Source organism: Streptomyces sp. NBC_00083, from assembly GCF_026343295.1.
GTDB lineage: Bacteria > Actinomycetota > Actinomycetes > Streptomycetales > Streptomycetaceae > Streptomyces.
On the sequence record NZ_JAPELY010000001.1, the window covers coordinates 169345 to 225831 of the forward strand.

Sequence of the window (56487 nt, forward strand, 5' to 3'; positions counted from 1 at the left end):
ACGCCGTCGAGGAGCGTCCGCCCCCGCAGCTCGCCGAGCATGTCCCGCGCCTGAGCCTCGCCGAACGGGGGCACGCGCACCGCCGCGTCGCCGAGCACCTCCACGAGGACACCGCCGAGCCCCACGGTCACGGTGGGTCCGAACAGCGCGTCGTGGGTGACGCCGACGACCATCTCGACGCCGCGCTCGACCATCTGGCAGACCAGGATGCCGTCGAGCTCGACGCCCTCGTACCGGGCGATGTCGGTGAGTTCGCGGTAGGCGTCGCGGATCTGGCTGGCCGAGGTCAACCCGACCTTGACCAGGCCGAGTTCCGTCTTGTGGGCGAGTCGGGCGCCGGAGGCCTTCATGACGACGGGGTAGCCGACCAGCCCCGCCGCGCGCACGGCGGCCGCCGCGCTGGTCACGAGCTGCTCGCGCGGCACCCGGATCCCGTACGCCCGCAGCAGCTGCTTCGCCGCGTGCTCGCTGAGCTGCTGGCCCGGCCGCATCAGGGCCTGCGCCTTGCGGAACGAGGGCGAGGGCACGCGGGGCGCCTCGTCGAAGGGGGAGCGGTAGCCGGTGGTGAACCGGTGGTGCGCGAGGTAGGCCCGCACGGCGCCGATGCAGTTGGCGAACGTACGGAAGGTGGCGACCCGGTCCGAGCCGAGCAGCGTCTCGCGGTAGGCGGCCTCGGTGCCGAGCGGCGAGCCCCACACCACGCACACCAGCTTGTCCGTCTGTTCCGCCGCGTCCACCAGGTCCTGCGCGAGCTTGTCGCTCATGGGAGGGAAGGGCCCGGTGATCGGACAGATGAGGACACCGACGGACGGGTCGGCGAGGATGGCATCGATGATCTTCCGGCCGCGCCAGTCGCCGACGGGGTGGCCGCCGTTGTCGACGGGGTTGGCGACGTTGAGGTAGGGCGGTATCCACTCGTGGAGTTCGGCCTGCTTGGCGGCGGAGAGGACCGGCAGGTGGAGCCCGGCGGCGGTGGCGAGGTCGGAGAAGTGCGCTCCGGTGCCACCGGAGATCGAATAGACGACGACGCCGTCCGCCTGCGGCCTGCGGGCTCGCGCCAACAGGGCCGCGGTGTCCTGGAGTTGGTCGAGTCCGTCGACGCGGATGACGCCGTACTGGCGCATGGCCGCGTCCACGACGTCGTCGGCGCCGGTCAGCTTGCCGGTGTGTGAGGCGGCCATGCGCGCGCCGGCCTCGGTGCGGCCGACCTTGACGGCCACCACGGGCACGCCGGCGCGCGCCGCGCGGTCGGCGGCGAGCAGGAAGGCGCGGCCGTCCTTGAGCCCCTCCACGTAGCAGGCGATGGCGCCGACCTCGGGGCGCTCGGCGAAGTACGAGATGAAGTCGGAGGTTTCGAGGTCGGCCTCGTTGCCGGTCGGCGCCCAGTGCGAGAGCCGCACGCCGAGCTCCTGGAGGGTGAACACGGGCCGGCCCTGGTGCCCGGACTGGGTGATGAGGGCGATGGCCGGGCCGTCGAGGTCGTCCCGGAACCGTTCGAAGGCGTTGAGGTTGGTGTTGGGGCCGAGCAGCCTCAGCCCGGACCGCTTGACGGCGGCGGCGAGCCGCTCCTGCGCGGCGGCGCCCTGGGCTCCGGTCTCGGCGAACCCGGAGGCGAAGGCGACGGCGAACTTCACCTTGGCCTCGGCGAGTTGCTCGATGACGGGGAGCGGGTCGCCGACCAGGAGCACGGCGAGGTCGACCTGTTCCGGCAGCTCCGCCACGGAGGCGACACAGGGCAGCCCGAAGACGGTGGTACGCGTCGGATGGACCGGGTGGATGCGGGCGCCGACCCGGCTGGCCCAGTCGACGAGCTGGCGGGTGATGCCGGTGTTGGGGCGGCCCTCGGCGTCGGACGCGCCGATGACGGCGACGGACTCGGGCCGGAAGAACCGGTCCAGGTCCGGTACGTCGGCGTAGAGCGGGCGGCCGCTGACGTCCAGATCGCCCTCGCCCGCGGCTCTGCCGTGGACGGCGCCGGGGGCGGGCTGCTCGCCGCAGGCGACGACGCGTGCGCGGAAGTCGGTCGTGAGGGTGCCGTGAGTCGATCCAAGCATCGTTCCGCCCGCCCTGGGTCGATGTGGGTAACTGACGCGTAGTCAGATTACAGACCTGACGGTCAGTCAGGAACCGGTGTGCGGGCAAAGCCTGGGCCCTGCGGGGCGGGGCGGGTGTGCGCGCGCCCTCCCCCGCGTCCAGCCCTGCCCGCCCAGCGCCCACCCCCAAACCCCCTTTCCAGCCCCGCCCGCCCCGGACCGGGGCGGCCCATGTTGGGCATGCCGCCCAGGCCGACCCCGCTGGGGGGTGTGATACGTGCGAGGCTCCGCCGCGCTGGGCGCGAGCTGCGGGCTCGGTGCCGGGTGCCCTACAGGGGCGCGGGGAACTGCGCGACCAGCCACGCACGGTCCGCACCCGAAGGCGGGTTGCCTGGGGCTCCGCCCCAGACCCCGCTCGCGCCTTGAGGGCGCTCGTCCTCAATCGCCGGACGGGCTGAGGTGGCCTGCCCTGGGCACCCTGCCAAGGGCAACGCACCCAGGGGCGCGGGGAACTGCGCGAGAAGCGAGCACGGTCCGCACCCGAAAGCGGGGTTCCCGAGACGTCGGGCACGGTCCGCAGCCGAATGCGGGGTTCCCGAGACGCCGGGCACGGCCCGCACCCGAGAGCGGGGTTCCCGGGACGTCGGGCATGGTCCGCACCCGAATGCGGGGTTGGAGGGCGCGGGGTGCGCAGGGGTCCCGGGTCAGTGGGAGAGGGCTTTCGCGATGCGGGTCGCGTCCAGGCGGAGTTCGCGGAGCATCCCGCTGATCGGGTTCGTGAAACCCGTGAAGTACAGCCCCGCCGCCCCCGGCACGGTACGCGCCCCCCGCACCCGGGGCCGCCCCCGAGCGTCGAGGACACCGAGGTGCCCCGCCAGGGGTTCGAGCCCCCGCCGGTACCCCGTCGCACAGATCACCGCGTCCGGCGACACCCGTACCCCGTCCGCGAGGACCACCTTGTCGCCCTCGAAGGACTCGACCGCCGCGACCGGCTCGACCCGCCCGGCGCGGACCGCGTCGATCAGGCCCACGTCCTGCACGGGGATCGCCCCCTCGCGCACCCGCGAGTACAGACCCCGGGCCGGCCGCGGCAGCCCGTACGAAGAGAGGTCCGGCACGGAGCACCGTTCGATCAGCGATGCCGCCCGGTCCACCAGGCGTACCGGAAGCCGCCGTACCAGGATGCCGGTGGCCTGGCTCGGCCACCCCGCCGTGGAGCGGCGCACGATGTGCGGCGGGGTCCGCACCGCGAGCCGTACCCGCGCCGCGCCGCCCTCGGCGAGGTCCGCGGCGATCTCGGCCCCGGTGTTGCCGGCCCCCACGACGAGGACGTCCCGGCCCACGTACGACCCGGGGTTGCGGTACAGGCCCGCGTGGACCAGCTCACCCGTGAACGTCCGCGCGCCCGGCCAGTCGGGCACGTACGGCGTGTGGTTGAACCCGGTGGCCACCACCACCGCCGGTGTGACCAGGCGCCGCCCGCCGGTCGCGTGCAGCACCCACCCCTCGCCGCCCGCCCCGCGCTCGATGCGCTCGACCTCGACGCCCGTGACGATCTCCAGCTCATGGACGGCCGCGTACTTCTCCAGGTACCGCACCACGTCGTCGCGGGCCACCCACCGTCCGAACCGGCGCGGCATGCGCAGGCCGGGCAGCGAGGAGAGCCGGCGCGTGGTGTGCAGGTGCAGCCGGTCGTAGTGGCGCCGCCAGGACGCCGCCACGGCGTCGGACTTCTCCAGCACGACGGCCCGCACGCCCCGCGCTCGCAGCGAGGCGGCGACGGCGAGACCGCCGGGCCCGGCGCCGATCACGTAGACGGGGCTCTCGGGGTGGGTGGTGTCGACCATGAACGCTGAGCGTAACGGTGTGAATACTTGATGGGTCTCGGTCAAGCCGGGAATGGATTGCGATCTGATCACGCACCGGCCCCTTGCGCACGGCTCCCGCATCCGCTGAACTGACGTACCGTCAGAAATGCGGGGGCGCGCACCCGCCGACAGACCTACGCGGAAGGGGCCCGGCGTGGACTCGATCTGGCTCGACGGCGCCGAGTGGTCGGCCGTCCTGCGCATCGGCCTCGGCCTGTGGTGGCTGGAGAGCTGGCGCCACAAGGACAGGAAGGCCTGGTTCGAGCGCGGCGCCGGCATCGCGTGGGCGTCCGACATCGCCGCCAAGCACCGGTGGAGCGCGGTCCGCAGCGGCTTCGACACCGTGGTGCGGCCCCGCCCGAGGACGATGGCGTACGTCGTCGTCTACGCCGAACTCGCCCTGGGTCTCGGCCTCGTGGCCGGATTCCTCACCCCTGTCGCCCTCGTCTGCGGACTCCTGCTCAACCTCCTCTATCTGATCCTGATGATCCACGACTGGGCCGAGCAGGGGCAGAACGCGATGATGGCGCTCATCTCGCTCGTCGCGTTCGGCGCCATGGCGTGGCAGACCTGGTCGCTCGACGACGCGATGGGACTCTTCCGATGAGCGCCACCCCCGACATCGACGCCTTCACCCGGACGTACTGGGACGCCGCCGCGGAGGGCCGCCTCCTCATCCGGCAGTGCGCCGCCTGCGGCCGGCCGCACCACTACCCGCGCGAGTTCTGCCCGTACTGCTGGAGCGAGGACGTGAGCTGGCGCCCGGCGGACGGGCGCGCCACCCTCTACACCTGGTCCGTCGTGCACCGCAACGACCTGCCGCCCTTCGGCGACCGCGTCCCGTACGTCGCCGCCGTCGTCGATCTGCTGGAGGGCCCCCGGATGATGACCGAGGTCGTCGGCTGCGACCCGCGGGAGCTGCGGATCGGGATGGAGCTGCACGTCGGCTTCCGCACCGGCTCCGAGGACGGCGCGGCCGTCACCGTGCCCGTGTTCGGGCCGGCCCCGGACGGGGTATAGCCCCCGGGACTACCGGCCCCTGTGGGGGTTGTACATCCCCTTCGGGAGGTACGTCGACGTGGGAACGTTCTGCGTCTCGCAGAACTGGCGGAGCGTCTGGCGGGGCCGGGCGCCCTTGCCCTCCTTGGCGGGCGGGGCCTCGTCCGTGAGGTACGGGATGTAGACCCATTCGCCCCGGGCCTGCGCCCCGGCCAGCGGCTTCCCGTAGTACTCGTACCCGCCGCCGATCTCCGCGGGCTTCAGGTCGTGGTAGCGGCCCGCCCTGATCGCGGCGGCCGGGATCTTGAAGAAGGTGTAGCCGGTGATGTGCGCGCGGTTGACCTTCAGGTCGGCGGCGAGCTCGTCCACCGTCTGCCCGTTGTCGACCTCGGTCCACTTCGCGGGGTCGAAGTCGGCGACGGAACGGTCCTTGGTGAGGCGCAGGATGCCCGTCAGGGTCTTGACGATGTCGTCGTTGCCCAGGGCGGGGTTCTTGAGCTTGTCGCCGAGGCCGGTCAGTTGACCGAATTCCTTCGGGTCCATGCCGTTGAAGTACTTGCCGTCGGTGTCGATGTCGTCGCCGTTGGCCGACGGCTCGGCCCGGATCGAGGTGTTGGGTCCGACGAACTGGTTGCCGGCCTGCCACTCGAAGAACGAGTGGCGGATGTCCCCGAAGGAGATCCCGCGCTCGGACTCGCTGTCCGCGTTGGCGGGGTCGGCCAGCCGCTTCTGGAGCGCCCTGCGGTATGCGGCGGTGTTCTCGTTCTCCGGCACGAGGACCCTGAGATTGGTCAGCGTCGCCGCGGTGATCACCTTGGGCACCGCGGCGGTGAGGACCTTCATGCGCTCCTCGTCGGTGAGCTTGCCGAGGGCGCCGGTCAGGGTGGAGTGGGCCACGATGTGGTGCGCGGTCGTCGTCCAGCCGTCCTGGTCAACGGGCTTGGCGTACGGGTTGCCCCCGCGCCGCTGCACGGCGGGCGCCGACGACGGTGTCGCCAGGGCCCGCTGGGCGGTCACCGGGCCGTCCGCGACGGAGCGCTGCGCGGCCACCTGGCTCTCCGGCGCGGGGCCCGACATGACGCGGCTGGCGTTGGCCTCCGCCTCGCGTTCGAACCGGTCGGAGGGGTCGGAGACCTTGAGCCCCGAGCCGTTGTCGGTGCCCGCGACGGGGCCCTGGCGCTGCTGGATGACGTGGGTCAGCTCGTGGGCGAGGGTGTGCTTGTCGGCGCCGCCGTCACCGATGACGACATGGCTGCCCGAGGTGTACGCGCGGGCGCCGACCTCCGCCGCGGAGGCCTTGGCGGCGCTGTCGTTGTGGATGCGTACGTCGGAGAAGTCCGCGCCGAGCCGGGACTCCATGTCGCTGCGGGTCGAGTCGTCCAGCGGACGCCCGCCGCTGCGCAGCACGTCGTGCACGGCGGAACGCTGCACCTGCGGCCCGGCCGCACGCTGCACCGCGGGCCGCTCCGCCTGCTGGTGGCCGCAGCCCGCGCCGTGCTGGTGCCGCTCCTGCTCGGCCGCCTGGGCGCCGGGGTGACCCGCGTGGCGGAGCATCTGCACCACGGCGGCGTTGCCCGCGCTCCCCTGGAGGGCGAGCAGCCCCGGGGGCTGTGCTCCGGGCGCGTCTGCCGGTACGGTCGCCGGAGCGCGGCCGGGTGTACGGCCGGTCCTCTCGGACCCCGGTCGTCCGGCCTTGCCTTCAGCGCGCATGGTGCCTCTTCCCGCGGAGTGAACACAGCTGTGTTCCTGCCTACCGGATCCGGCCAGGTCCGCAGAAGGTCCGCGAGGGCAGCGTCGGGGGTCCGCTTGGGCAGGCGGTCAGGGCCAGAGGAGTTCACGGGTCCAGGCGGCGCCTTCGCGGCGGTAGCGCAGCCGTACGTGGCGCCGGCGCGCGTCGCCCTGGAAGAACTCGACCTCCGTCGGGTCGAGAACGTACCGGGTCCAGGTGGGCACGGGGAGGGCCGGGTCCGCCTCGGCGCGCTCCCAGGCGGCAGCCGAAGCCGCCTCCAACTCGCTCCGACTGCCGAGGACTTCGCTCATCCGGCCGACGAGCGCGGCGGCCAGGGCGCCGGTCGAGCGGGCGTGCAGATCGGCCTGCGCCGCCGCCGGGCTGCCCTGCGTGACGGGTCCGCGCACCCGCACCTGGCGCCCGACCACCGGCCAGTAAAAGGAGAGCGCGGCGGTGGGGTGCGCGGCGAGCTGCTGCCCCTTCGCGCTGGTGGAGTGCGAACCGAAGTGCCAGCCGTCGTCGTCGGCGTCGTGGAGCGTGAGGGTACGGATGTCCGGGTCGCCGTGCGGGTCGACGGTGGCGAGCGCCATGGTGTGCGGCTCGACCTGGCCCGCCTGCGCGGCGTGCGTCAGCCATTCCTGGAACAGGGGGAGGGGTGTTCGGGGGGTGTCGGCCGGGTCGAAGTGGGGGAGGTCTGTGTCCCAGACGCGGAGGGTGTGGAGCAGCTGCCGGAATTCCATACCCCCATTCTCCAGGGAGCCCCACGTCTCCCTTGGCAGGGCGCCTGGCCTCGGCATCTTCAGCCCGTCCGGCGTTTGAGGACGAGCGCGCCCTTTCAGCCGGTCCGGCGTTTGAGGACGAGCGCCTTTCGGGCGCGAACGGGGTCTGGGGCGGAGCCCCAGGGGTCTGTACCTCAGCCCGTTCCATGACCCCCGGAGGGTTTCGGGAAGGGGTGGGGTGGGGCATCCCCCGGGGTCTGGGGCGGAGCCCCAGCAACCCCGGCTTTCGTCTGCGGACCGTGCCCGCGTCTCGCGCAGTTCCCCGCGCCCCTAAAGACGTAGGGCACCCGGAGTCGCATCCACGGCCCGCGCCCACCGCGCCGGAGCCGCGCAAACGGCACAGCCCCGTGCCCCCGGTAGGGCACCCGGAGTCGCAGCCCGCACCCGCGCCCACCGCGGCGGAGCCGCGCAAACGGCACAGCCCCGCGCCCCTGAAGACGTAGGGCACCCGGAGCCGCAGCCCCCGGCCCGCGCCCACCGCGGCGGAGCCGCGCAAACGGCACAGCCCCGTGCCCCCGGTAGGGCACCCGGCACCGAGCCCGCCACCCGCGTCCACCCCCGCAGAGCTAGGTGCGGCTCAGGATGAGGGTTCCTGCGGAGCAGAACCAGCCACCCGTGCCCGACGCCACGGCCAGCTCCGGCAAGCTCCCGTCGGCACGACGAACCTGCCCACCCCCACCCTCCCCCCGAAGCTGCCGCACCGCCTCGACCACGAGGAACAACCCCCGCATCCCGGGATGGCACGCGGACAGCCCACCTCCGTCCGTGTTGACCGGAAGCGCGCCGTCCCGCAACAGCCGCCCCTTCTCGACGAACGCCCCGCCCTCCCCCTTCGCGCAGAACCCCAGGTCCTCCAGGGTCACCAGCGTCATATAGGTGAACGCGTCGTACACCTCGGCGAGGTCGATGTCCCCGGGGCGCACCCCGGCCCGCTCGAAGGCCAGCCGGCCCGACTCCGCCGCCGGGGACACCGTGAAGTCCTCCCACTCCGACATCGCCGTGTGCGAGACCGACGTGCCCGAACCCAGCACCCACACCGGTGACTTGACGGTGTCGGGCACGTACTCCTCGGCCACGAGCAGCACCGCGCACCCCCCGTCGGAGCGGATGCAGCAGTGCAGCTTCGTGAAGGGGTCCGCGATCATCGGCCCCGACAGGACCTCGTCGACGGTGATCGGATCGCGGAACATCGCGTCCGGGTTGGTCGCCGCGTTGGCCCGCGCCTGCACCGCGACCTCCGCCAACTGCTCGACGGTCGTGCCGAATTGGTGCATGTGGCGCCGCGCCGCCATCGCGTACTTGGCGATGAGCGTATGCCCGTACGCCACCTCGAACTGGAGCGGGCCCCGGCTGCCGAACGACAGGTTCGAGGTGCGTCGCCCCGCCTTGATGTCGGCGCGCGCGGTCGACCCGTATACGAGGAGGACGGCCCGTGCGTGCCCCGCGGCGATCGCCTCGGCGGCGTGCGCGGCCATGACCTCCCAGGTGGCGCCGCCCACGGAGGTGGAGTCGACCCAGGTGGGCCGGAGCCCGAGGTACTCGGCGACCTCCACCGGCGCGAGCGTGCCGAGCCCCGCCGAGGCGAACCCGTCGACGACGGAGCGGTCGAGCCCGGAGTCGGCGAGGGCGCGCCGTGCGGCCTGCGCGTGCAGGGCGTAGGGGGTGAGGTCGTCCACGCGTCCGGTGTCGGACAGGGCGACGCCGACGACAGCGACCTTGCGGGGGCGTCCCGTTGAGGATGACGTCATATATCTGACGGTACATCAGATGTTCGGCCGGGCCGAGGGCTCCGCGGAACCTCGCACCCGCCGAAGAACTGCGCGCGCGGCCTGTGCATCTGCGGGCCCCGCGCCTAACATGACGCCCCGTCAGTTCAGAGGCCAGGCCTCTGGGGGAGGAGCCCGCCGATGGACGCCACCTTCACCGCGGAACAGGACGAGATCCGCCGCACCCTGCACGAACTGCTCACCAAGCACTGCGGCCCACAGGAGGTGAAGAGCGCCGTACGGACCCCGCTCGGGTACGACGGCGCCCTGTGGGCCCGGCTCTCCGCCGAGCTAGGGCTCGCGGGGCTCGCGCTGCCCGAGGAGTACGCCGGAGTCGGCTGCACCACGGCCGAACTCGCCCTGGCCTGCGAGGAGATCGGCCGCGTCCTGCTGCCGTCACCGCTGCTCGCCACCGCCGTGCTCGCCGCGCCGCTCGTCGCGGCCCTCGGCACCGGCGCCCAGAAGGCCGCGCTGCTCCCGCCCCTCGCCCGGGGCGAGCGCGGCGCCACCCTCGTCGTGCCCGGCACCGGTCTCGCCCTCGCGCTCGGCCTCACCGGCGAGAGCACGGACGGCGGGTGGGCCGGGGGCGGCCGGGCCGGCGGCGTGCAGGCGCGGCGGACACCGGACGGCGCCTGGCGGCTGTACGGGGAGGCCGGGCAGGTGCTCGACGGGCACAGTGCCGGACTGCTCCTGGTCGCCGCGCACACCGGCGGCTTCGCCCGCAGCCGCACCCTGCTCTTCGCCGTGGACGGCGAGGCGGCCGGCCTGCACCGCAGCCGGCAGACCACCCTCGACGAGACCCGCACCCAGGCGAGGGTGCAACTGAGGCATGTGGAAGGGGAGTTGCTCGGCAACGACGAGGACGTCGATGTGCACGGGGCGCTCGCCGACGTCGGCCGCACCGCCGCCGCCTGCCTCGCCGCCGAGGCGGTCGGCGCGGCGAGCGAGGCGCTGGAGCGGACCGTGGCCTACGTCAAGGAGCGTGAGCAGTTCGGGCGGGCCATCGGCTCCTTCCAGGCGGTCAAGCACCGGCTCGCCGACCTGTACGTACAGGTGCAGGCGGCCAGGTCGGCGGCGTACTACGCGGCCTGGGACCCCGGCGCCGGCGCCCTCGCGCTCGCCCAGGGACTCGACGCGCTGCGGTCCGCCGCGTCCGAGGCCGTCCAGCTGCACGGCGGCATCGGCTTCACCTGGGAGCACGAGGCGCACCTCTACTTCAAGCGGGCCGCCGCCGACGAGCTGCTCTTCGGGCCGGTGCACCGGCTGCGCGGTCACGCCGCCGAGCGGGCCGGCCTCTTCGGCCCCGCCGCACACGGGGCGACCGCGTGAAGCCGGGCGGCACCAAGGCCGCACCCGGGGTGCGGCTCATGCAGAAGGTGTCCTCCACGCGGGCGTTCGCCAAGGTCGCCCCGCACCTCGTGCCCGCCATGGACCGGGCCGTGCACCGCCTCACCCGGGGCAGGGTCATCCTCAGCGCGCAGATGCTGCCCGGGGCCATCCTGACGGCGCGCGGCGCCAAGTCCGGTCTGCCGCGCACCACTCCGCTGGCCTGCATGCCGGAGGGCGCGAGCGGGACGTGGGTGCTCATCGGGTCCAACTTCGGGCGCCCGGGGCATCCGGCGTGGACCGGGAACCTGCTCGCCCACCCGGACGCCGAGATCAGCTGGAAGGGCCGGACCATCGCGGTGCGGGCCCGGCTGCTGCAAGGGGAGGAGCGCGCCGCTGCCTGGCGGGCGGCGCTCGACTTCTGGCCGCCGTACGCCACTTACCAGTCCCGGATCGAGCGCGAGATCCGGCTCTTCCGTCTGGAGCCCAGGCCCGACGGGCCGAGCGGGGGACCGGCGTCCGGGACCTGAGGGGCGGGCGCGCGTACCGGAACGCCGGGCGCGCAGACGGGAACGCCGACGGCGGTCATCCCCGTGCGGGGGTGAACCGCCGTCGGCGCGACAGGACTTGCTCGGCGGACGGGGTACTCGCGTACCCCGGTTACTTCGTCGGCTTCTTGCCCGTGATGCCCAGGTGGACCAAGAGCGCCAGGTTCGGGCGGAGTTCGGCCTGTTTGACGCCCCAGGTCTGGAAGCCCTTCTGGTGCGAGGCCACCGACGCGAGCATCGCGACGAGGGAGCCCGCCATCGCCGCGGGGCTGACGTCCTTGTCGACCTTGCCCTTGGTCTGGAGCTCGGTGACCGCGTCCGTAAGGGAGTTGGTGACCGAGTTCAGGATCTTCATGCGGATCTTGTAGAAGCGTTTGTCGCCCTCGGCGGCGCCCAGATCGACGACCCGCAGGATCGCGTCGTTCTTCCGCCAGAAGTCGAGGAAGCCCTCGACGAGCTCCTCGGCCGTCTGCCAGCCCGCCCGGCCGACCCAGGAGCGGCCCTCGACCAGAGCGGTCAACCCGGCGCCCTCCTTGGCCATTTCCTCCGCGATCTCCAGGACGGCGCCCTCGACGTCGGGGAAGTACTGGTAGAAGGTCGCGGGTGAAGTGCCCGCCTTCCGGGCCACATCGATGACTTTTACGTCCCGGTACGGCGACGAGCTGAGCATCTCACTGAGGCAGTCGAGCAGCTTCTGCCGTGTCGCCTGGCCGCGTCGGCCGGCCACGCGGCCGTCGACGGTGCGTACTTGTCCTGTCATGCCGTCAGCTTACCGAGGGGTGATCGGAGCGCTATTCGGCCGAGTGCAAATGGGGGCCCGGGTGCGATGCGCGCCCCCGAGCGCGCGGAACCGGCCCGTCGGGCGCTGCCGCCGGGCGGTCCCGGGGTGGCCGGATCCCGTCCACCACTCGAATGGTGTTATCAACAGCCTGTGGACAACTTTGGTGGACAAGTCGTGCGGCGCCTGGGCCGAGCGCACCGCCGGTGCCCGAAAAGCGGCCATATGTTCGATTGATGCGCCCGCGTCGGACGTGAGGCCTCATTAGCTTGGCCCCGACGGCACCGCACGAGTCGGCACCTCAGGAAGGAAACAGGCGCATGGGCGGATATCCGGAAGGCGCGCCGTGCTGGGCCGACGTCTCGCTCTCCGACGTCGCGGCCGGCCGGCGGTTCTACGGCGAGCTCCTCGGCTGGACCTTCGACGAGGAGAGCGACGACCAGCGGTACGGGCAGTACACCAACGCCTACCGGGAGGGGCGGCGCGTCGCCGCACTCCAGTCCAAGCGGGACGGCCGCATGCCGACCACGTGGACCGTCTACTTCGCCGCGCCCGACGTCCGCGCCCTGACCGCCCGGGTCCGTGCGGCAGGCGGCCAGGTCATCACCGACCCGATGCCGGTGCCGCCGCACGGCACGATGGCGGTCGCCGCCGACCCGGGCGGCGCCGTCTTCGGCCTCTGGCAGGGCGAGGCGCACGCCGGCTTCGAGCGCACCCGCGAGCCCGGCTCGTTCTGCTGGACCGAGGTCTACACCCGCGACAAGGACCAGGCCGACGCGTTCTACGAGTCCGTCTTCGGCTACCTCGGCGCGAGCCCCGGCAGCGCCGACGAGCTGGGCGCCGACATGCGGACCTGGTCGCTGCCCGGCACCGAACCGGGGCCCGGCACGGCCGTCGCCGCCCGCGCCCTGATGTCGCCGGCCTTCCCCGCCGCCCTGCCCGACCACTTCCTCGTCTACTTCCTCGTCGGGGACTGCGACGCGACGGCCGACGCCTGCACCCGGCTCGGCGGCCGGGTCACCGCCGCGCCGTTCGACATCCAGTACGGGCGGATGGCGGTCCTCAACGACAACCAGGGCGCCACCTTCGCCGTCCTCCAGGGCGCGGACACGTAACCGCGCGGGGGTCCGGGATGCCCCCGATCGCGGGAGAACGTCCAGGTCTCGACCCGGGTTGGCCACCGACCACCTCCGGCAGGGAGAATCGGGGTGCCGCGTGAGACGCTGCACGGGGCCGCATTCATGCACGGCCCGTACGGGGAGGTGGCAGGCAAGTGGAGCAGCTGACGCAGCACGACCCGAGGCGGATCGGCCCCTTCGAGGTGCTGGGACGGCTCGGTGCCGGCGGCATGGGGCTCGTCTACCTGGCGCGCTCGGCGTCCGGCCGCCGCGTCGCCATCAAGACGGTGCGCACCGAACTCGCCGAGGACCAGCTCTTCCGGGTCCGCTTCACCCGCGAGGTGGAGGCGGCCCGCGCGGTCAGCGGCTTCTACACCGCCGCCGTCGTCGACGCCGACCCGCGCGCTCCCGTCCCGTGGCTGGCCACCGCCTACGTACCGGCGCCGTCGCTCGAAGAGATCGTGAACGAGTGCGGGCCGCTCCCCGCCCAGGCGGTGCGCTGGCTCGCCGCCGGCATCGCCGAGGCCCTCCAGTCCATCCACGGCGCCGGCCTGGTCCACCGCGACCTGAAGCCGTCCAACGTCCTCGTCGTCGAGGACGGACCGCGCGTGATCGACTTCGGTATCGCGTCCGGGGTCTCCAACACCCGCCTGACCATGACCAACGTCGCGGTCGGCACCCCCGCGTACATGTCACCGGAGCAGGCCAAGGACTCGCGGAGCGTCACCGGCGCCTCCGATGTCTTCTCGCTGGGCTCCACCCTCGTCTTCGCGGCGACCGGGCACGCGCCCTTCCACGGCGCCAACCCCGTCGAGACCGTGTTCATGCTGCTGCGCGAGGGCCCGGACATCACGGGCCTGCCGGACGAGCTGCGTCCGCTCATCGAGTCCTGCATGCAGATGGAGTACCCCAACCGGCCCTCGCCCGAGGACCTCCAGGCGCAGCTCGCCCCCCACCTCTTCGCCTCCGGCTCGGACGACAGCGGCACCGCGTCGGCCTGGCTGCCGCCGCGCTCCGTCGCCATGATCGAGCAGCGCAGGGGCGGCGGCCGCATGCAGCTGCTCGCTCCGCCCGCCGACCCGGCGCCCAGCTCGGCCCCGCGCTCCGCGCGGCCGGCCCCGCAGGCACCGCCCCGGCCCGCGGACCCTCCGTACGCGGCCCGGCACGGCGGCGGCTCCGCCGTCACCTATCCGCCCGTCCACGCCGACGACCCGGTGCGGCTGCCCGGCGCACAGGTGCCCATCGGGCCCGGCCCCCGTGTCGCCGACGCCTCCCGGGCCGCCGTCGACGCCGGCCCGACCACCGGCTGGGTCCGCAGGCCCGGCGCGGCTCCCGCGCAGGCCGTCCAGGCCGCGCCCGTGCCGCCCCCGGCCCATCCGCCGGAAGCGCCGGGCCGCTGGCGACCGTGGCGTTTTCGCATGTCGAACGATGTGTGGGGGACCCCCGCCGTCGCCGGTGACCTGCTGTACGTGACCTCCTTCGAAGTGCACGCCCTGGACGTGGGCACCGGCCGCCGCCAGTTCAAGACGCGCGACGTCGCCTGGGCGATGGCCGTCGAGGCCGGCCGCATCCACGCGTCCGACGGACCCACCCTGTACGCCCTGGACGCGAGCGACGGCGGCGAGCTGTGGCGGCTCCAGGCCGACGCCTGGGTGTACGCCCTCAAGGCCGACCGCGGCACCGTCGTCACCGGCACCCGCGGCGGCGGAGTGCAGGCCTGGGAGGCCGCCAACGGCGAGCAGCTGTGGGCGGTGTCCGGCGCCCAGAGCGACTTCGAGACCCCCGAGGCCGGGCCCGTCATCCACGACGGCACGGTCTACGTCTGGCAGGACGCCCGGCTGCGCGCCCTGGACGCCCGCACCGGCACCGAGCGCTGGTCCTACCCCGTGGGCGACGCGGCCTCCTGCGGCGGCGTCCCCGTCCGCGTCGCCCCCGCCGAGGACGGCTACGTCTACATCGCGGCCGGCACCCGCGTCCTCGCCGTCGACATCGCGTCGGGCCACGTCCGCTGGCACTTCGAGGCCCCGGCGGTCTTCCTGAGCCCGCCCGCGTTCGCGCCCGGCCCCGCCGTGGCGGGCGGCGGGGTGTACCTCGCCGACTACCTCGGCACGGTGTACGCGCTCGACGCCTCCACCGGCAAGGACCGCTGGCGCATCGCCACCGAGGCCCGCAACTCCGTCGAGCCGGTCCTGGTGGCCGACGGCAACGTCCACGTGGGCAGCGGCAACGCGCTCTACACCCTCGACGCGATCACCTCGACCCCCAAGTGGCGCTTCGCGGCGGGCGGCCCGGTCGTGGGCACCCCCGTCGTCGCCGACGGCCGCATCCACTTCGGCTCCGCGGACCACTGCCTCTACACCCTGGACGCGGCGGGCGGCCAGCTCCGCTGGAAGCTCGCCACCGGCGGCGAGATCAGCGGATCTCCCGTGGTGCGCAACGGAGTTGTGTACGCGTGCAGCAAGGACCGCTGCGTCTACGCCCTGGACGCGGTGAAGGGAACGGCCACGTCGGGCTCCCGGTGAGCCCCGCGCATGACGCACCGCCCCGCGCATGACGTACTGTGGCGCTCTCCCATGGCAGACACATCGCTTTCCCCCGCCTCCGTCGTGACCCGGCTGCGCGCCGCCGGCTGCGTGTTCGCCGAGGACGAGACGGAGTTGCTCCTCGCCACGGCCCGCGATCCCGCCGAACTCGCCGGCATGGTGGCGCGCAGAGTCTCCGGCCTGCCCCTCGAACACGTGCTGGGCTGGGCCGAGTTCCACGGCCTGAAGGTCGCGGTCGGCCCCGGGGTGTTCGTGCCGCGCCGCCGGACCGAGTTCCTCGTCCAGCAGGCGCTGGCCGCGGCGGACCCGTCCCGCCCGGCCGTCGTCGTGGACCTGTGCTGCGGCTCGGGGGCGCTCGGCGCGGCCCTGGCGTCGGCGCTCCCGCACGCCGAACTGCACGCCGCCGACATCGACCCCGCCGCCGTGGCGTTCGCCCGCCGCAACCTGGCCGCGCTCGGCGGGCACGTCCACGAGGGCGACCTGTTCGAGCCGCTCCCCGCGGAGCTGCGCGGCCGCGTCTCCCTCCTCACGGCGAACGTCCCCTACGTCCCCTCCGACGAGGTGAGCCTGCTGCCGCCCGAGGCCCGCGACCACGAACCGCTGGTCGCCCTGGACGGCGGCGCGGACGGACTCGACATCATGCGCCGCGTCGCCCTCGCCGCACCAAAGTGGCTCGCCCCCGGCGGCACCCTCCTCATGGAGACCAGCGAACGCCAGGTCCCGGGCGCCCTCGCCGCGATGTCGGCCGGCGGCCTGCGCGCCCGCATCATCACCTCGGACGAGCTGTACGCCACGGTGGTGACGGGCGTACGCGAGTAAGGGCGTACGGGATGTGCGTGCGCGGAGTTGCGGGGGCGTGGGTGCCGGAGACCGGCGGCGCGGAGCCGGGCGGCTACTTGAGTCGGGGCTCGTCCGCGGGCGGCTCCTCCGTCGGCTCCTCGGCGCCCGGGGGTTCCGTCGCGCGGGGCTCGTAGGGCGCGCCGACGGGGTGCCCGTGCGTGTATGGCGAATCCGAGGCGTGCCGGTAGGTCTCGCCGGGGCGCTGTTGGGCGTGCGGGGCGCCTCCCGGACCACCGGTGTCTCCCGGACCACCGGGGTCTCCCGGACCACCGGGGCCTCCCGGACCACCGGTGTCTCCCGGGCCTTCCGGGCCTTCCGGGTCCGCCGGGTGCGGGCCGGGGTGTTGAAGGGGAGCCCCGGTCTGCTGGGTCCGGCCCTGCTGCTCCGCGCGGGGCCGCTCCTGCTCGTAGGCGGCCCCGCCCGCGGGCTCGTCGTGCCGGGCCTCCCCCGCCTCGTACGGGGACTGCTCGCCGCGCCGGGCCTCCTCGGTCGGCACGCCGTAGCGGCTGCGCGCCGGCGTGGCGCGGCGTCCCGACATCAGGGCCGCGCCGATCAGCATCACCACGCCACCGCCCAGCGCGAGCGCCACGCCCTGCCCGAGGCCCTTGCCGGACGAGTCAATGGTCATGCTGCCCGCGGCCTGGCCCTGGCGCACCATCCACAGCACGGTGAAGCCGAGCACCACGATCGCCGCGACGACGACGAGGAGACGGGAGCGCAGCACCAGCGCGATCAAGGTGACCAGGGCGGCGAAGGCGAACGGCAGCAGCATCGAGCCCGCCACCTCGGCCTTGTCGGCGGAGATGCCGGTGAACAGATCGTCGATGCGGTAGGCGCTGCCGTGACGGCCGTCGTACCAGGCACGGAAGGGGCTCCAGACGGCGGCCGCCGCTCCGACGAGAGCGAGGACCGAGCCGATCACATTGCGGACCATCTCCGGCCCTCCTTACAGACGGCTCTCGTTGCCGACGCTACGCCCGCTGCGGGCCCGCCGCTACCCGACCGGCCCCGCGCCGGTGGCGGCCCGAGGCCGGTAGGGGTACGGAGGGGACGGCGCGGAGATCATGTGCCCGGCGGTGCGGGTGCCATGAAACCCCGCCGCATGTCCGTGCCGACCACTGTTACGGTGTCGGCCGGTCTTCGGAGGGGGGCGGCGTGTTCCGTCGCGGAATGAAAGTCGCGGCCGTGCTGGCAGGGACGGTGCTCGCACTGACGGGGTTCTCGGGCCACGGCCACGGGCACGGCAGCCACGGGTCGAGCTCGGGTGGGGGTTGCTCCAACTCGCACAAGAGCAACGGTGGTTCGGGCACGAGTAGCAGCGGCAGCGGCTCCACCGGCAGTACGGATGCCCCCTACGGCGGCGGCACGAGCGGCTACAACGGAAACCGCTACAGCACGAGCGGCACCACCTCCGGCTCCAGCGGGCGTTCCACGCCCGGAAGTTCGACCTCCGTCTCCTCGTCCGTCACCGAGTGTGCCTCGTCGGCCACGGGGGTGGCGAGGTCCACGGTGCGGGTGGTGACGTACGGCTCCGGGTCCGGCAGCAGCCGCTACCAGGTGCGGGTGGCTTTCCTTGACGCGGGTGGTGCGACGGTCGACGAGGGGGCCACCACGGTGAGCATGACGCCGGGTGCGTCCCGCTACATCACGGTGCCGATGCCCCACCCCGCCCTCCTCCCCAAGGTGTCCCGCTGCACCACCACGGTGACCTCTTCCTGACTGCGCCGGGTGCCCTACGTCTTGAGGGGCGCGGGACTGTGCCGATTGCGCGGCTCCGCCGCGGTGGGCGCGGCTGGGGGGCTGCGGCTCCGGGTGCCCCACAGGGGCGCGGGGAACTGCGCGGGTGCCCCGCCACGGCCCGCAGGCGAAAGCGGGGCCCCTGGGGCTCCGCCCCAGACCCCGTTCGCGCCTGAAGGGCGCTCGTCCTCAATCGCCGGACAGGCTGAGGATGCCCAGCCTGGGCACCCTGCCAAGGCCGACCCACCCAGGGGCGCGGGGAACTGCGCGAGACGCGGGCGAGGGCCGCAGGCGAAAGCGGGGTCGCTCGTACAGGCACCCTGCCAAGGCCGACCCACCCAGGGGTGCGGGGAACTGCGCGAGACGCGGGCGCGGGCCGCAGGCGAAAAGGGTGGGCTCCCTGCGCAATAGGGGCGCTCAGCGCAGGCGGTAGCCCGATCGTCGTGCGGCGAACAGCTCGGTCTGGCGGTCCGGCGGCAGGTTGCCGAGCGCCACGAACGCCGGGGCCCGGGAGTGCGCCTGCCCCAGCACCCCCTCCCGCGCGGCCCACAGCGACCGCACCGTCCCCTGCACGGCCGCCGTCGGAAACGACGCGATCGTCTCGGCACACCGCACCGCCGCCCCCACCTCACCCCCCGGCGCCGCCAGTTCGCTGACGAAGCCGATCTCGTACGCCCGCCGCGCGGACATCCGCTCGGCCGTCCCCATGAGGGCGAGCCGCGCCGCCTCGCCGTGCGGCATCCGCAGCGCCAGGTACATCGACTCGTAGGCGCTGACCATTCCGTACGTCGTGTGCGGGTCGAAGAACGCCGCGTCCTCCGCCGCGATCACGAAGTCGGCCTCGCCGAGCAGGTAGAACGCCCCGCCGCAGGCCATCCCGCGCACGGCCGCGATCACCGGCTTCCACAGGTCGTTGGCCTTCGGGCCGATCGAGACTAGGGGATCATCGGTGGAGTAGGGGGACGAGGGCTGCGCGACCTCGGCCGAGCGGTCGATCCCGGTGCAGAACGCCCGCTCCCCGGCGCCGGTCAGAACGACCGCGCGTACGGTGTCGTCGAACCTCAACTCCCGCCACAGCGCCGCGAGTTCCGCCGCCGTCGGCAGGTCGATCGCGTTGAGGCGTTCGGGGCGGTCCAGGGTGACGACCGCGACGCCGGTCTCCTTCTCGCGGGCCACCCGGACGCTCATGCGCGCTCCAGGAGCCAGCGCGGCACGCTCACCCCGTCGACCTCGGTGAACGCGACCTGGACGCGCGCGCCGATCCGCAGGCGCGCCGGGTCGACCGAGTCGAGCGCCGCGTCCGGCTCGGCGACCACGTTGCCGACCAGGCGGATCAGCGGGTCCTCGGCGAGCTCGACCACGACCGCGTTGTAGGGGGCCACCGCCGCGTAGTCGGGGAGCAGCGGGGGATGCGGGAAGACGTACGACCAGACGCGGCCGCGGCCCGAGACCCGGCGCCACTCGCTCTCGAAGGACTGGCAGTGCGGGCAGCAGGGGCGGGGCGGGAAGCGGAGCCGGCCGCAGTCGGGCGCGGCGCAGGCCTGGACGCGGAGTTCGCCGCGGGCCGCGTACTCCCAGAAGGGGGCGCCGTCGTCGTCCACAACGGGTGACAGCATCTCTCAACTCCTCAGCAGAAGGGCGGAGGTGGGGACTCCCTCGCCCGCGGTGACCAGGCAGGTGGCGGCGTTCGGGACCTGGGCGGTGCCGACGCCGCGCAGCTGTTTCACGCCCTCGTTGATGAGGTTGAAGCCGTGCACATAGGCCTCGCTCAGACCGCCGCCGCCGGTGTTGATGGGCAGCCGTCCGCCGATCTCCAGGGCGCCGCCCTCGGTGAACGCGGCGCCCTCGCCGCGTCCGCAGAAGCCGTAGCCTTCGAGGGAGAGCGGGATGAGCGGGGTGAACGCGTCGTAGATCTGCGCCACGTCGACGTCGTCGGGTCCGAAGTCGGCCTGTTTCCACAGGTGTCGGGCGGCGGTCCAGGCGGGGCCGGTCAGCGGGTCGTCGTTCCAGTAGTTGACCATGCCGTGGTGCTGGGCGGGCAGGCCCTGGGCGGCGGAGTGCACGTACACCGGCTTCTGCCGGCAGTCGCGGGCCCGTTCGGCGGAGACGACGACGCAGGCCAGCGCGCCGTCGGTCTCCAGGCAGTTGTCGAAGAGGCACAGGGGGTCGCTGATCCAGCGGGAGGTCATGTACATCTCGCGGGTCAGCGGCCGTTCGTACATCATCGCGGCCGGGTTCTGGTTGGCGCGGTTGCGGCAGGCGAGGGCCACGTTGAAGAGGTGGTCGCGGGTGGCGCCGTACTCGTGGAAGTAGCGGCGGGCCAGCATGCCGATCTCGTCGGCGGGCCGCAGCAGGCCGAAGGGGCGGGTCCACTGGCCCGGGGTGGGCAGCTGGACCGCGGTGTTCTTCCAGGGCCTCGGGCCGCTGCCGCGCTTGCGGGAGCGCCAGGCGATGCCCACGTTCGCCTGTCCGGTGGCGATCGCGGCGGCGAGGTGGCCGACGGTCGCGCAGGAACCGCCGCCGCCGTAGCCGATCTTGCTGAAGAAGGTCACGTCCCCCGCGCCGATGGACTTGGCGATCTCGACCTCGTCGGTCTCCTCCATCGTGTACGAGGCGAACGCGTCGACCTCGGACGGGCTGATCCCCGCGTCGTCGAGCGCGGCGACGATCGCCCGGCACGCCAACGTCTTCTCGGATGCGGGCAGTTGCTTGGCGAACGGCGTCTGCCCGATGCCGACTATGGCTGTCGCGTCCTTCAGAGTGGCCATGGCCCCACCTCCACGAGCGTCACCAGTGCTGACAGCGGAGGAGGCTACAGCTAATCTGACGGTTAGTCAGCTAGCGTGGGGAGGGCTTTCGATGGGGCTTTCGGTGCGTGGGGACCTGGAGTGGGGCACGATCGCGAAGCTGGTACGCGGCGCCGCCGAGCGCTACGGCGACCGGGAGGCGGTCGTCGAGGGCCGCGGCCGCATCTCGTACGCGGAGCTGGGCGAGCGGATCGAGCGGGCCGCCGCCGCGTGCATCGCGGCCGGGGTCGAGCCGGGGGACCGGGTCGCCGTCTGGGCCCCCAACACCGCGGAGTGGATCGTCTCGGCGCTCGGCGCGGTGTGCGCGGGCGCGGTGCTCGTGCCGCTGAACACCCGGTTCAAGGGCGCGGAAGCGGCGTACGTCCTCGAAAGCAGCCGCGCCAGGCTCCTCTTCGTCACCGGCACCTTCCTCGGCACCTCCTACGTCGCCTCGCTGCGCCGCGCGACGGCCGAGGGGCCGGGCCCCGGCCCGCTGCCCTCCCTGCCGCACCTGGAGCAGGTGGTGGTCCTCTCGGACGACGCCCCGGACGCCTTCCGCACCTGGAAGGACTTCCTGGCCGGCGGGGAGGCGGTGTCGGGCGCGGAGGTCGGGGCCCGCGCGGACGCCATCGCCCCGGACTCCCCGTCCGACATCGTCTACACCTCGGGCACCACCGGCCGCCCCAAGGGCGCGGTGATCACCCACGCGCAGACGCTGCGCGGCTATGCGATCTGGTCGGAGCTGGCGGGGCTGCGCGAGGGCGACCGCTATCTGATCGTGAACCCGTTCTTCCACACCTTCGGCTACAAGGCGGGCATCATCGCCTGCCTCATGCGGGGCGCGACGATGGTGCCGCAGCCGGTGTTCAACGTCGACACCGCCCTCGCCAACATCGCCGCCGAACGCATCTCGGTGCTGCCGGGCCCGCCCACCCTGCACCAGGCGCTCCTCGACCACCCCGCGCGCGACCAGCACGACCTGAGCGCGCTGCGGCTCGTGGTGACCGGCGCGGCGGTGGTGCCGCTGCGGCTGGTGGAACGGCTGCGCACGGAGCTGGGCGTCGGCACCGTCCTGACCGCGTACGGGCTCTCCGAGGCGAGCGGCATCGTCACGATGTGCCGCCGCGGCGACCCGCCGGAGGTCATCGCCTCGACCTCGGGCCGCGCGATCCCCGGCACGGAGCTGCGGGTCCTGGCCGACCCGGGCGAGCCCGGCGAGATCCTGGTCCGCGGCTTCACCGTGATGCGGGGCTACTTCGAGGACGCGGCGGAGACGGCCGGCGCCATCGACGAGGACGGCTGGCTGCACACCGGCGACATCGGCGTCCTCGACCCCGCGGGCAACCTCCGCGTCACCGACCGGATCAAGGACATGTTCATCGTCGGCGGCTTCAACGCCTACCCGGCGGAGATAGAGCAACTCCTGGGCCTGCACCCGGCGGTGGCCGACGTCGCCGTCATCGGCATCCCGGACCCCCGCCTCGGCGAGGTGTGCCGCGCGTACGTGGTCCGCCGGCCCGGCTCCCGGGTGACGGCGGACGACCTGATCGCGTGGTCCCGCCGGGAAATGGCGAACTACAAGGTGCCCAGAGAGGTCGAGTTCGTCACCGGCCTCCCGCGCAACGCGAGCGGCAAGGTGATGAAGGGAGAGCTGCGGGGGAGGTAGGGCGTCGGCGGGGCGACCCGCGCCGGAGCGACGCGGCCCCCCACGCAGCGGCCGGCCGCGGTGCGGGACCCTCCCCCGAGGTGGTCCCGTACCGCGGCCGGCCGTGGTGCCGGCTGCGGCGGCTCCCCTCCCGCGCCGCCGCGGCCGTCCCCCGCTCGGTTGGTCTGCCGTGCCTACGACCGCCGGGGCTCGGTCGTGGCGTGCTGGTCGAGCGTGATGACCGGCGGCTCGTCCGTGGCGTGCTGATCAAGCGTGACGACGGGGCTGCCGGTGGCGTGCTGGTCGAGCGTGGTGATGGCGGGCTGGTCCGTGGCGTGCTGGTCCTGCGGCGTGACGATCGGCGGCTCGTTCTTCTTCACGTCGCTCATGATTCTCATCTCCCGTTGAAGACGCTGCCTTCTTCCTCGGCGAAACCGTCCGGCCACTCCCCCGAGGGTGGCCGGACGGGCTTGCCAGGGCCGGTCGACCTGGCGGCCGGCTTCCCCGCCGGCCCCCGTGCCCCCCGACACGTTGGGCCGACATCCATGAGAATGGCGGGTGCCGATAAACGTTCAATGAACGTGCCGGCCCGGTGCCGTCAAGCGGCCGCGATCGGGGCGAGCAGCGCCCGGACCTGGACGGCCTCCGGCGAGCCCAGCTCCTCGAAGATGGCCAGCGCGTCCCGCCAGCAGACCTGCGCACGGCCCGCGTGCCCGATGCCGGCGAGCGCCCGCCCGAGCACCGTCAGCACATTGCCGCGCCGCCACTCGCCGCCGATGCCGCGCAGCACCGTGAGCGCCATCTCGGCGTTGACCGCGGCCCGTGCGGGCCGCCTGCCCGCGAGGTCGACCTCCGCGAGCCGGAACAGCGTCATGCCCTCCCACAGCCGCTGACGGCTGTCCCGGAACACCGCGAGCGCCTCGTTGAGCCGGTCCGTCGCCGCGCGCAGCCGGCCGCTCTGCGTCAGCGCCAGCCCCAGCGCGTACCGGGCGTTGGCGCCGCGCAGTTCGTGCCCCATCGCGTCGTAGATGGCGAGGCCCTCCTCGGCGAGGGCCACCGCGCTCTCGGTGCGGCCCATGGCCAGGTGGATCCGGGACAGGTTGCACAGCGCGCTCGCCTCGCCGGGCCGGTTGTCGTCCGCGCGGAACGCGTCGATGGCGCGGGTCAGATGCGTCTCGCCGTCGGTGTGCCGGTTCTGGTAGAGCGCGATGATCCCGCGCGCGTTGGAGGCCCAGCACAGCGGCAGCGGGTCCCGGGTCGGCGCGGCGAGCCGCATCGCCTCCTGCGCCTCGCGGTCGGCCGGCTCGAAGCGGCCCGCCAGTTGGTGCACATTGGCGAGCGTCATCACCGCGCGTCCCTCGGCCCGGGTGTCGGCCACCGTGCGGGCCGCCTCGCGGACGGCCTCCGCGGTCGCCTCGTACTGCTTGGAGTTGGCGCCGGACTCGCCCAGGTCGAGCGCCGCGTACAGCAGGTCGACGGCGCGGCGCAGGGTGCGCGGCCCCGACTGCTGGCGCACGCAGGCGAGCAGTGGGTCGGCCTCGGCGTACAGCCAGTCCTGCGCCGAGCGCCGGTCGTCGAAGGAGAGCCCCCGGTGCGCGGTCGGCTCCAGGTGGTCCACGAGCCGGTCGCCCGGCCGTTCCAGCGCGTACACCCCGGCCGCCGTCGCCAGGTAGAAGTCGAGCAGCCGCGACATCGCCGACTCCCGCTCCGCCGCCGGCAGGTCCGCGCGCTCGGCGCAGGACCGCGCGTAGAGGCGTACGAGATCGTGGTAGCGGTAGCGGCCGGGCGCCGCGGACTCCACCAGGCTGGTGTCGACCAGCGACTCCAGGAGGTCCTCGGTCTCCTGCTCGGGCAGGTCGAGGGCGGCGGCCGCCGCGGCGAGCGAGATGTCGGGCCCGTCGGGCAGCCCGAGGAGGCGGAACGCGCGGGACTGCGCGGGCTCCAGATGGCCGTAGCCGAGCTCGAAGGTGGCCTTCACCGCGAGGTCGCCGGCCTGGAGCTCGTCCAGGCGGCGCCGCTCGTCCGCGAGCTTCGCCGCGAGCACCGACACCGTCCAGGTGCGGCGCGAGGCGAGCCGGGAGGCCGCGATGCGGATGGCGAGCGGCAGGAACCCGCAGGCGGCCACCACGTCGAGGGCCGCCTCCCGCTCGGCGGACACCCGCTCCGCCCCGACGATCTTCGTGAAGAGCTGGAGCGCCTCTTCGGGCGACATCACATCCAGGTCGACGAGGTGCGCGCCGGCCAGGTCGACCATCCGGATCCGGCTGGTGACGAGCGCCGCGCACCCCGCGGTGCCGGGCAGCAGCGGCCGGATCTGCGCCGCGTCCCGGGCGTTGTCGAGCAGGACGAGCACGCGGCGCCCGTCGAGGGTGGAGCGGAACAGGGCGGCCCGCTCCTCCGTCGAGTCGGGGATCGCCGAGTCCGGGGTGCCGAGTGCGCGCAGGAACGCCCCGAGTACGGTCTCCGGCTCGGCGTAGGACGCTCCGGCGCCCTGGAGGTCGACGTACAGCTGTCCGTCGGGGAAGCAGGGGCGCGCGGCGTGGGCGACGTGCACGGCGAGGGTGGTCTTGCCGACGCCTCCGATGCCGGCGAGCGCGGAGACCGCCATGACCGTGGTCTCGGCGTCGGCGAGCCGTGCGGTGAGCTCGCGCACGAACGAGGAGCGCCCGGTGAAGTCCGGTACGGAGGCGGGCAGTTGGGCCGGGCGCACCGGAGCGGGCGCGCCCGTCGCGTCCGCGGGCGCCGTGGGGTTGCGGGCCAGCTGCTCGTCGGCGCGCAGGATGCGCTCCTGGAGGCGGGAGAGTTCGGGGCGCGGGTCCACGCCGAGTTCGTCGGCGAGCAGCCGCCGGGTGTCCGCGTACACGGCGAGCGCCTCGGCCTGCCGGCCGCTGCGGTACAGCGCCAGCATGAGCAGTTCGCGCAGGCGCTCGCGCAGCGGATGGGCGGCGGTCAGCGCGGTCAGCTCCGAGACGGCCTCGGCGTGCGCTCCGGCTTCCAGGTCCATGTCAAGACGCGCCTCGACGAGCTGGAGGCGCCACTCGGCGAGCCGGGTGCGCTGGTTCTCGGCGTAGGGGCCCGGCACGTTGGCCAGCGGCTCGCCGTCCCAGTGGGCGAGCGCGGCGTTCAGCAGGTGGCGGGCCCGCGCCCGGTCGCCGTCGGCCCGCGCCTTGTCCGCGGCGGCGGCCAGCTCCTGGGCGCGGGCGAGGTCGAGCGCGCCCGCACCCGCCCGGATCGCGTACCCCCCGGACTCGCTGACCAGGACCCCGGGGTCGAGGACCTTGCGCAGCCTGGAGGCGTACGTACGGATCGTGGCGAGCGCCTGCGAGGGCGGCTCCTCGCCCCAGATGGCGTCGATGAGTTCGGACGCGGTCGCGGTGCGGCCGTCACGCAGCAGCAGGGCGGCGAGCAGGGCGCGCTGCTGCGGAGAACCGGACGGCAGGAGCTCCTCGCCCCGCCAGGCCCGCACGGGTCCGAGTACGCCGAAGCGGAACCCGGCTCCGGTCGTCTCCGGAGCGCGCTGCTGCGGTACGCGCGGCCCGCCGTCACGGTCCATTGCTGCCCCCTGTACCCCCGAACTCCTGGCCTTGCCCCCGTCAGTCTGCCCTGTCCGGAGGCGTCGCGTCAGCAAGGGGTGACGCTCTGCACAAGGCCTCGACACATGCCCTTCACACGCATCGGGGGGCCGACGGTTCCCGGAACCGGATCCAACTTACTGACGGATCGTCAGATCCGGTCTACCGTAAGAGACATGGAGACCGAGCGCATGGAGACCTTCCCGAAGATCATCTCGGTGGACGACCACACGGTGGAACCCCCCACCGTCTGGCAGGACCGCCTCCCGTCCAGGTACCGGGACACCGGGCCCCGCATCGTGCGGGCGCCCCTGAAGGAAATGACCTTCCTGGGCGGCAAGTTCGCCCCGGTCATGGGCGCCAAGGGCGACGACGGGCCGATCGGCGACTGGTGGGTGTACGAGGACCTGCACCGCCCGCTCACCCGCCTCGACACGGCGGTCGGCTACGACCGGGACGAGATCCGGCTCGAAGTCATCACCTACGAGCAGATGCGCAAGGGCTCGTACGACGTGACGGCGCGCCTCGCCGACATGGACGTCAACCACGTCCAGTCCGCGCTCTGCTTCCCCACCTTCCCGCGCTTCTGCGGCCAGACCTTCACCGAGGCCCCCGACCGCGAACTCGGTCTGCTCAGTGTGCGGGCGTACAACGACTGGATGGTGGAGGAGTGGTGCGGCCCCGACGCCCACGGCCGCCTCATCCCGCTCACCCTGATCCCGCTGTGGGACGCCGAACTCGCCGCCGCCGAGGTCCGCCGCAACGCCGCGCGCGGGGTGCGCGCGGTGGCCTTCTCCGAGATACCCCCGCACCTCGGCCTGCCGTCCATCCACACCGACGCGTGGGACCCCTTCCTCGCCGCGTGCGACGAGACCGGCACGGTCATCGCCATGCACATCGGCTCGTCCAGCAAGATGCCCTCCACCTCGCCGGACGCGCCCCCGGCGGTCGGCTCGACCATCACCTTCGCCAACTGCTGCTTCTCGATGGTCGACTGGCTGATGAGCGGCAAGTTCGAACGCTTCCCCAACCTGAAGATCATGTACGCGGAGGGCCAGATCGGCTGGATCCCGTACATCCTGGAACGCGCGAACGTGGTGTGGGAGGAGAACCGGGGCTGGGGCGGAGTGGCGGACAAGGTCCACCGCCCCCCGTCCGAACTCTTCGCCGAGCACGTCTACGGCTGCTTCTTCGACGATGCGTTCGGCCTGCGCAACCTCGACGCGATCGGCGTGTCCAACGTCCTGTACGAGACGGACTACCCCCACTCGGACTCGACGTGGCCCAAGTCGAAGGAGGTCGGCGAGGCACAGATGGGCCACCTGTCACCGGAGGTGGTGGAACGCATCGTGCGGGGCAACGCGATTGCCCTGCTGGGGCTTACGGGGGAGGGGCTGTGGGCGGGGGCGTAGCCCCGTAACCCCGCCGGCGGGCCGGCCCGCACACCCGGGCCGGCCCGCCCCGGCCCGGACCGGGTTTCGGCGTCAGTGCTCGGCCGCGTACGCGACGAAGGAGGTCCAGGTGGCGGAGGTGACGCCGAGGCGGGCGCCTTCGGGGTTCTTGGAGTCGCGGATGTGGATGGTGCAGGGGGTGGCGGCGACTTCGACGCAGTCGTTGCCGTCGCTGCTGCTGCTGTAGCTGCTCTTGAACCACGTCAGCTCGGTGCCTTCGACGGAGGCGTACTCGCGGATCATGTCTCTCCCAGCACTCGCTCGATGAAGGCTCGTGACTCGTCCGGAGTGAGAGCCCGAGCCCGGATGGCGCCATAGCGCAGTTCCAGGATACGGAGGTGACGCGGTTCTGAGATCGGTCGACCGCTGAATTCGCCATCCGCGCGACCAGCGGCCGAGCCGTTGCTGAACTTCAGCACCTGGATCAAGCCAGCCGTCCCTGGGTGGTCTGCCCGCGACGTAGGCATCACCTGAAGATCTACGTGTGGTAAATCGGCCACCTCCAGCAGTCGTTCAAGCTGCTGACGCAGCACGTCAGTCCCGCCTATCGGCCTTCGCAGCGTCACTTCCTCCTGCACAAAACTTAGTTCCGGGGCAGGTGTCCGGTCGAAGATGGAGCGCCGAGCTGCCCTCGCCGCGACCATCCGCTCCAGTTCGTCCTGCGAATACGCGGGCCGCAGTGTCCGCAGCAGTGCGCGCGCGTACTCCTCCGTCTGCAACAACCCATGGATGTTGTGCGTGGTGTACATGCACAGTTCCACTGCCTGTGCCTCCAGCTTGGCCAACTCGCGGACCATCTTGGGATATCGCGCGACGGCCACGTCCTCCTTCATGGCCGACAGTCTGCCGCCGGCCATGAGCACCTGATCCGCCTTGTCCAGATACTCCGGGCGCGGGACCCTGCGCCCGCCCTCCACCTTGTAGACCAGATCCTCGCCGTAACCGATCGCCGCGCCGAACTCTGCTGCCGTCAACCCGGCTTTCTCGCGCCAGAGTTTGAGCTGACGTCCGACCGTAGCCGCCACTGCGCAGGCTTCGTCGTCCGCATCCGTCCTCCAGTTGTCACTCACCTGCAACCACCTCCGAGCGAAGCCGTACCCCTGCACAGCGGGACGCCACCGGACAGAGCCGGGACAGAAACGCTGCGTACGCACGCGATCACTGGTCAGCGTAGGCGGACGTGGCCACGCTGAGTGATGTGAAAGAGGAAACGGCCCAAGGGGTACGTGAGTTCAGCGTCCAGCTCTCCTGTACGCGGCGCGGCGCCCGGATCGCCAGGATGTTGACGATCGAGCAACTGAAGCGTTGGGAAAGGGAGTTCGAGGATGCGCAGAGCATCGTCGGGGAGCTGGCGGCCAATGCCGCGCTGCACGGGCGGGTGCTCGGGCGGGACATGCGGCTGGTGCTGAGGGACGACGGGGTGACCCTGCGGATCGAGGTGGTGGACGCGCGGGGTGACCGGGCGCCCGTCGTGCGGACGGAGCCGTGGGGGGAGTCGGGCCGGGGGATGCTGCTCGTGGCGGCGCTCGCCGAACGCTGGGGTGTTCTCGCGGGGCCGGGCCCCTGCAAGACGGTGTGGGCGGAGCTCGCGACGCCGCGCGGGACGGGCCGCGGCGGGCCGGGTTCAGGCGGCCGGGGTGGTGCTGAGCCGCCGTGCGGGGAGGGCGGCGAGGGCGCATCCCAGGGCGCAGCCCGTCAGCAGGCCGACGCCGTGGTTGTTGCGCAGGAAGCACAGGACGAGGCCCGCGGCGGGGATCAGGAGGGGGAGGAGGCGGGCCGGCAGCGGGCCGGGGCGTAGGGCCGCGGTGACGGCGAGGGCGCCCACCAGGCCGCAGAGGGCCACCGAGTCGCCGCCGCGGGTCGGGCTCCACCCCGCCATACTGACCGCCTGCGCGGCGACCCCGCTCACGAGGAACACCAACGGCATTACGAGCGGCCCGAGCGCGCGCTGGGCGGCGGGGGCCAGGGCGATCAACGCCGCCAGGTTGAAGGTGAGTTGGAGCCAGCCGGAGGTCTGCACCAGCAGCGCGCTCGCCGCCCGCCACCAGGGCGCGCCGGGTGCGCGCTGGAGGTGCGCCATGACGGCCGGAGCCGTGCTCTGCACGCCGGCCATGACCACCATGCACGCGACCATCCCGGCCGCCACCAACGGAACGGGCCGGCCCCACAGGACGCGCAGCGACTCGACCGGGCTGCTGCGCCGCCCACCGCCGGAGAGACCCTTGACGACCTCGACCCCGCTCAGGACGACGGCCGCCGCGCAGACGTAGAGAAGCACCACGGGGAAGGACATGCCTTCATGGTGCCGGGCGCGCCCGAAGCGGCGGCAGAGTGATCCGTCACGGGACCCCGGTGACATTTGTCCGGCCGGGCGTCACCATGAACGCCATGGCGCTGACACCTGCCGAGGCAGAGAAGATCCTGGCCGACAACTTCGCCCCCTGGGTGCTCGACCTGGGGCTGTGCGTGGAGGAGACCGGCGCGCGGCACGCGGTGCTGCGGCTGCCCTGGTCGGACCGGCTGGCCCGGGACGGCGGCGGGCTCAGCGGGCAGGCCCTGATGGCCGCCGCCGACACCGCCACGGTCATCGCGGTGGCGTCCGCGCGCGGGGCGTACGGGCCGATGACGACCGTGCAGCAGTCCACGACCTTCCAGCGCCCGGTGACCGGCGCCGACGTGCTGCTCGACGCCCGCGTCACCAAGCTCGGCCGCCGCATGGCCTTCGCCGAGATCACCATGACGGCCGAGGGCACGGACGAGCCGGCCGCCCGAGCCTCCACGGTCTACGCCCTCCTCGGCTGAGCCCGTGCTGTCCGGTCGTCCATGGCGCGGCGGCGCGGGCCCAAGGCGTCGCCGTCGCGGGCAACTCCGTGACTCAAGGGACCAGTTGCTCTTGACCAACACATTGCCCGTGCTATATCGACCGTAGACCCTGGGTGGTTGGAAATCAGGTCACCGGCATCGGTGGCCAAGTGATCGTTTCGCGTGTTACGTTCAGTCGTGCCTGGCACCGAAAGGCCGGGCGCCCGGTGGCCGTACTCCTCCCGACCAAGAGGACGCGGCAGCCGGGTAATCGGGGGAATGAAGTCCGGGGGGACCTTTCGGTTTCCACGCCTGTTCGGGGTGCCCTTCTGGGCTTCCTCCCCCTTGCGACGACGCAAGGGATGAAAAGAATGAACCGCAACTCTCTGCGCATGGCTGCCGTTTCCGCCATCGCTGCCGTCACCCTCGGCGGGGCCGCCGGTCTGGCTCAGGCCTCCGAAGCCCGGGTGGCCGCGCCGCAGTCCGTTTCCGTGACGCAGCAGGCCGAGGCCCAGCAGGCCGCGCACGCCCTTCTCGCGAGCCCGTTCGCGGCCCAGCTCTCTCCGGCCGAGCAGGCCGAGATGAAGCAGATCGCCAACGGCGACTTCACGGCCGCCAGCAAGTGGAGCGCCATCAAGGCCGCGTTCAGCAAGGTCGGCGGCTTCGCCAAGGCCATCGCGGGCAAGTACAGCGACTTCAAGAAGTGGTACGACGGCCTGTCCTGGTGGGTGAAGGCCCCGCTCGCGGCCGTCAGCCCCGGCCTGACCATTCTCGACATCTACAACGCCCTGCACTAACGCCGTACGCGGTGTCGGCCGGGTCCGTCCGGACGCACCCGGCCGACGCCCGCCCCCAGCCGAGACGGAGCGTCCTGGATGAACGACACCGAATCCTCCCGCGCCACCGCCCAGGGCGCGTGGGCCCTGCCCCTGCTGGCCCTTGCGCCGCTGGCGGCCATCGGAATCCTCGGGGACCGGGCCTCCACCCTGTGGAGTTCCGTTTCCTGGGTGCTGTGGGCCGTGGCCGTCATTCTGGTGGCGGTCGAGTGGACGCTGGTACGCCGCCGGGGAATGCATCGGTCCACGCGATGGGGCATGTGCATTCTCGTCCACGCCATACTGGCCTGGCAGTTGGCAGCCCTTTTGATGCGGGTCTGAATGAATCTGTTCTGTTCCGTATCGCCGCGCGGCCCCGAATTCGTGGTCGCGGGCCCGGTGATGCGGAGAAAGAAAGTAATCGGGGGAAGAAGTCGCGGGCGGCCTTTCGGTTTCCACGCCTGTTCGGGCTGCCCGTGAAGACTTCTTCCCCCATGCGATAACGCACTGGAACCCTACCCGAGCCCCGGCGTCACGTGCGGCGGCTGTCCACGCTCTCGCGGCGCTTCGGCCGGGCCGGCCACAAAGGGCGGCACCTGCCGGAACGGGCGGCACCTGCCGGAACGGGCGACATATGAAGGAATGGCGCAGTGAAGAAGGGCGACCTGCTCGTAGAGGCGCACGGCCTCGGCCGCTCGTTCGGCTCCAAACGGATCCTGGACGGCGTCTCGCTCGCCCTGCGTGCCGGTGAGGTCACCGGCTTCGTCGGGGCCAACGGCGCGGGCAAGACCACGGCGATCTCCCTGATGCTCGGCCTCTTGCGGGGCGAGGGGCAGACCCGTTTCCTCGGCCGCCCGCTGCACGCCTTCGGCGCCCCCGGCACCGTGGTCGGCGCGGTCCTCGGCGGTGTCGCCGGGCATCCCCGGCATCGGCTGCGGGCCCATCTGCGCATGGTGGCCGCCGGGTCCGCGGTGCCGGACCGGCGCGTCGACGAGCTCCTGGAGGTCGTCGGACTGACCGGTGCGGCCCAACTGCGGCTGTCCGAACTGTCGTTGGGCATGGCCCAACGGGCCGGCATCGCACAGGCGCTCCTCGGTGACCCGCCCGTGCTGATCCTCGACGAGCCCGCGAACGGGCTCGACCCCCATGCCCTGCGCTGGCTGCGCGAGTTCCTGCGCGCCCAGGCGGGGCTCGGCCGCGCCGTCCTCGTCTCCAGTCATCTTCTGGGCGAGATGCAGCAGTTGGCCGACCGGGTGGTGGTGCTGACCCGTGGGCGAGTGGTGGCGCAGGCGCCGATGGCGGAGATCGTCGAGCGGGTGGCCGGGCGCCGGGCCGTGAACCTTGAGTGTCCCGAACTACAGCTGTTGGCAAAGGTGTTGGAGGAGCAGGGCGGTCAGCTGACGCCCACCGGTGAGCACACCGGCCTCGTCACCGGCCTCGACCGCGTACGGATCGGCACGCTCGCCCTCGATGCCGGGCTCCCCCTGTACTGGCTGCACGAGGAGCGCCCCTCGCTGGAGGACTTCTACCTGGCCATCGCCGAAGAGGAATTCACGATCTCATGACAGTCCCCGCGACCCTCCCGGCCCCCGCCCCCATCGGCCGTGCCGAGTCCTTCCGCCGTGCCTGCCGGTACGAGTGGCGGCACCTGGGCGCGCTGCGGTCGACCTGGATCCTGCTCGGTGCCGTCGCCGTCCTGAGCATGGCCACGGGCGCCACGGTCCTGCTCGACGCGGACGACGACGCCTCGCGCCCGCTCCCCGCCGTCGCCGTCGCGGACGCCATCGCGTGGTCGCCGCTGGCCACCCAGATCCCCACCCTCTGCTTTTTCGTGCTCGTCCTGGCCACCGGGCCGGTCTCCACCGACCTCGTGCGGGGCGTCGCGCGCACCACCTGGCTCGCCGTCAACGGCCGGGGCACCGCCTACGCCGCGAAGTGCGCGGTCGGCTGCATCACCGGGCTCGCCGTGGCCGCCGCGAGCGCCCTCCTCGGCGCGCTCGCCTGCGCGGTGACCCTCGCGGTGGCCGGGGCCCAGCAGCCCGCATGGAGCGCCGTACTGGCGCCGGCCCTCCGGTTCACCGCGTGGATGGGGTGCTGGGCGGTGCTCTGCATGGCCGTCGCCGTACTGCTGCGGAACCGTACCGTCGCGGTCCTCCTCCTCGTCCTGTGGCCGCTGCTCGGCGAGCGCCTCGCCGGCATGGCGCTGCGGTACGTGCCGGGGCTCGACGGCGTGGGCGACTGGCTGCCGTTCGCGGCCGGCCGGGCCATGCTGACCGACGTCTCGGCCTTCCCGCCCGACGACCGGCCCTTCGCGCAGGCGCTGGTCGGCTCCCACCTGGCCACGCCGGTCGCGGCGGGCGTGTTCTGCCTGTGCACCGCGGCCGTCGCGGCGGCCGGCCTGTGGGCGTACCGCCGCCGGGACGTCACCTCCGTCTGACCTCGGGTCAGGGAAGCCGGGGTGCGCGCACGGGCACCCGCGCGCACGGGCACCTCATCGATCAAGGAGATACCCCTGTCATGCCATGGGCACGCACCATCACCGTGGGGCTGACCGCTCTCGGTGCACTCACCACGGGCCTGTCGTCGGCCTCCGCCGCAGCGACCCCTTCCGACGCGGCGACCCCCACGGCCACCGGAGCCCCGGCGGAAGCGATCCGCGCGGCCGGCCCCGAGCCCGCCACCGCCATACCCGGCAGCTACATCGTCACCCTCAAGGACACCGCCCCGCGCGCCGACTCCGCCGCGGGCAGGGCGCTCGCCGCGCGGTACGGCGCCACCGTGAAGCGCACCTACCAGCAGGCCCTCAACGGCTACTCGGTGCGCGCCTCGGCCGCGCAGGCCCAGCGGATGGCCGCCGACCCCGCGGTCGCCTCCGTCACCGCCAACCGCGCCTTCCGCGTCACCGGCACCCAGTCCCGCCCGCCGTCCTGGGGCCTCGACCGGATCGACCAGCGGAAGCTCCCGCTGGACCGGAGCTACACCTACCCGGCGGGCGCCGGGGCCGGCGTGACCGCGTACATCCTCGACAGCGGGGTCCGCGTCACCCACCAGGACTTCGGGGGCCGTGCCTCCCACGGTTACGACGCCGTCGACGACGACGCCATCGCCCAGGACGGCAACGGTCACGGCACCCACGTCGCCGCCATCGCCGCGGGCAGCCGCTACGGCGTGGCCAAGAAGGCGAAGATCGTCGCGGTACGGGTGCTCGACGACGCGGGCTCCGGCACCACCGAACAGATCGTCGCGGGCATCGACTGGGTGACCCGGCACGCCGCCAAGCCCGCCGTCGCCAACATGTCGCTCAGCGGCGGGGCGGACCCGGTGGTCGACCAGGCCGTACGGAAGTCCATCGCCTCCGGTGTGACGTACACCGTCGCGGCAGGCAACGACGCCGGGGACGCCTCCGCGCACTCCCCGGCCCGGGTCCGCGAGGCCATCACCGTGGGCGCCACCACCGAACGCGACTCCCGCGACAGCCTCTCCAACTACGGTGCCGCGCTCGACCTGTTCGCCCCGGGGGAGTTCATCGCGTCGGCCTGGAACGCGAGCGACACCTCCACCGTCACCGACTCCGGTACGTCCATGGCGGCCCCGCACGTGGCCGGCGCCGCCGCGCTCCACCTGGCCGCCCACCCCACCGCGCGGCCGGACCAGGTCGCCGCCGCCCTCACCGCCGCGGCCACCACCGGGCTCGTCACCAGGCCCGGCGCCGGCTCGCCGAACCGTCTCCTCACCCTCAAGCCGGCCCGCTGACAAGCACCTTGGGGCCCGCGGGAACCCCGGAGGCAGGGCGTCGGGTGCGGTCTAGGTGCCGCGCTGGTCGTGGGTGTCCCGGCGCAGTTGTTCGGTGCGGCGGGTGAGGTCGTCGACGCGGTCGGCGAGGTCGGCGGCCTCGGGCTGCAGATGGGGGCGGGTGGCGGCCAGGGGGCCCACGAGCCGGGCCGGGTCGCTGTGGGCGAGGGCCAGGTTCAGCTCGCCGACCGCGTCCTCGGATCCTGCGGGCAGGTCGGTGAGGGCGGTGATCTGTCCGGCGAGGCGGCGGAGGTCTGCCGCGTTGTCGCGGGCCCAGGCGGTGACGGTGCGATCGGCGGCACGGTTGTCGCGGGTGGCCTGGACCCGCTCTTCGCCGGTGCTCCCGGGCGTTCCCGGCCGCAGGCGCAGGTAGCGGCGTTCGGCGGCCTGGCGGCTGGCGACGCCGAGAGGGCCGGCGAGGTCGGCCCAGCTCGCGCCCTGCCGTCGGGCGGTCTCGATCAGCCCGCTCTCCCAGCCGGCCAGCTGTTCACGGACCTCGCGCAGCATCAGCAGCGCGGCCAGGGCCGGTTGCGGGCCCGCGTCGGCGCCGGGCGGCGCCGCGGCCGGCGCCGTGGCGGATTCCCGAGCGTCCCGCACGGACTGGTTGATGGCTTCCAGTGCCGCCGCGGCGGCGGAGAAGGGGACCCCGGCGTCGGGTGAGGTGGCTTCGTTCATGGGGCTTCTCTCTTCGCTCGGCCCTGTCATCCTCCAGATGACACCCTGCTTGTCATCGTTTCGATGACATGCTACAACGGATGCACGTTGAAGCGCATTGGCAGTTTCTGCCTGAACCAACTGGAGGTGTTTCGCGATGTTGATGCGCACTGACCCGTTCCGCGAGATGGACCGGATCGTCCAGCAGCTGTCGGGTACGTCGGGCACCTGGTCGAAGCCGTCCGTCATGCCGATGGACGCCTACCGCGAGGGCGACGCCTACGTGATCGCCTTCGACCTCCCGGGCGTCAGCACCGAGGCGATCGACATCGACGTCGAGCGGAACATGCTGACCGTGAAGGCGGAGCGCCGGCCGGCCGCGAAGGCCGACTCGGTGAAGGTGGAGCTCTCCGAGCGGCCGCTGGGTGTCTTCTCCCGCCAGCTCGTCCTGGCCGACACCCTGGACACCGAGCGGATCCAGGCGGACTACGACGCGGGTGTCCTGACCCTGCGCATCCCGATCGCCGAGCGCGCCAAGCCCCGAAAGATCAGCATCGGCGGGGAATCCGGCCGCAAGCAGATCGCCGGCTGAACCCTCCGGCGTCAGCCGGCGGCGGAGGGCGGGAAAGATCCGACTCCCCCCCCGGGCGCCCCGCCCTCCGCACCCCCTTCGAGCCCTTCACCACCCCGTTCCCGGAGGTGACGTGATGTCGATGCGCAGGGAATCCTTCCTGGCCCACGTCCAGGAACACGGCGAGTACGAAACCCCCGAAGAGGCCGACCGCGTCGCCCGCGTCGTCCTGGCCCTGCTCGGCGCCCACCTGGTCGGCACCGTGCGCGCCGAGCTCGCCGCCCGTCTGCCCGAGACGTACGCCCTGATCCTCCTCAACCCGTTGCAGGCGGCGGAGCCGCTCCCGCCCGAGCGTTTCGTCCGTGCGACCGCGGCCTGGATCGAGGGCGCCACCGAGACGACCGCCCTGTGGGACATCGGCGCCGTCCTCTCCACGGTCGCCGCCGCCGCGGGCGACGCCCTCACCCATGAGGTCCTCCTCCAACTCCCGCCCGGCTACGACCTCCTGTTCGGCCACCCCCGGCCGACCTGACCGCCCCGACCGGCCCGACCATCACCGGCGGACCGGGCCGACAGCCATCGCGCAGAAAGGCAACCGCAGCCATGTACGACCAGCCCCGGCCCCGAGCGCACCCGTCCCGGACCGCCATGACGCTCGACCAGATGCTGGAACGCGTGCGCTACGAAGGCGCCTACCCCACCCGCGAACGCGCCGCGGAAGCCGTCCACCACGTCCTCTCCGCCCTCGGCCGCCAGCTCACCGGAGACGAACGCGTCGACCTCGCCCAGTGCCTGCCCGTCGAGGCCGCCCTCACCCTGACCGCCCAGATCCCCGACGCCGAACCCCTCACCGGCTGGGGCTTCGTCAAGGGCCTGGCCACCCGCACCGGCGCCACCCCGGCAACCGTCCGCTGGGACACCGGCGCCGTATTCGCCATCGTCGCCCGCCTCGCCGGCCCCGACCTCCTCGCCCGCATCCTCCACCGCCTCCCCGACGGCTACGCCCTCCTCTTCGGGCAGCCGGAACTGCGCCGCCCCCAGCCGACCGCCGCCTGATCGAGCCGGCCCGCGCAGCCCGCCCGCGCAGCCCGCCCACAGCCCGAAGTACGCCGCACTGGAACAGGCGGCAGTTCCCGCGCCGGCGCCACCGCCGCCCGCACACCCCTTGCCTGACGATGCGTCAGCAATGACGATGGGGCCCGTACGCATTTGACGGAGCGTCAGATACGGGTGGAGGCGGGCGCGCGGTGCCGATACTGCCGAACGGGCGTCTGGTGTACGGGATGCAGCTTCCCGTCCAGTCGCAGAGCACCATGTACGCGGAGGGCTGGGAGGCCGACGCGGGCCCCCGCGAACTCGTGGAGGTCGCGCGGGCCGCCGACCGGGCGGGCTTCGCCTACGTCGCGAGCTGCGACCACGTGGCCATCCCGCGCCGGCTCGCGGGGCCGATGAGCACCATCTGGTACGACCCGGTCGCCACCCTCTCCCACCTGGCGGCCGTCACCGAGCGGGTCCTGCTGATGAGCCATGTCGCCGTCGTCGGACTGCGCCATCCCCTCATCACCGCCAAGCAGTACGCGACCCTGGACCACCTCAGCGGCGGGCGGCTGATCCTCGGCGTCGGCGCCGGCCACGTGCGGGAGGAGTTCGACGCGGTCGGGGCGGACTTCGCCCGCCGGGGGCCCGTGCTCGACGAGACCATCGACGCCCTCCGGGTGGCGCTGGGGCCGGAGGAGTACCCCGCGTTCCACGGCGAGCACTTCTCCTTCGACGGGCTCGGGCAGCGCCCCCGGCCCGCGCAGCGGCGCGTGCCGGTCTGGGTCGGCGGATCGTCCCCGGCGGCGGTCCGGCGCGCCGCCCTGCGCGGCGACGGATGGCTCCCGCAAGGAGACCCGCGCGACCGGCTCCCCGCCCAGATCGGCCGGTTGAGGGAGCTGCGCGAACAGGCCGGGGTCGACGAGCCCATCACCGTGGGCGCGATCACCGAGGCGCTGTACGTGGGTGAGCCCGGCTGGGAGACCGGCCGGCGCACCCTCACCGGGAAGCCGGAGGCCCTCGCGGAGTCGCTGCGCGCGTACCGCGCGATGGGCGTGGACCAGATCCAGGTGCGGTTCCGCTCCCGCGGATGCGACGAACTCCTCGACCAGATGGCCGCGTTCGGGGCCGAGGTCGCCCCGCACCTCAATGACTAGGAGTCCAGCATGGGCAAGCTCGACGGACGGGTCGTGTTCATCACCGGTGGCGCGCGGGGGCAGGGGGAGCAGGAGGCGCGGCTGTTCGTGGCCGAGGGCGCCCAGGTCGTCGTCGCCGACGTGCTGGACGAGCAGGGGGAGGCGCTCGTCAAGGAGCTGGGGCAGGACCGCGCCCGGTTCGTCCATCTCGATGTGAGCCGCGAGGAGGAGTGGGCGGACGCGGTCGCCGCCGCCAAGGACGCCTTCGGGAAGATCGACGGGCTGGTCAACAACGCGGGGATCCTGCGGTTCAACTCGCTCGTCGACACCCCGCTGGACGAGTTCATGCAGGTCGTGCAGGTCAACCAGGTGGGCTGCTTCCTCGGGATCAGGACCGTCGCGCCCGAGATCGGGGCCGCGGGCGGCGGCACCATCGTCAACACCGCGTCGTACACGGCGATGACCGGGATGGCGGCGGTGGGTACGTACGCGGCGACCAAGCACGCCATCCTCGGGCTCACCCGGGTGGCCTCGCTGGAGCTCGCGCACCTCGGGATCCGGGTCAACGCGGTGTGTCCCGGGGCCATCGACACGGCGATGTCCAACCCCGCGCAGCTCGACCCGACGGCGGACGCGTCGGCGACCTCGGCCGCCCTCGACGAGCTCTACCGCAAGCTGGTGCCGCTCGGCCGGGTGGGCCGCCCCGAGGAGGTGGCCGCCCTCGCGCTCTTCCTCTCCGCCGAGGACTCCTCGTACATCACGGGCCAGCCCTTCGTCATCGACGGCGGCTGGCTCGCGGGCGTGTCCCTGTTCTGAGACCGGGTGTCCCGAGACCTGGTCTGACTGTACGTCAGGTATTGACGGTCCTCGCGGCCGGTGGAACAGTCGAGCTCGTCACAATCTGACGATGCGTCAGAAACTAGTGATACCTCATGAAGGAGAAGTCCCTTGGAATTCGGACTCTTTGTGCAGGGATACGTGCCGGCAGCACGGTCCGCGGTCGACCCCATGGCGGAGCACAAGGCGCTGATGGAGGAGACGAAGTACGTCATCCAGGCCGACAAGTCCGGCTTCAAGTACGCCTGGGCCTCCGAGCACCACTTCCTGGAGGAGTACTCGCACCTCTCGGCCAACGAGGTCTTCCTCGGCTACCTCGCCCACGCCACCGAGCGCATCCACCTCGGCTCGGGCATCTTCAACCCGCTCGCCCAGGTCAACCACCCGGTCAAGGTCGCCGAGAAGGTGGCCATGCTCGACCACCTCTCCGAAGGGCGCTTCGAGTTCGGCAGCGGGCGCGGCGCGGGCTCCCACGAGATCCTCGGGTTCATACCCGGCGTCACCGACATGAACTACACCAAGGAGATCTGGGAAGAGACCATCGCGGAGTTCCCCAAGATGTGGCTCCAGGAGGAGTACCCGGGGTTCCAGGGCAAGCACTGGCAGCTTCCGCCGCGCAAGATCTTCCCCAAGCCGTACGGGAAGTCGCACCCGGCCATGTGGTACGCGGCCGGGTCGCCCTCCTCGTACGCGATGGCGGCGCGCAAGGGGCTCGGGGTCCTCGGGTTCTCCGTGCAGAAGGTCTCCGACATGGAGTGGGTCCTGGAGCAGTACAAGACGGCGATCCGGGACGCCGAGCCGATCGGTGACTTCGTCAACGACAACGTGATGGTGACGTCGACGGCGATCTGTGCGCCGACGCACGACGAGGCGGTGCGGATCGCCGTCGAGGGCGGACTCAACCGGCTCCAGTCGCTGGTGTTCCGCTACCACGACACGTTCCCCCGGCCCGAGGGGATTCCGGAGTGGCCGGAGCTGCTGCCGGAGTACAACGCGGAGATCATCGAGCTGCTCATCGCGGAGGAGCTGATGATCTGCGGGGATCCGGACGAGGTGACGGCGCAGTGCAAGCGGTGGGAGCAGGCGGGGGCGGATCAGTTGTCCTTCGGACTGCCGATCGGGATTTCGTACGAGGACACGCTCCAGACGATTCGGCTCATCGGGGAGCATGTGATTCCGCGCATCGACACGGACCCGGTCCACCGCACGTCCCGCTTCCGCGCGGCCTGACCCCCACGTGCGCGGCTCCGCCGCGGCGGGCGCGGGTCGCGGGCGTCGACGCCGGGTGCCCTACGGGGGCGCGGGGCTGTGCCGTTTGCGCGGCTCCGCCGCGGTGGGCGCGGGTCGCGGGCGTCGACGCCGGGTGCCCTACTAGGGGCGCGGGGAACTGCGCGGGTGCCCCAGCACGGTCCGTAGACGAAAGCGGGGTTGCTGGGGCTCCGCCCCAGGCCCCGGGATGCCCCACCCCGCCCCTTCCCGAAACCCTCCGGGGGTTGTGGACGGCTGAGGTTCAGGAGCCTGGGGCTCTGCCCCAGACCCCGTTCGCGCCTGAAGGGCGCTCGTCCTCAAACGCCGGACGGGCTGAAGCGCGCTCGTCCTCAAACGCCGGACGGGCTGAAAGGGCGCGCGCGGAGGTGGGTGGGCAAACCCCCCAGGCGCGGGCCGGCGTCTTCCCGGATCGCCGGCCCGTCACCCGCCCCGGCCGGAGGCCCCCGCGGCACCCCCGGCCGGGGCGGGACCAGCACATTTGCGCCGGGCACCACGCAACGCCCGTACAAGAAAGGGACCCCATGCTCGACCATCTGATCAAGGGCGCCACCCTCGTGGACGGCACCGGCGCCCCCGCGCGACGCGCCGACGTCGGGATCCGGGACGGGCGGATCGCCGTCGTCGCCGGGCCGGGCGGGGTGACGGAGGCCGCCGCCACCAGCGAGGACGCCACCGGTCTCGTGCTCGCGCCCGGGTTCGTCGACCCGCACACCCACTACGACGCCCAGCTCTTCTGGGACCCGTACGCCACGCCGTCCATGAACCACGGCGTCACCACCGTCGCCGGCGGCAACTGCGGATTCACCCTCGCCCCGCTCCACCCCGACCGCCCCGAGGACGCCGACTACACCCGGCGCATGATGTCCAAGGTGGAGGGGATGTCCCTCAAGGCCCTTGAGGAGGGCGTCAGTTGGGGGTGGAGCAGCTTCAGGGAGTACCTCGACGCGCTCGACGGGCGCATCGCCGTCAACGCCGGGTTCATGGTCGGCCACTGCGCCCTGCGGCGGCATGTGATGGGCCCCGACGCGGTCGGCGGGCAGCCCACCCCCGCGCAGCTGGACACCATGGTCGCGCTGCTGCGCGACGCGATGGACGCCGGCGCGTGGGGGCTCTCCACCACCCAGTCCTCGACCCACTCCGACGGCGACGGCAAGCCCGTCGCCTCCCGGCACGCGCGCCCCGCCGAACTGCTCGCGCTGTGCGAGGCCGTCGGCCGGCACGAGGGCACGCAGCTCGAAGCGATCGTCGCCGGGTGCCTCGACCAGTTCGCGGACGACGAGATCGACCTGCTCGTCGAGATGAGCGCCGCCGCGGGACGCCCGCTCAACTGGAACGTCCTGACCATCGACGCCGCCGTACCCGAACGCGTACCGCGCCAGCTGATCCCCAGCGAGCGCGCACGCGAGGCCGGCGGCCGCATCGTCGCCCTCACCATGCCGATCCTCACGCCCATGAACATGTCGCTCGGCACGTTCTGCGCCCTCAACCTGATCCCCGGGTGGGGCGACATCCTCGGCCTGCCCGTCCCCGAGCGCATCGACCGGCTGCGCGACGCGGACGTACGCGCCGAGATGCTGCGCCGCGCCGACAGCAAGGAAGCCGGCATCTTCCGGCGCCTCGCCGACTTCGGCCGGTACGTCATCGGCGACACCTACAGCCCCGAGAACGAGGGCCTGTCGGGGCGGGTGGTCAAGGACATCGCAGCCGAGCGCGGACTCGACCCGTTCCACTGCCTCGTCGAGATCTGCGCCAACGACCGCCTGCGTACGGTCCTTTGGCCCATGCCGACCGACAACGACCCCGCCACCTGGGAGCTGCGCCGCGAGACCTGGGAGCACGAGGACGTGCTGCTCGGCGGGTCCGACGCCGGGGCGCACCTCGACCGGATGTGCGGGGCCCCGTACACCACCCGCTTCCTCGGGGACTGTCTGCGCGGGCGCCGGCTCGTCCCGCTGGAGCGGGCCGTGAAGATGCTCACCGACGATCCCGCCCGGCTGTTCGGACTGCGCGAGCGGGGGCGGATCGAGGAGGGGTTCCATGCCGACCTCGTCCTGTTCGACCCGGAGCGCATCGAGGCCGGGCCCGCCACTCTCGTGCACGACCTGCCGGGCGACAGCCCCCGGCTCGACTCCAAGGCGATCGGCATCGTCTCGGTCCGGGTCAACGGCATCGAGACGCTCCGCGACGACCGGGTGACGGGCGCCGTGCCCGGCACGGTGCTCCGTTCGGGGCGCGACACCAGGACGGTGAGCACCAAGTGAGCGCTGAAGTAGGGGAGTTGGGGCATTCGTTGTTCATCGGCGGGGAGTGGGTGGAGCCCGACGGCGGGCACTATCCCGTGCTCGACCCCGCCACCGAGGACGTGGTCGGGCTGGCGCCCGAGGCCAGTCGCGACCAGGTGTACCGGGCGGCGGCCGCGGCGCGGGAGGCCTTCGGCGCCTGGTCGCGTACGCGGCCCGAGGAACGCGCCGCGATCCTGGACCGGGCCGCCGATCTCATGCAGCGCGACTTCGCGTCCAACGCCGAGCTGGCCCGCGCCGAGACCGGCGCCACCACCGCCACCGCGCGCGGCATGCAGGTCGGGGTGGGCGTCTCGCGGTTCCGGCGGTACGCGAAGGGCGCCCTCGAACCGGTGGAGCAGGCGCTCGTGCCGCAGGTGAACGAGGCCGGGCCGATGGGGCGCGCGGGGGTGTTCGGCGCGCTCGCGGTGCGGCAGCCGGTCGGGGTCGTCACCTGCGTCACCTCGTACAACAACCCGTGGGCCAACCCGGCGGGCAAGGTGGCGCCGGCGCTCGCGATGGGCAACACGGTCGTGGTGAAGCCCGCGCCACAGGACCCGCTGTCGGTGTTCCGGATGGCGCGGGCACTGGAGGAGGCGGGGGTGCCGCGCGGGGTGGTGAACGTGGTCACCGGGTCCGCGCCCGCGGTCGGCGAGGCGGCCGTGGACTCGCCCGACGTCGACATGGTCTCCTTCACCGGCTCGACCGCCGTGGGGCAGCGGATCGCCGAGGTGTGCGGGCGCCACATGAAGCGGCAGCTGATGGAGCTGGGCGGCAAGGGCGCCGCGGTCGTCTTCGACGACGCCGACCTCGACGCGGCGGTCTCGGGCATCGGCACCACCTTCTCGTTCTACAGCGGGCAGATCTGCACCGCGCCCACCCGCGTCCTGGTGCAGCGCGGCGTCCACGACCGGCTGGTCGAGAAGCTCGCGGCGTACGCGGGGTTCCTGAAGGTGGGCGATCCGGCGGCCCGGGACACCGTGGTCGGGCCGGTGATCTCGGCCGCGCACCGGGACCGGGTGGAGTCCTATGTGGAGCTGGGCCGCAAGGAGGGGGCGACGGTCGTGGCGGGCGGGGAGCGCCCACCACTGGACCGCGGTTTCTATGTGGCCCCGACCCTCCTCGCGGAGTGCACCAACGCCATGCGGGTGGCCCGCGAGGAGATCTTCGGCCCGGTCGTGGTGGTCATCCCCTTCGACGACGAGGAGGAGGGCGTCGCGCTGGCCAACGACAGCGACTACGGCCTGCTCGACTACGTGTGGTCCGGTGACGTGGCCCGCGCCTTCCGCGTCGCGCGCCGGCTGCGGGCCGGCGGGGTCGGTGTGAACACGATCGGCCGCAACATGGAGGCGCCGTTCGGCGGCTTCAAGAAGAGCGGGGTGGGTCGGGACGTCGGCTCGTACGCACTGCACGCGTACAGCGAGCTCCAGTCGATCGTCTGGCCCGGCTAGCCGCCCGGCTCTTCCTCCTGGGGCTACTTGGGCTGGAGCTCGGCCATCTTGTTCCAGCCCTGGCCGGGTACCTCGACGTTGATGATGTCCGGGGTGGCGGCGATGTATCCGGCCATCGTCTCCATCCCGGCGCGGAAGTGGTCGGAGTCGACGTGGGCCGCGCCGGCGGCGGAGTCGGCGAAGGCTTCGAGCAGCGTGTACTGGGTGGGGTCGTCCACGCTGCGCGACCAGTCGTAGAACAGGTTGCCCGGCTCGGCGCGGGTGGCGGTCGTGAAGTCGTCGACGACGGTGAGCCAGTTGTCGGCGTGCTCGGGGCGGACGGTGAACCTGACGGCGATGAAGATCATGCCCTTCACTGTGCCATTCCGGCCCGCCCCGAGCGAAACCGGCCATACCGGGCGGGAGGGTCACTGCGGCTCCGGGTGCCCTACTTCTTGGGGGCGCGGGGAAGTGCATGCCGCCCGGCATCGAGTAGTCAGGGGTGTGCGGGACGCGGGCACGGTCCGCACCCGAAGGCGGGGTTGGCGGGGTTCACGGAGCCGGGGTCAGGAAGATCGGGTTGGTGAGGGCCGCCATGGGGCCGGGGAACGTCGGCGTCGTGGGCGCGTGGCGGACCTCCGCCCGGATGTAGGCCGCCCTGGCCGCCGTGGTCTGCCACGAGGCCGTGCCGGTGCCCGAGGCAGGGAGCGCGACGGAGTACACCGTGCCCTGGTCCGTGACGAAGGCCACCGTGCAGCCGGGCGCGCCGGTCACCTCCAGACGGGCGGTGACCAGCTCGTCGGGCGCGGCCCGCAACCGCTCGCCGATGCCCGCGTGCGCGCCCCGGGCGCCCGAGACGCCGAAGCTCAGCGAGAGCGCCGCCGACTCCGCCACGTAGGAGCGCCCCGCTTTGAGGCCCGCCTGGATCGCCCGCGTGGACAGGTCGTCGGCCAGGACCACCGTCTGGGGGCCGCCGACCCGGTCCGGGTCGCGGTGGGCGTCACTGTTGCCCATCGCCGGCAGCCATGGCCTGCCCGAACGGGCGGACACGACAAGGGAGTTGTCCCATTCGAGGAGGGTGACCTCGTCGTCCGGGGTGTAGGGGCCGTTCCACACCTCCACCGCGTCCGCGTCGCCGAAGCCGAACTTCCAGCCGCAGCCCACGCAGGTCGCGTGCGGGTGGGCCGGGACCACGAGGCCGCCCGCCGCGCGGACCTCGCGCGCGAAGTGGCCGAAACGGTTGTCCCGGGCCCGGTAGCGCCAGTCGACGAACCGGCCGGGCTCGGTGCCGAGGGCGACCACATGGCCGTTGCGGGTGGTGATCTCCTCGCCGGTCATGATCAGCAGATCGTCGCCCCACAGGCCCTGCCAGGCCCGGTGGCCCGACGTCGTGTTGTGCTCCGAGGTGTTGATGAAGTCGAGCCCCGCCGCGCGGGCGAGCGCCGCGATCTCGGCCGGGGTGCGGCCGCCGTCGGAGTGCACCGAGTGCAGGTGGCAGTCGCCCCGGTACCAGGCCCGGCCCCGCCCCTTCGCGCGCGGCGGCGGATAGACCGGCGCGGGCGTCGTGCCCGCCGCGCCGTACTTCAGGGTGACCGTCACCGTGTACGGCAGGCCCTGCGGTGCGACCGTGTACGGGCCGAGCGCGATGTGCCAGGTCCCGGCGCGCACGGGCCCGCGCAGATAGCCCGGGGTCGCGTCGTCGGCGCGCAGGAAGAACTCCGTGCGCGCCCCGCCCGACCAGCCTCTGAACCCGGCGCCGCCGAGCGCCGTGCCGCGCTCGTCGAAGATGCCGATGTCGAGCGCGTTGTTCTGCGTTCCGGCCGGCACGCTCGCCTTCTCGTACGCGTACGAGACCGCCAACTCCCTTACGCCGTGCGGAACTTCGACGGGCAGGTAGACGAAGTCGGGGGCGCCGGGCGGCAGCGTGCCGCGCACCACCCTGGTCTCGTCGGGGCGGCCGCCGCCGGCCGTGCCGCCCGGTGCCGCGTTCGCGAAGCTCACGGTTCCCAACGTAAGCGCGGTGGCCGCGCCCGTCGCGATGAGGCTCCGCCGGGCGATGGCGCCGGATGCGGTCGGGCCCTGCGGGGCTTGGGGGGCATGCGGGCCGTGCGGGGCGTGGGGGGCATGCGGGCCGTGCTGCTCGTGGTGCTCGTGCTGTCCGTTCTCGGTCATGAGCTGGGCTCCCGCTGAGTCGAGAGGGGCGGGAGGGCGCTGCTGCTCCCTCCCGGACGCGCCTGCTCACTGTCGTACCCACGTGTGAACGCGGGGAGTCGGGGAGTTGAGCGTCTCTTGCGGTTGCGCGGCGCCGAGGATAGGAAGTGACCCGGACTCCAGACCGACCGGAAGGTATGCCGATGCGCATCGCCGCCACCATCTTCCTCACCGACCAGACGATCACCCCCGTACGCCTGGCGCGCGAGCTGGAGGAGCGCGGGTTCTCCGGGCTCTACCTGCCCGAGCACACCCACATCCCGGTCGAGCGGGCCACCCCGTACCCGGCGGGCGGCGAGCTGCCGCCGGAGTACGGGCGCACCCTCGACCCGTTCGTGGCGCTCGGCCAGGCCGCGGCGGTCACCGAGCGGCTCCACCTCGGCACCGGGATCACGCTGGTGGCCCAGCACGACCCGATCGCCCTCGCGAAGCAGATCGCGACCCTGGACCACCTCTCCGGCGGGCGCTTCACGCTGGGGCTCGGCTTCGGCTGGAACAAGGAGGAAGCGGCGGATCACGGTGTCGCGTGGGCGGAGCGGCGCGAGCTGGTGCGGGAGCGGATGGGGCTCATGCGGGCGCTCTGGGCGGCCGAACCCACCGCCTACGACGGGAAGTCCGGGTCGGTACGGGCCTCGTACGTCTACCCCAAGCCGGTACGGGGCGGGGCGCCGCGGATCCTGGTCGGCGGGGCGGCGGGGCCGAAGCTGTTCGCGCACATCGCGGAGTACGCGGACGGGTGGATGCCGATCGGGGGGCGCGGGCTGGCGGAGTCCCTGCCGGTGCTGCGGAGGGTGTGGGAGGAGGCGGGGCGGGCGCCGGGTGACCTCCAGGTGGTGCCGTACGCGGTGTTGCCGGGGGCGGGGAAGCTGGGGCGGTATGCGGAGTTGGGGGTCGAGGAGGTTGTCGTGCAGTTGCCTTCGGCGGGGGAGGGCGGGGTGGGGGCGGTCCTGGACGAATACACCCAGTTCCTCTAGCACCCCCTGGGCCTCCGCCCCAGCCCCGGTTCGCGCCTTCTGGGGCGCGGGGTTGTGCCTTTTGCGCGGCTCCGCCGCGGTGGGTGGGGGTGCGGGCTGCGACTCCGGGTGCCCTACTAGGGGCGCGGGGAACTGCGCGAGACGCGGGCACGGTCCGCAGACGAAAGCCGGGGTTGCTGGGGCTCCGCCCCAGACCCGGGGAGGCCCCACCCCACCCCTTCCCGAAACCCTCCGGGGGCTATGAAGCGGCTGAGGTACAGACCCCTGGGGCTCCGCCCCAGACCCCGTTCGCGCCCGAAAGGCGCTCGTCCTCAAACGCCGGACGGGCTGAAGATGCCGATGCCAGGCACCCTGCCAAGGGCCAACCCCGATAGGGGCGCGGGGAACTGCGCGAGAAGCGAGCAGGGTCCGCAGACGAAAGCGGGATCAGGGGCGCGGGGAACTGCGCGGGACGGGGTCGCAAGGGAGGCGGGGTCGGAGGCCGCGGGACGGGTCGCATGGGGAGGCGGGGTCCGGTCGTGCGGGGTTGGGGCGTAGGGGCGGGCGCAGCTGGGGGCGCTCGTATGCTCGAAGGATGACTTCCAGCGCACAGCCCGCCGCACCGACCCCCAACTCGATGCGCCGCGCGCTCAAACGTGCCAGGGACGGCGTCGCCCTCGACGTCACCGAGGCCGCCGTGCTGCTGCAAGCACGCGGCGCGGACCTCGACGACCTCACCGCCTCCGCCGCCCGGGTCCGCGACGCGGGCCTCGCGGCGGCCGGCCGCCCCGGCGTCATCACGTACTCCAAGAGCGTCTTCATCCCGCTCACCCGGCTGTGCCGGGACAAGTGCCACTACTGCACCTTCGTCACCGTCCCCGGCAAGCTCCGCCGCGACGGACACAGCATGTTCATGTCGCCGGACGAAGTCCTCGACATCGCCCGCCGCGGTGCCGAACTGGGGTGCAAGGAAGCCCTGATCACCCTCGGCGACAAGCCCGAGGACCGCTGGCCCGAGGCCCGCGAATGGCTCGACGCGCACGGCTACGACGACACCATCGCCTACGTCCGCGCCATGTCCATCCGCATCCTGGAGGAGACGGGCCTGCTCCCGCACCTCAACCCCGGCGTGCTCTCCTGGACCGACTTCCAGCGGCTCAAGCCCGTCGCGCCCTCCATGGGCATGATGCTGGAGACCACCGCGACCCGCCTGTGGTCCGAGCCCGGCGGCCCCCACTTCGGTTCCCCCGACAAGGAGCCCGCCGTGCGGCTGCGGGTCCTGGAGGACGCGGGCCGCTCCTCCGTCCCCTTCACCAGCGGGCTGCTCATCGGCATCGGCGAGACGTACGAGGAGCGCGCCGACTCGCTGTTCGCGCTCCGCCGGATCTCCCGCGCCTACCACGGCGTCCAGGAGCTGATCATCCAGAACTTCCGCGCCAAGCCGGACACGGCGATGCGCGGCATGCCCGACGCCGAGCTCGACGACCTGGTCGCTACGGTCGCCGTCGCCCGGCACATCATGGGCCCGGCCGCCTGCCTCCAGGCGCCGCCGAACCTGGTGGCGGGGGAGTACGGGCGGCTGATCGGCGCCGGGATCGACGACTGGGGCGGCGTCTCGCCGGTCACCATCGACCACGTCAACCCCGAGCGCCCCTGGCCGCAGATCGAGGAGCTCGCCGAGAAGTCCGGCGCGGCCGGCTTCGTGCTGCGTGAACGGCTGTGCATCTACCCGGAGTTCGTGCAGCGCGGCGAGCCGTGGCTCGACCCCCGGCTGCTGCCGCACGTGCGGGCGCTCGCGGACGGCGCGACGGGCCTGGCGAACGAATCGGCCGAGGTGCGCGGGCTGCCCTGGCAGGAGCCCGACGAGGCCTTCACCGCGAGCGGCCGGACCGATCTGCACCACACCATCGACACCGAAGGCCGCACCGGCGACCGCCGCGACGACTTCGACTCCGTGTACGGGGACTGGGCCGAGCTGCGCGAGGCCGCCGCCCCCGGCATGGTGCCGTCCCGCATCGACGCGGACGTACGGCAGGCGCTGGCGACGGCCGCCGACGATCCGACGAAGCTCACCGACGACGAGGCGCTCGCGCTGCTGCACGCGGACGGCGACGCGCTCGACGCGCTGTGCCGGGTCGCGGACGACGTCCGTAAATCGATGGTGGGCGACGAGGTGACGTACATCGTCACGCGCAACATCAACTTCACCAACGTCTGCTACACCGGCTGCCGCTTCTGCGCCTTCGCGCAGCGCCGCACGGACGCGGACGCCTACACGCTGTCCCTCTCCCAGGTCGCGGACCGGGCCGAACAGGCCTGGGAGGTGGGCGCGGTGGAGGTCTGCATGCAGGGCGGCATCCACCCCGACCTGCCCGGTACGGCCTACTTCGACATCGCGCGCGCCGTGAAGGAGCGGGTGCCGGGGATGCACGTCCACGCGTTCTCGCCGATGGAGGTGGTGAACGGCGCGACGCGCACCGGCATGTCGATCCGCGAGTGGCTGACCGAGGCGAAGGCGGCGGGGCTCGACTCGATCCCGGGCACGGCGGCGGAGATCCTCGACGACGAGGTCCGCTGGATCCTCACCAAGGGCAAGCTGCCGACGGCGACATGGATCGAGGTGATCCGGACCGCCCACGAGCTGGGCATCCGCTCCTCGTCCACGATGATGTACGGGCATGTCGACCAGCCCCGCCACTGGCTGGGCCACCTTCGTACGCTGGCGGGGATCCAGCGGGAGACGGGCGGGTTCACGGAGTTCGTGACGTTGCCCTTCATCCACACGAACGCGCCCGTGTACCTGGCGGGGATCGCGCGGCCGGGGCCCACGGCCCGCGACAACCGGGCGGTCACGGCGATGGCCCGGCTCCTGCTGCACCCCCACATTCCCAACATCCAGACCAGCTGGGTGAAGCTGGGGCAGGACGGGGCGGCGGAGATGCTGCGGTCGGGCGCGAACGATCTGGGCGGGACGCTGATGGAGGAGACCATCTCCCGTATGGCGGGCTCCAGTTACGGCTCGTACCGCTCGGTCAAGGACCTGGTGGCGATCGCGGAGACGGCGGGCCGGCCGTCGCGCGCGCGGACGACGCTGTACGGGGAGGTGGCGGCGGAGCGGGTTGCGGCGGCCCGCGCGTCGGACGGCCACCTGCCTGCGCTGCTCCCGGTCCTCGAATAACCCCTTCCCGCGCAGTTCCCCGCGCCCCTGGGTGGGTTGCCCTTGGCAGGGTGCCTGGCATCGGGATCCCTCCCTTTGGCAGGGTGCCAAGGCTCGGCCTCCTCAGCCCGTCCGGCGTTTGAGGACGAGCGCCCTTAAGGCGCGAACGGGGTCTGGGGCAGAGCCCCAGGCTCCTGAACCTCAGCCGTCCACAACCCCCGGAGGGTTTCGGGAAGGGGCGGGGTGGGGCATCCCCCGGGGCCTGGGGCGGAGCCCCAGCAACCCCGCCTTCCGTCTGCGGACCGTGCTGGGGCACCCGCGCAGTTCCCCGCGCCCCTAGTAGGGCACCCGGCGTCGACGCCCGCGACCCGCGCCCACCGCGGCGGAGCCGCGCAATCGGCACAGCCCCGCGCCCCGGTAGGGCACCCGGCACCGAGCGACCGCCCGCGCCCACCGCGGCGGAGCCGCGCGAAAGGCACAGCCCCGCGCCCCGGTAGGGCACCCCGCACCGACCAGCCGCGCACGCGAGTTGGCTGGGAACGGTCGTAAGGGGGGCTTAAGTGGGCGCATTCGTTCAGGTACCGTGCTGCCGCATGAGCGCAGCCGCATCCGCACCCATATGGGGTCGGGCCGAACAGCAGGACTTCCGTAGTCGCGTACGGGGCTGCCTGCTGGGCGGGGCGATCGGGGACACCCTGGGTGCCGGTGTCGCCGGGCTCGCGCTGAGCGAGATCCGCGAGCGCCACGGCCAGGACGCCCTCGACGACCTCGTACCGGTGCACGGCCGCGCGGGCGCCGTGTCCGCGGCCACCCAGCTCACCCTGTTCACCGTGGACGGGCTCATACGCGCCCAGGTCCGCCGCGACACCGGCGCCTGGCACCCGCCCACCGATGTGCACCGGGCCCATCTGCGCTGGGCCGCCACCCAGCGCGACTGGGGCCCCGACGAGCGCCGCGAGGACAACGGCTGGCTCGCCCGCCAGGAGTGGCTCTACGCCCGCCGCGACCCCGCCAAGCCCTGCCTCGTGGGGCTCGGCGACGAGCACATGGGCACCCTGGAACAGCCCAAGAATCCGGCCGCCGACGACCCCGCCGCGCTCACCCGCTCCGCGCCGTTCGGCCTCCTCGTGGGCTGGGAGCCGCAGCTGGTGCTCCAGCTCGCCGTGGAGTGCGCGACGCAGACCCACGGCGACCCGGCCGGGTACCTCTCGGCCGGCGCGCTCGCCGTCATCGTGCACGGCCTCGCCCGGGGCGAGTCGATGGACGGCGCCGTCCAGCGGGCCCTCGCGCAGCTTGCCGTACGCCCCGGGCACCAGCGGGTCACCGAGGCCCTCCAGCACGCGCTCGGCGCCGTACGCCAGGGCATGCCGAGCCCCGCCCTCGTCGCGACCCTCGGCACCGGCCGCACCGCCCCCGAGGCGCTCGCGATCGCCGTGTACTGCGCGCTGGTCGGCGAGGACATCCGGCACGGCCTGCTGCTCTCCGTCAACCACGACGGCCCCTCCGACGCCACCGGCACCGTCTGCGGCAGCCTGCTCGGCGCGATGCACGGCGAGACCGCCCTGCCACCTGCCTGGCTCGCCCAACTGGAAGGCCGGGCAACGGTACTTGAGCTCGCCGACGACTTCGCGATGGAGATGACCCAGGGGCCCGCCCTGCACGGCCCGGCCGTCAACATGGCGGGCTGGCTGCTCCGCTACCCGAGGGGCTGAAACCACTCGTGCGGGCGAAGGATCGGCTCCGGCGCCGCGTGTCACTCGCGCGCACGCGCGGGCGTTCGTCAGGGTCGTCGTCATGACCCCCCTTCCCACGGCCCGTACCGCGCACGGTCGCCGTACCCCGTCGGCCCGCTGGTTCACGGCACCGCTGGTCGCCCTCGCGCTGCTCGGTTCCGGCGCCGGCACCTCCTCCGCGGCCGTCCCGGCCGACGACGCCGATCACCAGAGTTACGTACAGAGCGAGAACGAGCCCGCCTTCACCGACCCCTCGGCCCGTGAGGACGAACTCCCGCCGTACGACGCCGGGGAGGCCCAGCAGGCCGTCGACGACATGGTGATGGACGAGGAGGCGGACGAGGAGGCCGACGGGTCGGACGACAAGGGGCGGCACTGCCCGCCGTCCCACGACGACGGGAAGGACGGCTCCGAGCGGCAGGGCCGCTACGAGCGCTGGGGCCCCCACCGCGACGAGGCGTACCCGTCCGAGGGCGGAGAGGGCAGCGGAGGGGGCGGTGGCGGCGACGGCCAGGACGTCCCCGCGCCACCCGGGTACGACGACCCGAACCCGGAGATCGTCGGCTGACGACCGCCTCAGTCGCCCGTCGTCACCCTCGTCTCCCCTCCCTCGGGCTGCGCCGGCACCGCCGCCGCGCCGGCCGAACCCGGGCCGTCCCCATCGGAGTTGATGCGTGCGAGCAGCGCGTCCCGCTCGGGGGTGTCCTCCGGCTTGAGCAGCCCGATCACGACGTACAGGACGAGTGAGATCGCCAGCGGCACCGACACCTGCCACTGCAGGGCCACGCCCGCCTTCTGCGAACCGTCCAGGTCGTAGTTGACGAAGAAGAACGCGAGCAGCCCCGCCGCCCAGCTGGTGAGCGCCGCCGTCGGGCCCGACCTGCGGAACGGCTTGAGCATGCCCAGCATGAACGGGATCGCGATCGGCCCCATGAGCCCCGCCACCCACTTGATCACCACGGTGATGATGTCCTTGAAGGCGGGCGAGCTGACCTGCGTGGCGATCGCCATCGACAGGCCGAGGAAGACCAGCGTCGACAGGCGCGCCGCGACGAGCCCCGCGCGCGAGTCCCAGGCGCGGGCCGACCTCGACAGGACCGGCATGATGTCCCGGGTGAAGACGGCCGAGATCGCGTTGGCGTCCGAGGAGCACATGGCCATGGTGTGGGAGAAGAAGCCGACGACGACCAGGCCGAGCATCCCGTGCGGCAGCAGCGTCTCGGTCATCAGGGCGTAACTGTCCGATCCGTCCGGCTTCTTGGCGTGGACGAGCAGCGGCGCGCACCACATGGGGAAGAAGAGCACGGTGGGCCAGACCGCCCACAGGATCGCGGACAGCCAGGCCGAACGGGTCGCCGAGCGCGCGGAGTCGGTGGCCATGTAGCGCTGGGCCTGGTTCCACATGCCGCCGTTGTACTCGAAGGTCTTGATGAAGAGGAACGCCATCAGGAACGTGACGGTGTACGGGCCCGCGGTGGGGTCGGCGTGGCCGCTGGGCAGTTCGTCCCAGACCGTCCACAGCGTGGAGAGACCGTCCAGCTTGCCCATGACGGCGATCAGCATGGCCAGCCCGGCGAACAACTGGATGATGAACTGGCCGAGTTCGGTGAGCGCGTCCGCCCACAACCCGCCGACCGTGCAGTAGGCCGCGGTGATGCACCCCGTGATGAAGATGCCCTGGGTGATGGTGATGCCCGTGAAGACGGACAGCAGGGTGGCGATCGCCGCCCACTTGGCGCCCACGTCGACGATCTTCAGGAGCAGCCCCGACCAGGCGAGGGCCTGCTGCGTGGAGACGTTGTAGCGGTTCTTGAGGTATTCGAGCGGCGAGGCGACGTGGAGCCGGGAGCGCAGCCGATTGAGCCGCGGCGCGAAGAGTCTGGCTCCGATGCCGATGCCGACCGCGATGGGGAAGGACCACGTCACGAAGGACGTGACGCCGTACTGGTAGGCGATGCCGGCGTAGCCGGTGAACATGACCGCGCTGTAGCCGGACATGTGGTGGGAGATGCCGGAGAGCCACCACGGCATGCGGCCGCCGGCGGTGAAGAAGTCGGAGACGTTGTCGACCCGCTTGTGGGACCAGATGCCGATCGCGACCATCACGCCGAAGTAGCCGATGAGCACGGCCCAGTCGAGACTGTTCATGTGCCCCCTCCCAGGGGTCCGCCTTGTGAACGTCGCTGTGCGACGCCTGTGAACTCGGATGCCCTTCGTCAGCACGTCCGGTTCCGCGGTACCCGTGCGGGAGCGGGGACTTCGGGGATTGAACCCTTTGATGGAGGAGGTGGTCAAGACATCTGATGGTCATGGATATGAACAGCGATCAGAAAGTAGAACGAATTTACTTCGCCTTTGCCTTGAAGGGTGTTGTCGTGCGCGTGACGGGGGCCACACGATGAGCGGGCACTTCGTCAGGCTCGCGCCCCTCGGGGAGCGAGCGCGCGTACAGAAACGAACGACCGCACGGGATGCGGGTCCCGTGCGGTCGGATGGGTCGGTGTCAGGGCAGGTTCAACTGCCATATAAAGGAAGGTGGTTGGGCGTCACCTCATCAGTTCGCCCGCGTTCACCAGGAGCGACTGGCCGGTGATGGCGCGGGCCCGGTCGGAGGCCAGGAAGACCGCGGCGTCGGCCACGTCGCCGTCCGTGGCCAGCTCCGGCAGCGCCATCCGCTCGGTGAGCCGCCCGAGCACCTCCTCCTCGGGCACGCCCTCCGTGTGCGCGGTGAACTGGACGTACGCCTGCACCGGCGGCCCCCACATCCACCCCGGCAGCACCGTGTTGACCCGGATCCGGTCGGGCCCCAGCTCCCTCGCCATCGAGTACATCGCCGACGTCAGGGCCCCCTTGGAGGCCGCGTACGCCGCCTGCCACACCTGGGAGGGCGCCGCCACCGACGACTGCGTACCGATGACGACGACCGAGCCGCCGCGCGCCTTGAGCGCGGGCAGGCAGGCCCGGGTCATGCGCAGGGTGCCGAGCAGGTTCACGTCGATCACCTGCTGCCAGGTGGCGAAGTCCGCGTCCTGGAGGCCGCCGAAGTAGCTGTCCCAGGCCGCCACGTGCACCACCGCGTCGATGCCGCCGAACCGTTCCACCGCCAGCGCGGCCAGCGCCTCGCACTGGGTCTCGTCGGTGATGTCGGTCGGCAGATGGGCGGTGCGGGCGCCCTCCGGGTCGATCTCGGCCGCGGACTTCGCGAGGTTGGCCGCGGTGCGCGCGCCGAGCACCGCGTTGCCGCCGTCGCGCACGACGGCCGCCGCGACCTGGTGGCCGAGCCCGGCCCCGACCCCGGAGACGATGACGGTCTTCCCACTCAGCAACATCCGGTCGCCTCCCGGCTCTGGCACATTTTCTGACGGAGCGTCAGAGTAAGGCGCGTCCGGTGGCGGAGGGAAGGGATGTGGCATGAGCGAGGACACACGGCCCGAGGCGTACGCGGAGCTGGCGTCGGTGGGGCCCTACGGGGTGCGGCCGGGGCACGCGCTGATCACCATGGTGGAGCCGCACCCGGGCCATGAGTACGCCTACAACCGCTGGTACGAGGACGACCACTACTACGCCGGCGCGATGGCCATGCCCTGGATGTTCTCCGGGCGCCGCTGGGTGGCGACGCGGGGGCTCCAGGAGCTGCGCTACCCGGAGAAGTCCGCGATCGCCCAGCCGGTCGGCGCCGGGTGCTACCTCTCCACGTACTGGATCACCGACGGGCGCTACGACGAGCACATGAAGTGGACCGTCGGCATCAACAGGCGCCTCAACCGCGACGGGCGCGTCTACCAGGACCGCACCCACGTCTTCACCTCGTTCCAGGACCACGAGGCGACCGTCTACCGCGACGGAGCGGCGGGCCCCCGCGACTACCACGCGCTCGACCACCCGTACGCGGGCCTGGTCCTGGAGGTCGTGGACGCCGAAAGCCCGGCAGCGTGCGGGGAGTTGCTGGAATGGCTGCGTTCACGCCGGCTGCCCCGGCGGCTCGCCGGGGGTCCGGCCGCGATGGTGACGGTCTTCGCGCCGACGCCGCTGCCGGGCGACCGCATGTCGTACGTGAAGCAGGTCGAGGGCGTCGGCACCCGGCTCACGCTGCTCTGGTTCCTGGAGCGGGACCCGAGGGAGGTGTGGGCCGACCACTTCGCCGGGCTCGACACGGAGATCGCCGGAACCGGCCTGGGGAGGCTGGAGTTGGCGGCGCCGTTCATCCCCACCGTGCCGGGCACCGACCGCTACGTGGACGAGCTGCGGTAGCCGGCCGGAGGGGGCGGGCGCGGCCGGCCCGTGCGAGGGGGCGC

Annotated in this window: 48 protein-coding genes and 1 pseudogene (1 of these 49 only partly in view); 29 read left to right on the plus strand and 20 right to left on the minus strand. The window is 72.8% G+C overall.

The window, feature by feature from the left end; all coding sequences use genetic code 11:
• A protein-coding gene (locus tag OOJ98_RS00795; RefSeq protein ID WP_267052660.1) for an acetate--CoA ligase family protein crosses the window boundary here: on the minus strand, positions 1 to 2054 show its 5' portion. It extends 172 nt beyond the left edge of the window; only the first 2054 of its 2226 coding nucleotides appear in the window; the start codon lies at positions 2052 to 2054; its stop codon lies off the left edge, out of view.
• 683 nt (positions 2055 to 2737) lie between these two features.
• Entirely contained in the window at positions 2738 to 3880 is a 1143-nt protein-coding gene (locus tag OOJ98_RS00800) for an NAD(P)/FAD-dependent oxidoreductase (protein WP_267052661.1), read from the minus strand.
• Positions 3881 to 4055: 175 nt separating this feature from the next.
• On the opposite strand from OOJ98_RS00800, the gene OOJ98_RS00805 reads away from it, so the two are divergent.
• Positions 4056 to 4508, plus strand: coding sequence for a DoxX family protein (locus OOJ98_RS00805; protein ID WP_267052662.1), 453 nt, complete (start codon positions 4056 to 4058; stop codon positions 4506 to 4508).
• Positions 4505 to 4921 (plus strand): Zn-ribbon domain-containing OB-fold protein, encoded by a 417-nt coding sequence (locus OOJ98_RS00810; RefSeq protein WP_267052663.1) that lies wholly within the window; start codon positions 4505 to 4507, stop codon positions 4919 to 4921. The genes OOJ98_RS00805 and OOJ98_RS00810 overlap by 4 nt, the downstream gene beginning before the upstream one ends.
• Before the next feature lie 9 nt (positions 4922 to 4930).
• Here the strand turns inward: OOJ98_RS00810 and OOJ98_RS00815 are convergent, their stop codons facing one another.
• From OOJ98_RS00815 to OOJ98_RS00825, 3 genes are all read right to left on the minus strand, one after another.
• A complete protein-coding gene (locus tag OOJ98_RS00815) occupies positions 4931 to 6610 on the minus strand; it encodes a DUF4157 domain-containing protein (RefSeq protein ID WP_267052664.1) in 1680 nt (559 codons plus the stop codon).
• A gap of 108 nt (positions 6611 to 6718) precedes the next feature.
• Positions 6719 to 7369, minus strand: a complete 651-nt coding sequence (locus tag OOJ98_RS00820; RefSeq protein ID WP_267052665.1) for a pyridoxal 5'-phosphate synthase — start codon at positions 7367 to 7369, stop codon at positions 6719 to 6721.
• 605 nt (positions 7370 to 7974) lie between these two features.
• On the minus strand, positions 7975 to 9156 hold the full coding sequence (locus OOJ98_RS00825; RefSeq protein WP_267052666.1) for an acetyl-CoA acetyltransferase: 1182 nt from the start codon (positions 9154 to 9156) through the stop codon (positions 7975 to 7977).
• A 159-nt stretch (positions 9157 to 9315) separates the two neighbouring features.
• Here OOJ98_RS00825 and OOJ98_RS00830 point away from each other — a divergent pair, with 159 nt between their 5' ends.
• Positions 9316 to 10503: an acyl-CoA dehydrogenase family protein gene (locus OOJ98_RS00830; RefSeq protein ID WP_267052667.1), complete on the plus strand. Its 1188-nt coding sequence runs from the start codon at positions 9316 to 9318 to the stop codon at positions 10501 to 10503.
• A gap of 38 nt (positions 10504 to 10541) precedes the next feature.
• Positions 10542 to 11030, plus strand: a complete 489-nt coding sequence (locus OOJ98_RS00835; protein ID WP_267055454.1) for a nitroreductase family deazaflavin-dependent oxidoreductase — start codon at positions 10542 to 10544, stop codon at positions 11028 to 11030.
• 130 nt (positions 11031 to 11160) lie between these two features.
• On the opposite strand, the gene OOJ98_RS00840 is transcribed toward OOJ98_RS00835, so the two are convergent.
• Positions 11161 to 11808: a TetR family transcriptional regulator gene (locus OOJ98_RS00840; protein WP_267052668.1), complete on the minus strand. Its 648-nt coding sequence runs from the start codon at positions 11806 to 11808 to the stop codon at positions 11161 to 11163.
• A gap of 338 nt (positions 11809 to 12146) precedes the next feature.
• Between OOJ98_RS00840 and OOJ98_RS00845 the strand changes: the two genes are divergently transcribed.
• The 3 genes from OOJ98_RS00845 to OOJ98_RS00855 all read left to right on the plus strand — a co-directional run bounded on the left by OOJ98_RS00845 (position 12147) and on the right by OOJ98_RS00855 (position 16306).
• Positions 12147 to 12941: a VOC family protein gene (locus OOJ98_RS00845; RefSeq protein ID WP_267052669.1), complete on the plus strand. Its 795-nt coding sequence runs from the start codon at positions 12147 to 12149 to the stop codon at positions 12939 to 12941.
• 158 nt (positions 12942 to 13099) lie between these two features.
• Positions 13100 to 15466, plus strand: coding sequence for a PQQ-binding-like beta-propeller repeat protein (locus tag OOJ98_RS00850; protein WP_267052670.1), 2367 nt, complete (start codon positions 13100 to 13102; stop codon positions 15464 to 15466).
• 51 nt (positions 15467 to 15517) lie between these two features.
• Entirely contained in the window at positions 15518 to 16306 is a 789-nt protein-coding gene (locus OOJ98_RS00855; RefSeq protein WP_267052671.1) for a putative protein N(5)-glutamine methyltransferase, read from the plus strand.
• Positions 16307 to 16379: 73 nt separating this feature from the next.
• Here OOJ98_RS00855 and OOJ98_RS34810 read toward each other — a convergent pair whose 3' ends face one another.
• Positions 16380 to 17261: a hypothetical protein gene (locus tag OOJ98_RS34810; protein WP_323177872.1), complete on the minus strand. Its 882-nt coding sequence runs from the start codon at positions 17259 to 17261 to the stop codon at positions 16380 to 16382.
• 251 nt (positions 17262 to 17512) lie between these two features.
• On the opposite strand from OOJ98_RS34810, the gene OOJ98_RS00865 reads away from it, so the two are divergent.
• The gene (locus tag OOJ98_RS00865; RefSeq protein WP_267052672.1) at positions 17513 to 18046 is read left to right on the plus strand and encodes a hypothetical protein; all 534 of its coding nucleotides are present in this window, start codon (positions 17513 to 17515) and stop codon (positions 18044 to 18046) included.
• A 435-nt stretch (positions 18047 to 18481) separates the two neighbouring features.
• Here the strand turns inward: OOJ98_RS00865 and OOJ98_RS00870 are convergent, their stop codons facing one another.
• Genes OOJ98_RS00870 through OOJ98_RS00880 form a run of 3 tightly spaced genes read right to left on the minus strand, consistent with a single transcriptional unit; the run spans position 18482 to position 20832 of the window.
• Positions 18482 to 19252 carry an enoyl-CoA hydratase/isomerase family protein gene (locus OOJ98_RS00870; protein ID WP_267052673.1) on the minus strand — a complete coding sequence of 257 codons (771 nt, stop codon included), beginning with the start codon at positions 19250 to 19252 and terminating at the stop codon, positions 18482 to 18484.
• Complete coding sequence (locus OOJ98_RS00875; RefSeq protein WP_267052674.1) at positions 19249 to 19680, minus strand: Zn-ribbon domain-containing OB-fold protein; 432 nt, start codon at positions 19678 to 19680, stop codon at positions 19249 to 19251. The genes OOJ98_RS00870 and OOJ98_RS00875 overlap by 4 nt, the downstream gene beginning before the upstream one ends.
• Before the next feature lie 3 nt (positions 19681 to 19683).
• Complete coding sequence (locus OOJ98_RS00880) at positions 19684 to 20832, minus strand: lipid-transfer protein (protein ID WP_267052675.1); 1149 nt, start codon at positions 20830 to 20832, stop codon at positions 19684 to 19686.
• A 103-nt stretch (positions 20833 to 20935) separates the two neighbouring features.
• Here OOJ98_RS00880 and OOJ98_RS00885 point away from each other — a divergent pair, with 103 nt between their 5' ends.
• Positions 20936 to 22516 carry a FadD3 family acyl-CoA ligase gene (locus tag OOJ98_RS00885; protein WP_323177903.1) on the plus strand — a complete coding sequence of 527 codons (1581 nt, stop codon included), beginning with the start codon at positions 20936 to 20938 and terminating at the stop codon, positions 22514 to 22516.
• Positions 22517 to 22689: 173 nt separating this feature from the next.
• Here the strand turns inward: OOJ98_RS00885 and OOJ98_RS00890 are convergent, their stop codons facing one another.
• Both OOJ98_RS00890 and OOJ98_RS00895 read right to left on the minus strand, forming a co-directional pair.
• A complete protein-coding gene (locus OOJ98_RS00890; RefSeq protein WP_267052677.1) occupies positions 22690 to 22884 on the minus strand; it encodes a hypothetical protein in 195 nt (64 codons plus the stop codon).
• Between the two features lie 209 nt (positions 22885 to 23093).
• The gene (locus OOJ98_RS00895; RefSeq protein WP_267052678.1) at positions 23094 to 26048 is read right to left on the minus strand and encodes an AfsR/SARP family transcriptional regulator; all 2955 of its coding nucleotides are present in this window, start codon (positions 26046 to 26048) and stop codon (positions 23094 to 23096) included.
• Positions 26049 to 26258: 210 nt separating this feature from the next.
• On the opposite strand from OOJ98_RS00895, the gene OOJ98_RS00900 reads away from it, so the two are divergent.
• Positions 26259 to 27479, plus strand: a complete 1221-nt coding sequence (locus OOJ98_RS00900) for an amidohydrolase family protein (RefSeq protein ID WP_267055455.1) — start codon at positions 26259 to 26261, stop codon at positions 27477 to 27479.
• A gap of 72 nt (positions 27480 to 27551) precedes the next feature.
• Here the strand turns inward: OOJ98_RS00900 and OOJ98_RS00905 are convergent, their stop codons facing one another.
• The 3 genes from OOJ98_RS00905 to OOJ98_RS00920 form a co-directional block, all read right to left on the minus strand.
• Complete coding sequence (locus OOJ98_RS00905) at positions 27552 to 27761, minus strand: DUF397 domain-containing protein (protein WP_267052679.1); 210 nt, start codon at positions 27759 to 27761, stop codon at positions 27552 to 27554.
• Positions 27758 to 28588: a helix-turn-helix transcriptional regulator gene (locus OOJ98_RS00910; RefSeq protein WP_267052680.1), complete on the minus strand. Its 831-nt coding sequence runs from the start codon at positions 28586 to 28588 to the stop codon at positions 27758 to 27760. Before OOJ98_RS00910 ends, OOJ98_RS00905 begins: the two co-directional genes overlap by 4 nt.
• A 554-nt stretch (positions 28589 to 29142) precedes the next feature.
• Positions 29143 to 29811 carry a rhomboid family intramembrane serine protease gene (locus OOJ98_RS00920; RefSeq protein WP_267052681.1) on the minus strand — a complete coding sequence of 223 codons (669 nt, stop codon included), beginning with the start codon at positions 29809 to 29811 and terminating at the stop codon, positions 29143 to 29145.
• Positions 29812 to 29906: 95 nt separating this feature from the next.
• On the opposite strand from OOJ98_RS00920, the gene OOJ98_RS00925 reads away from it, so the two are divergent.
• From OOJ98_RS00925 to OOJ98_RS00950, 6 genes and pseudogenes are all read left to right on the plus strand, one after another.
• Positions 29907 to 30320 carry a PaaI family thioesterase gene (locus tag OOJ98_RS00925; protein WP_267052682.1) on the plus strand — a complete coding sequence of 138 codons (414 nt, stop codon included), beginning with the start codon at positions 29907 to 29909 and terminating at the stop codon, positions 30318 to 30320.
• Positions 30321 to 30712: 392 nt separating this feature from the next.
• Positions 30713 to 31117 (plus strand): hypothetical protein, encoded by a 405-nt coding sequence (locus OOJ98_RS00930; RefSeq protein WP_267052683.1) that lies wholly within the window; start codon positions 30713 to 30715, stop codon positions 31115 to 31117.
• 78 nt (positions 31118 to 31195) lie between these two features.
• A complete protein-coding gene (locus tag OOJ98_RS00935) occupies positions 31196 to 31477 on the plus strand; it encodes a hypothetical protein (protein WP_267052684.1) in 282 nt (93 codons plus the stop codon).
• A 308-nt stretch (positions 31478 to 31785) separates the two neighbouring features.
• Positions 31786 to 32700 (plus strand): ABC transporter ATP-binding protein, encoded by a 915-nt coding sequence (locus tag OOJ98_RS00940; protein ID WP_267052685.1) that lies wholly within the window; start codon positions 31786 to 31788, stop codon positions 32698 to 32700.
• The gene (locus tag OOJ98_RS00945) at positions 32697 to 33572 is read left to right on the plus strand and encodes a hypothetical protein (protein ID WP_267052686.1); all 876 of its coding nucleotides are present in this window, start codon (positions 32697 to 32699) and stop codon (positions 33570 to 33572) included. The genes OOJ98_RS00940 and OOJ98_RS00945 overlap by 4 nt, the downstream gene beginning before the upstream one ends.
• Before the next feature lie 80 nt (positions 33573 to 33652).
• A pseudogene (locus OOJ98_RS00950) lies at positions 33653 to 34867 on the plus strand (S8 family peptidase); the annotation flags it as partial.
• A gap of 72 nt (positions 34868 to 34939) precedes the next feature.
• On the opposite strand, the gene OOJ98_RS00955 reads toward OOJ98_RS00950, so the two are convergent.
• Positions 34940 to 35602, minus strand: a complete 663-nt coding sequence (locus OOJ98_RS00955; protein WP_267052687.1) for an HSP18 transcriptional regulator — start codon at positions 35600 to 35602, stop codon at positions 34940 to 34942.
• Between the two features lie 136 nt (positions 35603 to 35738).
• Here OOJ98_RS00955 and OOJ98_RS00960 point away from each other — a divergent pair, with 136 nt between their 5' ends.
• The 8 genes from OOJ98_RS00960 (at position 35739) to OOJ98_RS00995 (ending at position 44159) form a co-directional block, all read left to right on the plus strand.
• A complete protein-coding gene (locus OOJ98_RS00960; protein ID WP_267052688.1) occupies positions 35739 to 36173 on the plus strand; it encodes an Hsp20/alpha crystallin family protein in 435 nt (144 codons plus the stop codon).
• Between the two features lie 115 nt (positions 36174 to 36288).
• Positions 36289 to 36684, plus strand: coding sequence for a DUF2267 domain-containing protein (locus tag OOJ98_RS00965; protein ID WP_267052689.1), 396 nt, complete (start codon positions 36289 to 36291; stop codon positions 36682 to 36684).
• 71 nt (positions 36685 to 36755) lie between these two features.
• Entirely contained in the window at positions 36756 to 37208 is a 453-nt protein-coding gene (locus OOJ98_RS00970; protein ID WP_267052690.1) for a DUF2267 domain-containing protein, read from the plus strand.
• 191 nt (positions 37209 to 37399) lie between these two features.
• Positions 37400 to 38344, plus strand: coding sequence for an LLM class F420-dependent oxidoreductase (locus OOJ98_RS00975; protein WP_267052691.1), 945 nt, complete (start codon positions 37400 to 37402; stop codon positions 38342 to 38344).
• A gap of 9 nt (positions 38345 to 38353) precedes the next feature.
• Entirely contained in the window at positions 38354 to 39139 is a 786-nt protein-coding gene (locus tag OOJ98_RS00980; RefSeq protein ID WP_267052692.1) for an SDR family NAD(P)-dependent oxidoreductase, read from the plus strand.
• A gap of 132 nt (positions 39140 to 39271) precedes the next feature.
• Positions 39272 to 40390, plus strand: coding sequence for an LLM class flavin-dependent oxidoreductase (locus OOJ98_RS00985; protein WP_267052693.1), 1119 nt, complete (start codon positions 39272 to 39274; stop codon positions 40388 to 40390).
• Positions 40391 to 40950: 560 nt separating this feature from the next.
• On the plus strand, positions 40951 to 42690 hold the full coding sequence (locus OOJ98_RS00990) for an amidohydrolase family protein (RefSeq protein ID WP_267052694.1): 1740 nt from the start codon (positions 40951 to 40953) through the stop codon (positions 42688 to 42690).
• Positions 42687 to 44159: an aldehyde dehydrogenase family protein gene (locus OOJ98_RS00995; protein ID WP_267052695.1), complete on the plus strand. Its 1473-nt coding sequence runs from the start codon at positions 42687 to 42689 to the stop codon at positions 44157 to 44159. The genes OOJ98_RS00990 and OOJ98_RS00995 overlap by 4 nt, the downstream gene beginning before the upstream one ends.
• 23 nt (positions 44160 to 44182) lie before the next feature.
• On the opposite strand, the gene OOJ98_RS01000 is transcribed toward OOJ98_RS00995, so the two are convergent.
• A complete protein-coding gene (locus OOJ98_RS01000; protein ID WP_267052696.1) occupies positions 44183 to 44506 on the minus strand; it encodes a putative quinol monooxygenase in 324 nt (107 codons plus the stop codon).
• Positions 44507 to 44690: 184 nt separating this feature from the next.
• Positions 44691 to 46310, minus strand: coding sequence for a CehA/McbA family metallohydrolase (locus OOJ98_RS01005; RefSeq protein WP_267052697.1), 1620 nt, complete (start codon positions 46308 to 46310; stop codon positions 44691 to 44693).
• A gap of 182 nt (positions 46311 to 46492) precedes the next feature.
• Here OOJ98_RS01005 and OOJ98_RS01010 point away from each other — a divergent pair, with 182 nt between their 5' ends.
• The 4 genes from OOJ98_RS01010 (at position 46493) to OOJ98_RS01025 (ending at position 52760) form a co-directional block, all read left to right on the plus strand.
• On the plus strand, positions 46493 to 47323 hold the full coding sequence (locus OOJ98_RS01010; RefSeq protein ID WP_267052698.1) for an LLM class F420-dependent oxidoreductase: 831 nt from the start codon (positions 46493 to 46495) through the stop codon (positions 47321 to 47323).
• A gap of 574 nt (positions 47324 to 47897) precedes the next feature.
• Positions 47898 to 50480, plus strand: a complete 2583-nt coding sequence (locus OOJ98_RS01015; RefSeq protein ID WP_267052699.1) for a bifunctional FO biosynthesis protein CofGH — start codon at positions 47898 to 47900, stop codon at positions 50478 to 50480.
• Between the two features lie 572 nt (positions 50481 to 51052).
• Entirely contained in the window at positions 51053 to 52171 is a 1119-nt protein-coding gene (locus OOJ98_RS01020) for an ADP-ribosylglycohydrolase family protein (RefSeq protein ID WP_267052700.1), read from the plus strand.
• 82 nt (positions 52172 to 52253) lie between these two features.
• A complete protein-coding gene (locus tag OOJ98_RS01025; RefSeq protein ID WP_267052701.1) occupies positions 52254 to 52760 on the plus strand; it encodes a hypothetical protein in 507 nt (168 codons plus the stop codon).
• Between the two features lie 8 nt (positions 52761 to 52768).
• Here OOJ98_RS01025 and OOJ98_RS01030 read toward each other — a convergent pair whose 3' ends face one another.
• Both OOJ98_RS01030 and OOJ98_RS01035 read right to left on the minus strand, forming a co-directional pair.
• Positions 52769 to 54340 carry a sodium:solute symporter family protein gene (locus OOJ98_RS01030; RefSeq protein WP_267052702.1) on the minus strand — a complete coding sequence of 524 codons (1572 nt, stop codon included), beginning with the start codon at positions 54338 to 54340 and terminating at the stop codon, positions 52769 to 52771.
• 398 nt (positions 54341 to 54738) lie between these two features.
• Positions 54739 to 55521 (minus strand): SDR family oxidoreductase, encoded by a 783-nt coding sequence (locus tag OOJ98_RS01035; protein WP_267052703.1) that lies wholly within the window; start codon positions 55519 to 55521, stop codon positions 54739 to 54741.
• A gap of 82 nt (positions 55522 to 55603) precedes the next feature.
• Between OOJ98_RS01035 and OOJ98_RS01040 the strand changes: the two genes are divergently transcribed.
• Positions 55604 to 56443, plus strand: a complete 840-nt coding sequence (locus OOJ98_RS01040) for a hypothetical protein (RefSeq protein ID WP_267052704.1) — start codon at positions 55604 to 55606, stop codon at positions 56441 to 56443.
• Positions 56444 to 56487: the final 44 nt, after the last annotated feature.

Excerpts from the sequence above, each read along its gene's own strand:
- OOJ98_RS00820 (WP_267052665.1), bottom strand. The coding sequence starts at position 7,369 with ATGGAATTCCGGCAGCTGCTCCACACCCTCCGCGTCTGGGACACAGAC.
- OOJ98_RS00880 (WP_267052675.1), bottom strand. The coding sequence starts at position 20,832 with ATGGCCACTCTGAAGGACGCGACAGCCATAGTCGGCATCGGGCAGACG.
- OOJ98_RS00930 (WP_267052683.1), top strand. The coding sequence starts at position 30,713 with ATGGCTGCCGTTTCCGCCATCGCTGCCGTCACCCTCGGCGGGGCCGCC.
- OOJ98_RS01030 (WP_267052702.1), bottom strand. The coding sequence starts at position 54,340 with ATGAACAGTCTCGACTGGGCCGTGCTCATCGGCTACTTCGGCGTGATG.
- OOJ98_RS00875 (WP_267052674.1), bottom strand. The coding sequence starts at position 19,680 with ATGCTGTCACCCGTTGTGGACGACGACGGCGCCCCCTTCTGGGAGTAC.
- OOJ98_RS00905 (WP_267052679.1), bottom strand. The coding sequence starts at position 27,761 with ATGATCCGCGAGTACGCCTCCGTCGAAGGCACCGAGCTGACGTGGTTC.
- OOJ98_RS01000 (WP_267052696.1), bottom strand. The coding sequence starts at position 44,506 with ATGATCTTCATCGCCGTCAGGTTCACCGTCCGCCCCGAGCACGCCGAC.
- OOJ98_RS01005 (WP_267052697.1), bottom strand. The coding sequence starts at position 46,310 with ATGACCGAGAACGGACAGCACGAGCACCACGAGCAGCACGGCCCGCAT.
- OOJ98_RS00945 (WP_267052686.1), top strand. The coding sequence starts at position 32,697 with ATGACAGTCCCCGCGACCCTCCCGGCCCCCGCCCCCATCGGCCGTGCC.
- OOJ98_RS00815 (WP_267052664.1), bottom strand. The coding sequence starts at position 6,610 with ATGCGCGCTGAAGGCAAGGCCGGACGACCGGGGTCCGAGAGGACCGGC.
- OOJ98_RS01025 (WP_267052701.1), top strand. The coding sequence starts at position 52,254 with ATGACCCCCCTTCCCACGGCCCGTACCGCGCACGGTCGCCGTACCCCG.
- OOJ98_RS00800 (WP_267052661.1), bottom strand. The coding sequence starts at position 3,880 with ATGGTCGACACCACCCACCCCGAGAGCCCCGTCTACGTGATCGGCGCC.
- OOJ98_RS00900 (WP_267055455.1), top strand. The coding sequence starts at position 26,259 with ATGGAGACCTTCCCGAAGATCATCTCGGTGGACGACCACACGGTGGAA.
- OOJ98_RS01015 (WP_267052699.1), top strand. The coding sequence starts at position 47,898 with ATGACTTCCAGCGCACAGCCCGCCGCACCGACCCCCAACTCGATGCGC.
- OOJ98_RS00990 (WP_267052694.1), top strand. The coding sequence starts at position 40,951 with ATGCTCGACCATCTGATCAAGGGCGCCACCCTCGTGGACGGCACCGGC.
- OOJ98_RS00895 (WP_267052678.1), bottom strand. The coding sequence starts at position 26,048 with ATGGACCGTGACGGCGGGCCGCGCGTACCGCAGCAGCGCGCTCCGGAG.
- OOJ98_RS00855 (WP_267052671.1), top strand. The coding sequence starts at position 15,518 with ATGGCAGACACATCGCTTTCCCCCGCCTCCGTCGTGACCCGGCTGCGC.
- OOJ98_RS00830 (WP_267052667.1), top strand. The coding sequence starts at position 9,316 with ATGGACGCCACCTTCACCGCGGAACAGGACGAGATCCGCCGCACCCTG.
- OOJ98_RS00980 (WP_267052692.1), top strand. The coding sequence starts at position 38,354 with ATGGGCAAGCTCGACGGACGGGTCGTGTTCATCACCGGTGGCGCGCGG.
- OOJ98_RS00920 (WP_267052681.1), bottom strand. The coding sequence starts at position 29,811 with ATGTCCTTCCCCGTGGTGCTTCTCTACGTCTGCGCGGCGGCCGTCGTC.
- OOJ98_RS00825 (WP_267052666.1), bottom strand. The coding sequence starts at position 9,156 with ATGACGTCATCCTCAACGGGACGCCCCCGCAAGGTCGCTGTCGTCGGC.
- OOJ98_RS00810 (WP_267052663.1), top strand. The coding sequence starts at position 4,505 with ATGAGCGCCACCCCCGACATCGACGCCTTCACCCGGACGTACTGGGAC.
- OOJ98_RS00890 (WP_267052677.1), bottom strand. The coding sequence starts at position 22,884 with ATGAGCGACGTGAAGAAGAACGAGCCGCCGATCGTCACGCCGCAGGAC.
- OOJ98_RS34810 (WP_323177872.1), bottom strand. The coding sequence starts at position 17,261 with ATGGTCCGCAATGTGATCGGCTCGGTCCTCGCTCTCGTCGGAGCGGCG.
- OOJ98_RS00925 (WP_267052682.1), top strand. The coding sequence starts at position 29,907 with ATGGCGCTGACACCTGCCGAGGCAGAGAAGATCCTGGCCGACAACTTC.
- OOJ98_RS00845 (WP_267052669.1), top strand. The coding sequence starts at position 12,147 with ATGGGCGGATATCCGGAAGGCGCGCCGTGCTGGGCCGACGTCTCGCTC.
- OOJ98_RS01040 (WP_267052704.1), top strand. The coding sequence starts at position 55,604 with ATGAGCGAGGACACACGGCCCGAGGCGTACGCGGAGCTGGCGTCGGTG.
- OOJ98_RS00960 (WP_267052688.1), top strand. The coding sequence starts at position 35,739 with ATGTTGATGCGCACTGACCCGTTCCGCGAGATGGACCGGATCGTCCAG.
- OOJ98_RS01010 (WP_267052698.1), top strand. The coding sequence starts at position 46,493 with ATGCGCATCGCCGCCACCATCTTCCTCACCGACCAGACGATCACCCCC.
- OOJ98_RS00965 (WP_267052689.1), top strand. The coding sequence starts at position 36,289 with ATGTCGATGCGCAGGGAATCCTTCCTGGCCCACGTCCAGGAACACGGC.
- OOJ98_RS01020 (WP_267052700.1), top strand. The coding sequence starts at position 51,053 with ATGAGCGCAGCCGCATCCGCACCCATATGGGGTCGGGCCGAACAGCAG.
- OOJ98_RS01035 (WP_267052703.1), bottom strand. The coding sequence starts at position 55,521 with ATGTTGCTGAGTGGGAAGACCGTCATCGTCTCCGGGGTCGGGGCCGGG.
- OOJ98_RS00835 (WP_267055454.1), top strand. The coding sequence starts at position 10,542 with ATGCAGAAGGTGTCCTCCACGCGGGCGTTCGCCAAGGTCGCCCCGCAC.
- OOJ98_RS00970 (WP_267052690.1), top strand. The coding sequence starts at position 36,756 with ATGTACGACCAGCCCCGGCCCCGAGCGCACCCGTCCCGGACCGCCATG.
- OOJ98_RS00955 (WP_267052687.1), bottom strand. The coding sequence starts at position 35,602 with ATGAACGAAGCCACCTCACCCGACGCCGGGGTCCCCTTCTCCGCCGCC.
- OOJ98_RS00870 (WP_267052673.1), bottom strand. The coding sequence starts at position 19,252 with ATGAGCGTCCGGGTGGCCCGCGAGAAGGAGACCGGCGTCGCGGTCGTC.
- OOJ98_RS00840 (WP_267052668.1), bottom strand. The coding sequence starts at position 11,808 with ATGACAGGACAAGTACGCACCGTCGACGGCCGCGTGGCCGGCCGACGC.
- OOJ98_RS00935 (WP_267052684.1), top strand. The coding sequence starts at position 31,196 with ATGAACGACACCGAATCCTCCCGCGCCACCGCCCAGGGCGCGTGGGCC.